Below are 55,460 nucleotides of genomic sequence, written 5' to 3'. Positions count from 1 at the left end.
CCGGGGCGGTGGCGCTCTCGCGGCGTACGTTCACCCGGCAGTTCCGGGCGCGGACCGGGAGCTCGGGGCAGGCGTGGCTGCTGCGGCAACGGCTGGACCGGGCCCGGCTGTTGCTGGAGACAACCGATCTGCCGGTCGAACGGGTGGCGGCTTCGAGCGGGTTCGGGAGCAGCGATGCGTTGCGTCACCACTTCCACGCGCTACTGGGGACGACGCCGCAGCGGCATCGGCAGGAGTTCTACAGCAGCACGAGCAGGATGTAGACGACCGGCGCGGCGAAAGTGACGAGCAGGATCCAGGCCATCATCCGGTGCCCGGTCTTGCCGCGGTCGAGCGACGAGGCGAAGTACAGCACGGCGCCTTCCTCGGTGTGCCGGCTCAGCCCCATCCGCTTGGCCTCCTCCGGGCGCGGGTCGGGCCGCTCCTCCGCGAACGCGTCCGGATGAATCCCGTAGTGCGCCGGCCCGGCCGAATCCACGTCGTCACGCTCGGAGAACATCCAGCCTCCCGCAGGTTGGTGGACCAGGTCGCCCAACCATGATCACACCAACCAGCAGGATTCGTGCCGCAGTTACTACGAGAAGTCCGCCACCCAGGCGTACCGCGTCGGCTTCGAGCCGATGCACAAGCCGAGCAGGTTGATCGCCGTGCAGTGCGCGTACCCCTTGCGGCCGACGCCGAGAGTGGTCAGGCCGCAGTTCAGGATCGTGCTGCGGCTCTGGGCCATCATCTGGTCGTATGCCTGCTGCGCGCTCCAGTTGTCGCCGCCGGCGGTCGACTTCGAGGAGCCGCTGCTGTTCGTCGCGCCGGACTTGGCGCGGCTGCTGGCGTCCGAGCGGGCGCTGTCCGTCAGATCCGGGTCCTGCTCGAGCGGCTGACAGCCGCTGTTCTTGCGGGCGCTGTCGATCATGTCGAACAGTTGCGACTCGTTGGCGTCCATGCCGCCGTCGCGCGCCGGAGGGGGCGGCGGGGGCGGGGTCGTCGTCGGGGTCTGGGTCGGGCGGCTGGTGGAGACCGTGCGACCTGGTGAGGTCGGCGCGCTGGTTGCCTTCTCCGAGGTGGGGGAGTCGGTCGGCTCGGTAGTGCTCGGGGACTCCGACGGCACTGTGGTCGGGGAGGTGGAGTCCGTCGGCGTGTCTGTCGGGTTCGCCGTGGGACTGGTGGTCGGGGTGACCGTCGGCGAGCTTGTCGGCGTCGCCGTCGGCGTGACCGTCGGCCGCGTCGTCGGGGTCGCGACGGCAGCCTTGGTGGTCGGGGTGATGTACGTGTCGTCGGTCCGCGTGACGATCGGCACTGAAGCATCCGCGTCGTCGTTCTGCGGCTGATGCAACAAGATCCACGAGATCGGCGTAATCACCAGCAACACAGAAGCCACAGCAATAACCGACCGCCGCCCCCGAGCCCCCCGCTTCCCATCTCCAGCCCGCCGAGAACCCCGCCCGGGCCCAGTACCCCCCGGCCCCGAACTCCCACGCCCACCAGCAGCACCCGCACCGCCGGCACCACGACCAGCAGCACCGCGGGCAGCCCCAGCCGACCTATCACCGTCTGCACCAGCACCAGCCGAGCCCGCACCAGCCGAGCCCGCACCGGCTGACCGGAAGTCAGCACCACTCGCGGCCCCGAAGCCAGCAGCCCCAGCACCGGCAGCCCCGGCGTGGTCAGCGCGAACCGACCCAAACCCGGCAGCGCCGGTCGCGCCCGTCGAGCCGCCAGCAGCTGACCAGAGGTCAGCAGCACCTGGGGACCCGAAGCCAGCCGCGCTCGCGGCGTCAGCGCGAGCCGACCCAAACCCGGCAGCACCCGCGCCGGTCGCGGCAGTCGTGCCGGCAGCAGCTGACCGGAGGTCAGCAGCAGCGCCAGCAGCCCCGGCCGCGCTCGCGGAGTCAGCGTGCGCCGACCCGAAACCAGCAGCACCAGCGCCGGTCGCACCCGTCGATCCTGCACGAGCTGACCGGAGGTCAGCAGCACCTGCGGATCCGAAGCCCGCCGCGTCTGCGGCGTCAGAGCGCGCCGGCGTGCGGGTGGCTCGGGTGGTGCGGCCGGTGGCGGCGAGGGCGTCGGCGGCTGCTGCGGCTGGGGTGGGTTGGGACGGGGTCTCAGGGGTGCTTGTGGCTAGTGACGCCCAGTCGTCGGTGGCTTGGCGGGTGGACCAGGTGCCTGCGGTTTCGGCCAGGGTGGTGCGCTTGGTTGGTTCCGGGGTTTCCGCGCGACGGGCGGCGCGGCGGGCGCGGGTAGGGGCCTCGGGTTCTGCGCCGGCGATCGGCTGCGAAACCCACGACGGAGTACCAGCAGGACGCCGCCCGCCGGAGGACGCGTACGAGTCGCCGGAAGCGGCCGGCCTGTACGAGTCACCGGAAGCAGACGACCTGTACGAGTCACCGGAAGCAGCGGACCCGTACGAGTCGCCGGAAGCGGCTGAGCCGTAGGAGCCCGGCTCCTCGGCGGACGGGCGCGTGGGTAGGCCGGAGGTTGGGTTTTCGGGGGCGGTGTAGCTGGGGAGGGCGCCGCGGGGCGCGTACTGGGGGGTTGCGGGGCGGGACTGGTTGCTTCCGGCCCAGAACGGGTTTTCGTTGGAGGCACCAGCGTTTTGCGCCGTGGCCCAGAACGGGGACTCGTCGCTGGAGCGCGGCGCGTACCGCGGCGGTTCGGGTGGTGCGGGCGGGGTGGATTCCGCGGGCGGGGTGGACCGGTTGCCGGAGCGCGACGAGCGTGACGCGGCTCGGGTCGCCTTCCTGCGTGGTTTGTACCGGCCGTTTCCGGACTCGGACATCAGGTCGTTGTTCCTCTCAAAGTCGCGCCCCCAAGACGTGCCTCATCAGCCGTCTCACCGGAGCCCCCCAGGAACGTCCGGCGACATGACAAGGTCGGATCTACCCGCGGCGACCGGCCGTGAACCGGCCGGACATTGTGGGCCTGAGACAACGTCTCGCCCGCACTCGGTGATCTCCACACAATGACAACCACAACGGCCTCAGCTCCGGCCGAAGTCCTGGACCCAGCTGCCCGGTCCGTAGCTGGACTTGACCTGCCCCGGGTCGTAGCCGATGCCGATCCTGTTGAACCGGCAGTTGAGGATGTTCTTGCGGTGGCCGTCGCTCTGCATCCAGGCCGCGACCACCTTCTGGGCGCTGTCGTAGCCGGCCGCGATGTTCTCGCCCCAGCTCGACCCGCGGTACCCGGCAGCCGCCATCCGGTCGCCGGGGTCCTGACCGTCGGGGTTGGTGTGATCCATGTAGTGCCGCCGGACCATGTCCGACGCATGCTCCCCGGCCGCCTCGACGAGTGCGCTGTCCAGCCGGAGCGGACCGCAGCCCTGCTGCTGACGGATCTGGTTCGTGTAATCGAGGACCTGCCGCTCCTGCGTACTCGTGCCGCCACCACTCGGCGGTGGCGGAGGAGTGTCCGTCGGCTCGGTGGTCCGCGTCTTGGTCGGCTCCGGCGTCGTACTCGCGGTCTTCGTCGGGTACGTCGGCTTCGGCCGTCCGCCACCGCTGGTCGTCCGCGTACTGCCCGGCGAGCTCGGTGGAACGGTCACGGTCGTCACGCCGACCGTCGGAGCGGTCGGAGTCGTGAGTACGCCGGTGGGCGTGTCACTCGGCGTGCCGGGACTCGTCGGAGTCGCCGACGTGGACGACGAAGTCGCACCCGGACCGAGCGCCGGCGTACCGACGACGGCCGTGGTGGTGCGACCGTTCGGCAACGTCTTGGTGATCGTGACGAGCGGCGTACCGGCGTTGTCGCTCGATCCGCCGTCGATGCGAGTGTCCTCGGAGACGTTCAGGACCTTGGCAGCGCCGTCGGTCCGCGAGTGGTCGTGGGACATCAGCCAGACGACCGGGCCGATCGCGAGCAGCACCGACAACGCGCTGACGACAGGGGCGACCAGGCCACGGCTCCGCCGGGGAGCTCGTCTACTGCCGCGGTGCCGCCGGGGGGTAGGCGAATCCGTCATGGGATGGGCGAATCCTCTTCATTTTTCGTCGTACCGAGTGTCGCGTCGTTCCCCGTTGGTCCAGCCAGGTCCCCCCTGGTTACCGAACAGGAACCTTAACGGACCCGCGAGGTCATCGTTACAGGTCGGCGACGCCTCTTAACGATTCCCGAAGGTTCCCTGGGCAACGATTAACGAACAGGTCCTGACCCGCCGGTCATCCGCCGAAGTCCTGCACCCAGCTTCCGTTGCCCCAGTCCGGCTTCACCTGGCCGCTGTCGTACCCGATCCCGATCATCGTGTAGGTGCAGTTGAGGATGTTCGCGCGGTGGCCGGGGCTGTTCATCCAGCCGGTGACGACCGCGGACGGGCTCGAGTAGCCGACGGCAATGTTCTCGGCCATCGCACCGCCCGTGAACCCGGCCGCCTTCATCCGGTCGAACGGGCTGCGGCCGTCCAGGCTGTCGTGCGCGAAGTAGTGCTGGTCGACCATGTCGGCGGCGTGTCCCTCGGCGGCCTTGGTCAGCGCGCTGTTCATCCGCAGCGGTCCGCAGCCGGCCTTGGCCCGCTCCTGGTTGGTCAGGGCAAGCACCTGTGCCTCGGCTCCACCGCTGGGCTTGGTGGTTGCCGTCGGCCTCGGGGTCGCGGTGTGACTCGGCTTCGGCGTCGGCTTGGACGTCGTCTTCGTCGGCCTCGGAGTCGGCGTACGTGTGCTGCTCCGGCTCGGCGCCGTGGTCGACCGGGTCGGCTTCGGGGTCGGCGTCGTCGTGGTGGCGCGCGTCGGCGTGGGCGTGGGTGTCGGCGTCGTACGACGAGGGGTGTACGACGGGCTCGTCGTACGGGACGGAGTCGCCTTGGGGGCGTCGTCGCCGGCCGGCGCGACGGACGTGATCGGGCTCTCCTGGCTCGTCGGTTTGCTGCTACCGGTCTGACGTACGACGAACCACCCGACGCCGACCAGCAGGACCAGAGCAGACAGCGACGCGATGAGAGGACCGGCCACACCGCTACCAAGCGACCGTTTGTGGTTCGTCATGGTGAGCACCCTTGCCCAGGCGCGCGTTTACCGACCCTCTCGAGCCCCGCCCTTGACGAACCTTTGACTATCGCGGTCGTTTCAAACGGTTGAGCGGGCGATGACGATGTCGGCGATGACCTTCCAGCCCAGGCTCCGGTACAGGCGCAGGCCGTCGATCGAGGCGATCAGGATGCCGCGTTTGGCGCCCTTCGCGGCGGCCGCTTCGACCAGCGACGCCATCACCGCGCTGCCGAGCCCGCGGCGCCGATGGGCCGGGTCGGTCTCGATCCGGTCGGCGACCGCGTCCTCGCCGACGACCGCCATCCGCCCGCTCGACACCACTCCGCCGTGCAAGGTGGCGCGGGTGATGATCAGGTCGTCCTCGAGTTCGGTGTGCAGCGCGTATCGCTCGTGCAGCTTCAACGCCGGCTGCTCCGAGAGCTGGATCGTCATCAGCCAGTCCTGGTCCTGCTGGACCTCGAGCCCGAGGTCCTCCAGCTGCTCGATCCGGGCTTCCTTGTCATCGGTGGCCAGGGTGATCCAGCCCGCGCCGCGCCCGCCGCCGTCGGCCGAGGCCAGCTGGGCAGCACGCTCCACACGTTCCGGTTTGTCGTCGGCATCCAGTACGACGTACTCCGTCGGCCGGCTCTCCTCACCCGCACGGACGATCAAGATGCCGTCGTTGTCGTCCTCCACTGTGGTCCAGCCCCGCGAGACGGACCACCCGGCCTGCCAGCGGCGGACGAGCTCCTCACGATCTCTCACCTGTCGATTCAAGCAGCCCGCACCCGCCACGGCGAGGGGAACTGGTGTCGCTTGTCACCAACTGGCCGTGAATTTCCGCCTGCAGCCTGTCACCATTACGCCCTGAACGTCTGAGGGGTCAACCCCTGAGACGGCCGGTTGGCCCCCGAGATTCTGGGGGCGCAACCGACCAGCTCAGGGGTTGACCCCTGAGACGGCCAAGGCGGCGGGCAGGGGGCGGTGGGCAGGGGCGGGGCGGTGAGCAGGGGGCGGGAGGGGGTCAGCGGGCGGCGTACTCGTCGGCGAGCAGGTCGAAGGTGAGCAGGTTGTCGTAGTTGCCGTCGCGGCGCGGGCTGGCCGCGCGCTCGGTGCCGACGTGGGTGAATCCGTTGGCCTCGGCAACGTGCGCGGACGCGCTGTTGCCCTCGGCAGCCTTCAGCACCAGCCGGCGGCGGCCGAGACCGCCTTCCGCGACAGGCTTGAACGCGTGCGGGATCAGCAGCTCGACCGCCGACGTCATCACCTTGCGACCGCGCGCGTCCGGGTGCATCCAGTACCCGATCTCGCCCACGGTCCGGTCGATCCGGTCGTTCAGATCGAAGATGCTGACGTTGCCGAGCAGTTCGTCGCTCGCGAGATCGGCGATCGCCCAGGCGACGCCTTCACCGCCGGCCATCAGGTGCAGCCGGGTCTTGATGAACCCCTCGGCGTCCTCCAGCCGGTACGGCGACGGCATGCCGGCCAGCCAGTACTGCGTCCGCTCGTCGCTGCACGCCTCCTGGACGCGTTGCGCGTCCGAGTCCCGCAGTCCGCGCAACCGGATGCCGCCGCCTTCGAACATCGGCACGGACCACCAGTTGCCCTGCGGCTCGAGCTCGTCCTCGCGGCCGAGCGTCGCGACCCACTCGTCCTTCCGGACGCCCCGCGCGCGGCCGCCACCCTGCACGCGGACGAGCCCGCGGAAGCCGGCCTTCCAGGCGACCCGGCGGCTGGCGTAGTTCCCGACGAACGCCCGCCAGATCACCCGCTCCCAGCCGAGACCGTCGAACGCGTGGCGCACCGCGAGCTTCAGCGCCCGCGTCATCACCCCGTTGCCGCGGACGTCCGGCGACAGCGCGAACCCGACCTCCCCGACGCCACCCTCGCCGTCACCGAGATCGATCGTCCCGGCGTACCGGCCTTCGTACTCGATCGCCCAGGCCCACATCGTGTTCGTGCGCCAGCCGTTCGGGACCACGTCGGTCAGGAAGCTGACCGCGTGCTCGCGCAGGTACGGGACCGGGATCGTGGTCCACTCCTGCATGACCGGGTCCTGGCACATCCGGTAGGCGGGCTCGATATCGTCGACGGTGTGGGCACGCAACGTCACTACTCCGTCGGTCAGAACCGGGACGTCCTCGGGGAATCGCATACCTCAGGGTGACGCGCTGCCACCGGCCGGGCAACGCATTTGAGCGAGCGGACCGAGTTCGTCATCAGGCACTCCTTCCCTGACACGGAGAGCAATCGAGATTAGGCTGTGAGCTGTGAACGCAGCCGGAGCAGAGCCGCCACGCGGCCGGGGTGGGCAGCTGGCCGCTCAGCGACAGGCCACGATCGTTGCCGAAGTCAACAGTCGCGGCGCGATCACCGTGGCCGAGCTGGTCGATCGGTTCGGTGTCTCGGACATGACGATCCGGCGTGATCTGGACGCCCTGGACTCCAGCGGCCTGCTGCACAAGGTGCACGGCGGTGCGACCTCGGTCGGACTGCGCAGCGCCCACGAGCCGGGCTTCGACGCCAAGCTGACGCAGGAGTCCGCGGCCAAGCAGGCGATCGCGGCCGAAGCGGCGACCAGGGTCCAGCCGGACAGTGCCATCGGCATCGGCGCCGGTACGACGACGTACGCGCTGGCTCGTCAGTTGCTGCGGGTGGAGAACCTCACCGTGGTGACAAACTCGGCCCGGATCGCCGATGTGTTCCACGGCAACGCGCGCTCCGACCGCACCGTCGTACTGATCGGCGGCATCCGTACGCCGTCGGACGCGCTCGTCGGGCCGATCGCGACCGCGGCGCTGGCGTCGTTGCATCTCGACCTGTTGTTCATCGGCGCGCACGGTGTCGACGCCGAACACGGGTTGAGCACACCGAACCTGATGGAGGCCGAGACCAACCGGTCGTTCATCGCCGCCAGCCGCGAGATCGTCGTGGTCGCGGACCACACCAAGTGGGGGACCGTCGGGCTGAGCACGTTCGCGACCTGGTCGGACCTGGACGTCATCGTCACCGACAACGGCCTGTCGACCGCCGCCCGCAAGGCCATGCGCGACACGGGATGCGACCTCGTCATCGCTAGCTGACGCGGGACGCGCCTGCCGACGGTGTTGCGGCCAGTGCGCTGGGTGCGCTGAAACCGTGCTCCGCAAAGGCCTTCTCGATCGCGGCCAGCACGGACTCGGACGCATCCGCCTCCACCAGCGCGATGATGCACCCGCCGAAACCGCCGCCGGTCATCCGCGCGCCGAGCGCACCGGCCTCGAGTGCGGTGTCGACCGCGACGTCGAGCTCCGGCACGGTGATCTCGAAGTCGTCGCGCAGCGACGCGTGCGACGCGGTGAACAGCGGGCCGACCTCGCGCAGCTTGCCGGCGTGCATCAACGCGACCGCGTCCTCCACCCGGCGGATCTCGGTCACCACGTGCCGCACGCGACGCCGTACGACGTCGTCGGACAACCGCGCCAGCGCAGCGTCGAGGTCCTCGAAGGCGATCGACCGCAGAGCCGGTACGCCGAGCTCGGCTGCCGCCTGCTCACAGCTCTTCCGGCGCGCGGCGTACTCACCGTCGACGTGCCGGTGCGGAGCCTTCACATCGACGACCAGCAAGGCGAGGTCGTCGGCCGCGGGGTTGAACGGGATCTGCTCGGTGGACATCGCGCGGATGTCGAAGAACAGCGCATGGCCGTCGGTGCAGCACATCGAGGCCATCTGGTCCATCAGTCCGACCGGCGCACCGACGTACTTGTTCTCGGCCTTCTGTGCGAGCCGGGCGACCTCGGCGGGGTCGACCTCGAGGTCGCGCAGACCGAGCAGGGCAACCAGCGTCGCGCAGAGCAGGGCCGCGGACGAGGACAGGCCCGCGCCGGAGGGGATGTCCGACTCGAACCGCAGGTTCGCGCCGCCGATCGCGTAACCGGACTCGCGGAGGATCCAGGCCGCGCCGGCCGGGTACGCCGCCCAGTCGCCGACCGATCCCGGAGCCAGGTCGTCGATCGCGAACTCGGTGATGCCCTTGTGCCCGGCCGAAGCGACCGCGATCCGCCCGTCGTCGCGCTTCGACGCGGTGACGACGATCCGGTTCGGCAGGGCGATCGGAAGCACGAGCCCGTCGTTGTAGTCGGTGTGCTCGCCGATCAGGTTGACCCGCCCCGGTGCGCGCCAGCTGCCGTCGGGCGCCGTACCGAAAACATCCTGGAAGCTCACTGGCCAACCTTCCGCAGGGTCTCGGCCACGTCCTCGGGCCGGGTGTCGCTGATGAACGCGCCCATGCCGGACTCCGAGCCGGCCAGGTACTTGATCTTGTCCTTCGCCCGGCGGATCGACAACACCTCCAGGTGCAGGTAGCCGAGCTCGCGGTCGACCCGCACCGGGGCCTGATGCCAGGCGGCGATGTAGGGCAGCGGTTCGCCGTACAGGCCGTCGAGTCGCTGCAGTACGTCGAGGTACAGCTCGGCGAAGTCGTCGCGCTCGCCGACCGACAGCTCGTCGATGCCGAACACCTGGCGGTGCGGGTAGAGGTGCACCTCGACGGGCCAGCGGGCCGCCTCGGGCACGAACGCGGTCCAGTTGCCGTTCTCGGCGATGACCCGCGTGCCCTCCTTGCGCTCGGCGGTCAGCACATCGGCGAACAGGTTGCTGCCAGCAACTTCCTGGTGCTCGCGGGCACGGGCCAGCAGCGTCTTCATCCGCGGCGGGATGTACGGGTAGGCGTAGATCTGGCCGTGCGGGTGGCTGAGCGTGACGCCGATCTCACGGCCCCGGTTCTCGAACGGGAACACGTACTCGATGTCGGGCCGGGCGCTCAGGTCGGCGGTCCGGTCGGCCCAGGTGTCCACCACCAGCCGGGCCTGGCCCTGGGACAGGTCGGTGAACGAGCGGTTGTGGTCGCTGGTGAAGCAGACGACCTCGGTCCGGCCCGGGCCGGCGAAGGACGGGAACCGGTTCTCGAAAACGACCACGTTGTAGTCGTGGTCCGGGATCTCGGTCGGACGCCCCGGCTTGCTGGCGTCCAGGGGGCACTCGTCCGCGGGCGGCAGGTAGGTCCGGGTGTTGCGGTGGGTGGCGTAGGTGATGACGTCGCCGGTCAGCGGGTCGGTGCGCAGATCGACCTGCGGCTGCGGGGCAGACAGACCGCGGGTGTCCTCGAGCGGCACCCGCACCGGCGTGTCGGCGGGGTCGTAGTAGATCAGCTCGCGTCCGTCCGACAGTTTGGTGTCGGTACGGCGTACACCCCGCGGTGTCTTCATCGTGTGCCCCTCCCGGCCGTACGACGCGTCCGGCCAGGAATCATCGTAAACCAACAAACTCGAACAAGCACGGTAGCCCGGGCGGCCGCTAGTCTTGGTAGATGGACGACTACGCCCAACTCCCGCCCTCTCGTGGTCTGACGAGAGGGCGCTAGGAAATCCCACCCATGAGCGAAACCCTGCTACTGAACATCGTTCTGATTCTGGTCTTCGTGCTGATCGGCGGCGTCTTCGCCGCCGCCGAAATGGCCCTCGTGTCGCTGCGGGAGAGCCAACTGAAGTCGCTGTCGCACCGCGGCAAGCGCGGCGAGACCGTCGCCAAGGTCGCCGCCAACCCGAACCGGTTCCTGTCCGCCGTGCAGATCGGCGTGACCCTGATGGGCTTCCTGTCCGCCGCCTTCGGTGGCGCGACGCTGGCCGACAGCCTCTCGCCGCACCTGCAGAAGCTCGGGCTGCCGGAGGGCCTGGCCGATACCGTTGCCCTGGTCCTGATCACGATCCTGATCTCGTACGTCTCGATCGTCATCGGTGAGCTCGCCGCCAAACGCCTCGCGCTGCAGCGGGCCGAGACGTTCGCGCTCGGCCTCGCGCCGCTGGTCGACAAGATCGCCTCCGGCGCCCGGCCGGTGATCTGGCTGCTGTCGAGGTCGACCGACCTGGTGGTCCGTGCGCTCGGCGGCGACCCGAACGCGAACCGCGAGGTGATGACCGACGAGGAGCTCCGCGACCTGGTCTCGGCGCACGAGTCGCTCGGCGAGGAGGAGCGCAAGATCGTCGACGACGTCTTCGAGGCCGGCAGTCGGCAGTTGCGCGAGGTGATGCTGCCGCGGACCGAGGTGGACTTCCTCGACGGCGAGATGCCGGCGTACAAGGCGGTCAAGTTCGCCGCCGAGCGGCCGCACTCGCGGTACCCGGTGACGAACGGCTCGGCCGACGACATCGTCGGATTCGTCCACGTGCGCGACCTGTTCGACCCCGCGGTGGCGTCCCGCTCGGTGCGGGTCGGCGACCTCGCACGCGACGTACTCATGCTGCCGGACACCGCGAAGCTGCTGCCGACGCTGACCGAGATGCGCCGCCGCAGCACCCACCTGGCGATCGTCCTCGACGAGTACGGCGGCACCGCCGGCATCGTCACGCTCGAGGACCTGGTCGAGGAGCTGATCGGCGACATCAAGGACGAGTACGACGAGGAGGCGGCCGAGACCACCCGTCTGGGCGGCGGCGACATCGTCGTCGACGGCCTGCTGAACCTCGACGATTTCGCCGACGCCACCACGATCGAGCTGCCCGACGGCCCCTACGAGACCGTCGGCGGGTTCCTCGCCGCCCAGCTCGGGAAGGTCCCGTCGACCGGCGACGAGGTCCGCCTCGACACCCACACGATGACGGTCACCGAGATGGACGGCCGCCGGGTCGCGCGGGTCCGCCTGCACCGGATCAAACCGGAAGCGGAACAGCCCGAGTCTCCAGCACCCGCTGCCGGATAAGCACGACCAGTCCGCCGACGACGTACCCGAGGCCCTGGAAGACGAGGACCGGGATGATGCCGACGGCGTCGCCGAGGAAGCCGGCCGCGGTGATGCCGATCAGCACCGCGACGCTCTCGGCGGCGCCGACCGCGCCGTAGATGCGGCCGCGGGTGCCGTCGACGGTGAGGTTCTGGAAGACGGTCATCATGCCGGCGATCGTGAGCGCGCCGGGCAGCCCGACGACAATCATGCAGACGAATGCTGGGATCACGCTGTCCGACGCCAGCGGGTAGAGGAACAGGGTGATGTCGATCAGGCCGAAGGCCAGGGCGCCGATGCCCCACAGCCTGGCGGCCGGCCAGCGCGAGCCGATCGCGGCGGCGACCAGACCGCCGACGATCCCGCCGACCGCCTGGGACGAGACGATCAAGCCGTAGACCTGCCCGTCGCCGCCGATCTGGGAGCTGACGAACGGCGCGAACAGCGTGCTCATGATGCCTTCGCCGACGCCGGTGACCATGCAGAACACGAAGAACAGCCGGATCGCCGGACCTGCGACGCACAACCGCAGTCCTTCGGCCCACTCTTCTTTCAGGCGCTTGATCGCGCCGCCGGCGGTCTGCTCCGGGTTCTCGGGCCGCACCTGGCGGTGCCGCATCCGGGCGACCAGCACGACTGCGATCAGGAACGTCGCGGCATCGCCGAGTGCGAGCAGCGTCAATCCGCCTGCAGCTGCGAGGACGCCGCCGAGTGCTGCGCCGATGAGCCGGGCGAGATCGCGGATCTGACTGTTGAGTGCGTTCGCCGTCACCAGTTGCTCGTCATTGACCAGCACGGGGACCAGGGACTGCTCGGCCGGCTGGAAGAACTGCTGCAGACAGCTCTGCGCCAGCACGACGCCGTACACGATCCAGATTTTGCTTTCGTTGTTCACGGCGATGAGCGGCAGGAGGACGACCGCGTTGAGGATGTTGGTCACGATCATCGTGGTCCGCTGGTTCCAGCGGTCGACGAAGACGCCGGCCAGCGAGCCGAGTACGACGGCCGGGAGGAACGACGCCAGCAGCAGGCCACCACTTGCCAGCGTGGACCCGGTCAGCACGTACACCTGGAACGCGAGCCCGGTCCGCAGCAGCCAGTCGCCGATCAGCGAGATCAGGCCGGCGCTCAGCATCAGGCGGTAGTCGCGCTGGCGGGCAAGGACGCCCCACAAGTCCTTCATCTGCCTACTCCGCTCTACTCTTCGGGGGAGATCGTGACGATCTGGGTGAACAAGACGTGCCGGCTGCCCGGCGGCCGGACGGACTTGTCGTCGATCGGCCGCTCGTCGACCCAGCGCTGCAGCAACCCGTCGACCTGCTCGACGAGCTCCTTCAGCTCGTCCGCGGTCAGGTAGAACCCGCTCTGGCCGATGCCCGAGTTGTCCCGCCAGACCGCGTCCTCGGTCTGGCGTTGCTGCTGCCACTGGCTCAACCGCTCGAGCGCCCGCTCGGCCAGCAACTGCTCGAGTACGTCGGCCGCCGCGGCGCCTTCCGGTGTCGCAACGGCATCGCGCCACGACTGCGACGTCGACACCAACCGCCACGGCCGCTCGCGGTTGTCCTTGCCCGGAGCGGGCTCGACGAAGTCGTACTTCGCCAGCTGCCGCAGGTGATGTGACGCCAGCGCCTGGCTGATCCCGAGCCGCCGCGCCGCGTCGGCCGCGGTCATCGGCCCCTCCCGCCCGAGCAGCGACTGCAGGTCCAGCCGCACCGGGTGCGCCATCGCCCGGATCGCCAGCGGATCATTCAGCAACCGGGACCGCCGCGGATCCTTCTCCAAAGACATGCTTGGAATATGCGCCGGTCCGAATCAGATGTCAAGCTGTTGCTTGGAATACGCGTGGGGCCGGGTCGCCGTACGATGCGCACGGTCCCATCTGCCGGTTCGAGGAGCAGCCGTGTCCGTGGCGCAGTCGTCGTCCGCGTGGGCGCCGTTGCGCCGCCACGTGTTCCGGGTGCTGTGGATCGCGCAGCTCGGTTCGAACATCGGCACCTGGATGCAGTCCGTGGGAGCGCAGTGGACCGTGGTCCACCAGCCGAACGCGGCGGCGTTGGCCTCGATCGTGCAGGCCGCGAGCCTGCTCCCGGTGCTGTTCGTGTCGCTCCCCGCGGGCGTGCTGGCCGACGTACTCGATCGCAGACGACTGATCGCCGGAGCCACCTTGGCGATGGCAGTCGTCGCGGGCGGACTGGCGGCGCTGAGCGCCAACGGCCTGCTGACGCCGACCGCGCTGATCGCGATCACGTTCGTGCTCGGTGCGTGTCAGGCGCTGACCAGCCCGGCCTGGCAGGCGATCCAGCCCGAGTTGGTGCCCCGGGCGGAGTTGCCCGAGGCTGCCGCGCTGAACAGCCTCAACGTGAATCTCGCCCGGGCGATCGGTCCTGCGTTGGCCGGCTTCGTGCTCGGCCTGACCAGCCCGGCCGTGGTGTTCGCCATCAACGCGGTGTCGTACCTGGCGATCCTGGTCGCCCTCCTGCGCTGGCACCGGACGAACGCGGTGGCAGCGGCGGGCGAGCCGATGGTGCCCGCACTGCGAGCCGGCGTCCGCTACGTCGTGTACGCGCCCGGAGTACGCCGGGTGTTGCTGCGGGCGATGCTCTTCGTCCTCCCGGCGTCCGCGCTCTGGGGCCTGCTACCTGTCGCCGCGGTCAACCGGCTGGGGCTCGGCTCGTCGGGGTACGGCGTACTGCTCGCGGCTCTCGGGCTCGGTGCGGTCGGCGGGGCCTTGGTGCTCAAGCCGGTGCGAACACGCATCGGCCGCAACACGCTGCTCGGGTGCGCGACCGTTGCCTACGCGATCGGCGTACTGGCCGTCGCTTTGTTGCACAACGCAACGGTCGTTGCCGTGATCTTCGTACTGGCCGGAGCCGGCTGGCTGGGCGCGTTGTCGACCCTCAACACGACGCTGCAGCTCGCGTTGCCGGCCTGGGTCCGGGCCCGGGCGCTGGCCGTTTATTTGATGGTCTTCCTCGGCGGCCAGGGTGTCGGTGCGCTGATCTGGGGTCTGCTGGCCGCCGCCCTCGGAGCGTCGGCGACACTGCTGGTCTCGGGCGTGCTGCTGTTGCTCGGTGTCGCCTCGCTGCCGCTGATCCCGATCCACGCCCGGACCGGGCAGCTCGACCGAACCGTGGTCCAGCCGTGGCCCGAGCCGGAGATCGGCATCCTCAGCGAGGCGGAACCGGAGATCGATCCACGCGCAGGTCCGGTCCTGATCGAGGTCATGTACCAGGTGCCGCCGGAGAACGCGGAGCAGTTCCGCTCGGCGCTGGCCCGGGTCGGCGTCTCGCGGCAACGCACCGGTGCGCGCCGGTGGGCGGTGTACCGCGACGTGAGTATGCCCGACCTGTACGTCGAGGTGTTCGAGGTCGCGACCTGGTCCGAACATCTGCGGCAGCACAACGAGCGCATCACCGGTCTGGATGCGAGCCTCTACCGGGCGGCCGCGGACCTCGCCCTCGAACCGCCGCGCACCCGGCACCTGCTCGCGAACCGCTGATCAGCCGGTCTGGTCCCGGATCCAGGTGAGGGCGGGTTCGGCGGCGGCGAGGATCGAGATATGGCCGAGGTTCTCGTGGAGGTCGAGGGTCGCCGTCGGGAGGTTGGCGGCCAGCCAGTGCCCGTGTGAGCAGGGGATGATGCCGTCGGCGGTGCCGTGGACGAGCAGCGTCGGCGCGGTGATCTTCGTCGGGTCGCAGCCCCAGGACACGACGTAGGAGCAGTCGTCATCGACGAGGCCGTCGGGGCCGTTGGGCATGGAGCGGGGGCCGGCGACCGAGCCCAGCCAGCTCCACGGGCCGTCGAACATGGCGATGTCCGCGGGCGAGAACTCCGGGTCGTACTCGACGCCGGAGGTTTCGTACTGCAGCTTCTCCGCCCGGCCGGCAGCCGCTGCGTGGAGTGAGGCGAGGCCGGAGGCGATCATCCCGTCGTACCAGTCGAGGCCGGGAGCGTCGTACGGCGCGATGGCGGCGAACGTAGCGACCGCCTCGACCCGCTTGCCGAGGACTGCGGCCGAGCCGAGTGCGTACGAGCCGCCACCGGAGTACCCCATCAATGCACACGTGCCGATGCCGAGCGTGTCCAGGACCGTGGTCAGATCGGCCGCGACCGACGCCATCGTGCGGCCCGGCGCCGCGCTCGATCCGCCGTACCCGGGCCGGTCGAACGAGATCCAGCGGATGTCCAACCGCTCACTGGCCTCGAACAGCGGCTGCGGTGGGGCACCCAGGTTCGGCGTGCCGTGGTGCCAGACGACCGCGAGCCGTCCGTCGTCGCCCGGCGCGCTGTCGTACCCGTGCAGGATCCGCCCGTCGGCCAGGCGGAAGTCGATCTCGTCCATGCCGTTCACCCTAAATCGCCGAAATGTCGAGTGCTCCCGATCGTGTCCGACCTCTGCTGCGAAGATCCCCTTCAGATCCCGAAAGGATGCCCGACCATGAAGTACCTGCTGCTGATTCACAGCAACCCGATCACCTGGGGCCACCCGTCGTTCCTCAACACCGAGGAGGGCAAGAAGCTCCCGAAGAAGGCCCGCGACGCCCTGACCGACCAACTCAACAACCTGCTCACCGAGATCCACGAGTCCGGCGAACTGATCAACGCGGTCCCACTGGACCCACCGGCGAAGACCCGGGTCGTCCGGGTCCGCGAGGGTGTCCGCGCCACCACCGACGGGCCGTACTCCGAGGCGAAGGAGCAGCTCGCCGGCGTCTTCCTCATCGACGTCAAGAGTCCGGAACGCGCCGAGGAGATCGCCGCGACGATCCCCGAAGCCGAGTTCGTGGCCGTAGAAGTCCGCCCGGTTTCAGTCTTCGACTGACGTACTGCGGCCGGCCCATCACACCGCGGCGCGGTGGGCCGGCCGCAGGACCTCGTCAGTGTTCGACCAGCCGGGAGTGGTTTCCGTTGGTGGCGAGGGTCGGGTCGAGGGCGCCGAGGGCCAGCCAGGTGGCGCCGCCTACGCCGTCCCGGGCGGTCAGGACTTCGCCGGCGAAGTGCTGGCGGATGAGTTGGCCGACCGGAGACGATTCGCCCGCGACACTTCCCGCGAGCACCATCGGGCCTTGGTCCGAGGCTGTCTTCAGCCGGGCGACTGTTTCTGTGAGCAGCTCGGCTGCGCGTTTCACCAACGCGCGGGCGGTTTTGTCGTCCTGTGCGTACGCCGCGATGACGGCCGGTGCCAACTCGGCGAGCAGGACCGGTGGCCGGCTGTTGACCGTCCTCACCAGATCGTCGCGCAGCGCGTCGTACCCTTCACGGTGTGCAACGGAATGCTGGTCCCGATCGGGCAGCACTGCTTGCACAACGGCCTGTTCGAGGAGGCCGAGCGGCTCGCGAAGGTCGAGAGCTTGCAACACACTGCGCACAGCCTCCCGGCCGAGCCAGAACCCTGACCCCTCGTCGCCGAGCAGCCAGCCGTGTCCGCCGACGGTCCGCACGAGCTGGTGATCGCGGACCAGCCCGACGTTGCTGCCGGTGCCCGCGATCAGCACGACTCCGTCCGGCTCCGGCGTACCCGAGGCGAAGGCGACCTCGAGATCGCCGATGTAGTCGGGGGCCACGGTGAGGCCGGCGCCGGTCCAGGCGGCGTCGAACTGGGCTGCCACGTCGGGGCGCCCGAGCGCCGAGCCGCCCGCCATGCCGACCACGGCGGCCTTGACCTCGGACGCGTCCAGACCGGCTAGGGCGGCGTGCAGCGCCTGCCCGAAGTTGGCGGCCGCGCTGGCGGGATGACTGGTCGGGTTTCCGCCCGCGGCGGCACCGCGACCGACCACGTTGCCCTCGGAGTCCGCGATCACGATCCGGGTGGAGGTGCCACCGAGGTCACCGCCCAGGACCAGCGGTCCGGCCGGCAGGGGGCGTTCGACCGACATACGCAATGCTCCAAACTGCTCAAAAGAGCCTCTTTACAAGCACAAAGAACTCACGCGACGGTCCCGATCCGGGGAGATCACAGGGATGAGCCTTGACTTTAGCTGCCAGTTGAGAAAAGTTCTGTCCAGCAAACCGCAAACTTGCGCACTTGTCGGCACCCGGAGTGTCGTAACCAGCAGATTAGTCGAGGGGTAGGGCCGCTGATGGCCAGCAGCAAGCACGGGGGATCAGGGGAGACGAGCGGCGTGAGTGCGCAGACTTATGTGCACACGCTGACTCCGATTCTGGCCGCGGTGACCGAGCAGATCGACGGTCCGATCCAGCAGGCGGCCGACCTGATGACCGAGTCCTTGCGCGCCGACGGCGTGATCCAGGCGTTCGGTTCCGGCCACTCCGAGGCGCTCGCGATGGAGATCGCCGGCCGCGCCGGCGGCCTGATCGCGACGAACCGGATCGCGCTGCGCGACCTCGTCCTGCTCGGCGGCGAACCGCGGGAGCTGCTGCGCAGTGCGGAGCTCGAGCGCGACCCGAAGTACTCCCGCAAGCTCTACGAGCTGTCCGCGGCGCGCCCGGGCGATCTGTTCGTGATCGCCTCCAACTCCGGCGTGAACGGCTCGATCGTCGAGCTCGCGAGCGTGGTGAAGGAGAAGGGCCACCCGCTGATCGCGATCACCTCGCTGCAGCACACCGGCGGGATGGATTCCCGGCACCCGTCCGGTAAGAAGCTGATCGACTTCGCGGACGTGGTGCTCGACAACCACGCGCCGTACGGCGACTCCGTGCTCGACCTGCCCGACGGCGGCGGCAAGGTCTGCGCGGTCTCGTCCATCACCGCCGCTCTGATCGCGCAGATGCTGGTCGCCGAGGTGCTGCGCCGGATGACCGACGCCGGCGAGACCCCGCCGGTCTACCTGTCCGCGAACATCCCGGGCGGCGACGAGCACAACCATGCCCTCGAGGCGAAGTACGCCGGTCGCATCCGTCGTACCGCCTGAACTGTCTGACCGCAGCCACCCTGAAGTACTAGCCTGCCGAAATGCTGAAACGGCGGACATTGCTGCAGGGTACGCTGGCCGGCGTGGTCCTGAGCGGCTGCTCATCGGCTCCGCCGGCCCGGACCGTCTCCCCTCAGAACCCGTTCGACGTCGACGCGAACGCTCCGCTCGATGTCGTGACCAGCGAGGAGTACGGCGGGTTCGCGGCGGCGGCGTACCGGAGGAAGTATCCGAGCGCCGTCGTCACGCCGAAGGTGACGCCGCAGCTGTCGGACGCCCTGCTGCCGCGGTTCGCCGCGGGCAACCCGCCAGACGTCGTGCTCAGCACCGGCGACCAGGAGCTCGAGCTCGGCCGGTTGGTGAAGGACGGCCAGCTCACGGACCTGCAGCGGTTGCTGGATGCGCCGTCCTGGGATAACCAGGCCGCGAAGGTCAAGGACCAACTGCTGTCGGAGCTGCTCGACATCGGCCGGTACGACGGAACGCAGCGGACGCTCAACTACGTCGCAACCGTCTACGGGCTGTGGTACTCGGCCAGCCTGTTCCAGACCAACGGCTGGGACGTCCCGCACACCTGGCCGGATTTGCTTGCCCTCGGCACCGATATGAAGGCGGCCGGAATCGGCCCGTTCATCTACGCCGGCGCCCATCCGTACTACGTCCTCGAGTTGGTCCTCACGCTGGCGGCCAAGACCGGCGGAGCGGACGTGCTGAAACGGATCGACAACCTCGACGCGGGCGCCTGGAAGGACGAGAGCGTCACGCGGGCGATCGCCGCGGTCGGCGAGCTGGCCAAACGGGGCCTGATCGCCGCGGGTAGCGCGCAGTACGACCACATCGGCTCGCAGAAGCGCTTCCTCGCCTCGAAGGCCGGGATGCTGCCGTGCGGGAACTGGCTCGAGAACGAGATGAAGGGGTTGATCCCGCAGCGGTTCGGGCTGACGATGTTCGCCGTACCGCCGCTGGATGCGTCGCCGGCGCTCGCCAGCGGGCTGCATGTGGCGGCGACCGCGCCGTTCCTGGTGCCGGAGAAAGCGAAGAACAAGGCCGGCGGGCTCGAGTACATCCGGGCGCTACTGTCCCAGGACGTCGCGGCGCAAGTGAGCTCCGAGTCCAACCAGCTCACGATCGTCCGCGGCGCGGCCGACGGGCTGGAGATTGGTACGGCGCTCCGCTCCGCCCGCGACCTGCTGACGGCGGCCGGTGACCAGATCATCACCTGGTACTTCGACAGCTGGTACCCGGACTTCGCGAACGCGGCCGCCGCCGCGACCGGGCAGTTCCTGGCCGGCGGGCTGCAGCAGTCTGAGTGGACCGCGCGGATCCAGGCCGCCGCGGACAAGCTCAAACAGGACAACGCCGTGACGAAGTACCACCGGGACTGACATATTCCTATCGCCGTCGGGCGCTGCTCGCCGTACTCTCGTGCTGAGGGGTGGCGTCATGGGATGGCTCGGAGTAGCGGTTCTGTTCTTGATGCTCTGCGCCCTGCTCGGCCTCCTGCTCCCGAGCCCGCCGCCGCCTCGCTGGCGGCGCCGGCTGCAGCGTCTGACGGCGCAGGCACACGGTCGTCTCCGCCGGCGTCCGATCCCGCCGCCGGACCCGTTCGACACGCTCCGGCTGCAGACCCGGCTCGGCACGTTGTCCACCAAGATCCGCCGGGTGGAGTCCACGCCGCACGTCTACGCGAAGGCTCATCGCCTGATGGCGCTGGAGGCGGCGTACGACGACCTCCTGGACGAGGCGTGCCGCCTGGCCGGCGTACCGGACCCCGAGGTCGAACAACCCGAAGAGAAGCGCTGGCAGGAGGAACAGGAACTGGCCTCCCGAGGGTGGTCCTGGTAGGTATACCGCCCGGTTGATGACCGCGACACGGACGCTGGCAGAATCGGGCGTATGTCCCAAGCTGCGTCTGACCCCTCCGCAGCCGGTTCCCCGCGGCGCCCTCGCGTGCTGTCCGGGATCCAGCCGACGGCGGACTCCTTCCACTTCGGCAACTACCTCGGCGCGGTGCGGCAGTGGGTGGCCCTGCAGGAGGACCACGAGGCGTTCTACTGCGTCGTCGACCTGCACGCGATCACCGTGGAGTACGAGCCGAAGGCCCTCCGCGAGCGCACCCGCCGGTCCGCGGCGCAGCTGCTCGCGGCCGGTATCGACCCGGAGCGGTCCACCCTGTTCGTCCAGTCGCACGTGCCCGAGCACGCCCAGCTGAGCTGGGTGCTCGGCTGCATCACGGGCTTCGGCGAGGCCAGCCGGATGACGCAGTTCAAGGACAAGTCCGCCAAGGGCGGCGCCGACCGCGCCACCGTCGGCCTGTTCACGTACCCGATCCTGCAGGCCGCGGACATCCTGATCTACCAGGCCGACCGCGTCCCGGTCGGTGAGGACCAGCGCCAGCACCTCGAGCTGACCCGCGACCTCGCCCAGCGGTTCAACCACCGCTTCGGCAAGACGTTCCGGCTGCCCGAGCCGTACATCGTCAAGGAGACCGCGAAGATCTCCGACCTGCAGGACCCGTCCGCCAAGATGAGCAAGTCCAGCTCGTCCCCGGCCGGCATCATCGACCTGCTCGACGACCCGAAGGTCAGCGCGAAGAAGATCCGGTCCGCGGTCACCGACTCCGGCCGCGACGTGATCTTCGACCAGGAGAACAAGCCCGGCGTCGCGAACCTGCTGACGATCTACTCCGCGCTCACCGGCCGCAAGATCAGCGAGCTCGAGGACGAGTACGCCGGCCGCGGGTACGGCGACTTCAAGAAGGACCTGGCCGAGGTCGTGGTCGAGTTCGTCACGCCCTTCCGGGAGAAGACGCTCGGCTACCTCGACGACAAGGCGCAGCTCGACGCGATCCTCGCCGCCGGTGCCGAGCGGGCCCGCGCGGTCACCGAGCCGACCCTGGCCCGGGTCTACGACCGGCTCGGCTTCGTCGCCGGCCCGCCCCAGGGCCGGTAGGCCGCCGATGACGCCGATGACGACGATCGGTGTCGCGATCCCGATCGCGGAGCCGTACGGCTCGGAGCTGCAGAAGTTCCGGGCCGACTTCGGCGATCCGATGGCCGCGTCGATCCCCACCCACGTCACGCTGCTGCCGCCGACCGAGATCGAGGCGACCGACCTGGGCGTGATCGACGAGCACCTGCTCGCGGTCGCCGCCCGGTTCCCGCGGTTCCGGATCCGGCTGCGCGGTACGGCGACGTTCCGGCCGATCTCGCCGGTGGTGTTCGTGCCGCTGGCCGAGGGCATCTCGTCGTGCGAGGTGCTGCAGTCGCAGGTGCGTTCCGGCCCGCTGCAGATCGACCTGCGGTTCCCGTACCACCCGCACGTCACGGTCGCGCACGACCTGGACAAGGACGCCCTCGACCGCGCGTACGACGCGCTCTCGGAGTACGACTGCGCCTTCGACGTCGAGTATTTCAGTCGTTACGAACACGGCACGGACGGCGTGTGGCGGCCGCAGCGGTCGTTCCCGCTGGCAGGCTGAGCCTCCTCGTCGCGGGTACAGGAGACTCATGAAACAGCTCAAGCGCGCCTGGAAACGGTTCAGCCGGAGCCAGCTGTGGCGGGCCTGGCAGCGCTACGGCAACCGGCGCGGCAACCGGCTGGCCGGCGCGACGAGCTTCTTCGGGTTCCTGTCGCTGTTCCCGCTGATCGTGCTGGCCGCTGCGATCATCGGGCCGCTGCTCGGTGAGAAGGCGATCGAGACCCTGAAGGAGACTCTCGAGAAGAACCTGCCGGGCGTCGGCGACAAGATCGACATCGACAGCCTGATCGCTCACGCCGGAACCATCGGGCTGGTGTCCGGAATCTCACTGCTGCTGACCGGGCTGGGGTGGATCGACTCGCTCCGGGCCTCGATCCGCTCGATGCACGAGCTCGACGACGAGCCCGGCAATGTGGTCAAGCTCAAGGTCGTCGACCTCGGTGCGCTGCTCGGCCTCGGCCTGATCGGCGTGATCGCCACCGGCGCCTCGTCGATCCTGACCGGGCTGTCGAGGCGGATCGTCGACGCCGCCGACCTCCAAGACACCTGGTTGGCGCACGGCGGCCTGGGCACGGTCAGCGCGGTGCTGGGGATCGCCGCGGGCGCCGTGCTGTTCCTGTACATGCAGACCGCGTTGCCCCGGATCCTCCTGCCGCGGAGGGTCGCGCTGATCGCCGCGCTGGCCGGCGGGGTCGTGTTCTATCTCGCGCAGCGGCTCGGCAACCTCTACGTGAACCACGTGATCGGCACGAACGCGGCGTACGGCGCGCTGGCGTTGCCGCTCGCACTGCTGGTGTGGACCTACCTGATGACCCGGGTGATCATGCTGATCGCGGCGTGGACGAAGGAAGCGACGCTCGACCTGGAGAAGACCGAGTCGGAGAGCCCGGAGGCGGTCGAGGAGGCCGAGGAGGCTCAGCAGTCCAAGGAGCGCGAGCCGTTGCTGCTCGGGCCGCCGGGCAAGCGGTACAAGGTGGTGCCTGTCCCGCAGCGGAAGGCGGACACGGTCGCGGTGGCGGCCGGTGCGGTGCTGGGCGCGACGCTTACCACGGTGGCCGTCCAGTTCACGCGAGCGGTGCGCTCAGTACGTCGTTAGTGACGGCGCCGGCGGAGTGTGCGCGGTCGGCGGAGGAAGAGGCCGAGGAGCAGGACGGGCGGTCCGGCGTACGTCCAGACGGGGACGCGGAAGGCGAGGGACTGGACGGCCTGGCCGGGGCTCAGGACCGTCCGGCTGCGCTGTGGCCGGGCGATGCCCGAAGCGGGCTTGTCCGCGGGCTTGCCCTGCGTCGTGGTCTTCGGCGGCCCTTCGGCCTTCACCAGCGTGCCGACCGGCTTGAGCTTGCTGTAGTTGGTGAATGTCCAGGTCAGCAGGTTGCTGGCGTCTTCGGTGATGCCGTGCGGCGCGTTCATCATCGTGACGACCAGCGTGTGGCCGTTGCGCCGGGCGGCGCCGACGAACGTGTTCCGGGCCAGCGTGGTGTAGCCGGTCTTCACACCGAGCGCGCCGTCGTAGTTGAACAGCAGTTTGTTCTGGTTCGCGACCTGGTACGTGCCCTTGTTGCCGGCGTTCGGGAAGTTCGTGAACTTGGTCGACGCGTACTTCGCGAAGTCCGGGCGCGCGAGCCCCGCCTGCGCGAACAGGGCCAGGTCGTACGCGCTGGAGTACTGCCCGTCGGCGTCGAGACCGGTCGGGTCGGTCACGTGCGTGTCGAGCGCGCCGATCTCCTTGGCCTTCGCGTTCATCCGCTGGATGGTCGCGGGGATGCCGCCCTCGTCGTGGGCGCAGAGCGCGTGGACGGCGTCGTTCCCGGAGGCCAGGAACATGCCCTGGAAGAGCAGGTCGACGGTGTAGTGCAGGCCGGGGTACACACCGACCTTGCTACCGATGATCCCGGCGTCGGCGTCCGAACCGATCACCGGATCGGTCTTCTTCAGCCTCGGCAGCAGGACGAGGGCCGTCAGCGTCTTGAGCGTGCTGGCCGGGCGGAGCTTGGCGTGCGGGGCCTTCGCCGCGAGTACCTGACCGGTGTCCAGGTCGGCCACGACGTACGCCGACGCCTGCACGGCCGGCGGTGCCGCCCCGTCGGCGACCACCGTCGGCTTCGCCGTCAGCAGGTCGCCGCCGACCGGGCCTTGTGGGCCCTGGTCGGCGGCGGCAGCTGTCAGAGGTCCGGAGGCCACCAGGGCGGTGGTCGCGCAGGCCGTCAGAAGCAAACGCATCGCGGGCACTCTAGTTGCCCGACGGTGCAGATGTCACAGTCGGGTCTCATGCCCCGATCAGGCACGGTAGGCGGTCCACATGTTGCTCATGCGGGTTGACTGGCCGGGCGTGAACTGGTTGTAGCAGGAGTCGTAGGAGTAGTCCATGTAGTTGTGGATCGGGTCCAGCCCCGGCAGCGAGCAGGAGTCCCGACCGGTCGGGCAGCCGCTGGAGGCGCTGCTCTGGGCCGGCGTGTCGGACACCGAGTCGTTCGTGCTCGTGCAGCCGCCCTGGAACGTGTGGTAGAGCCCGAACCAGTGGCCGGCCTCGTGGGACGCGGTCTTGCCGAGGTTGTAATTGGTCGCCGAACCGCCGGGCAGCGAGCTGTACTGGACCCGGATGCCGTCGATGCTCGGGTTGCTCGCGTAGTCCCACGGGAACGTCGCGATGCCGAGGTACGAGAAGTCGACCAGCCAGATGTTCAGGGCGTTCTTACCACCCTTGCGCGTTTGTGACCGGTACTGCGTGCTCTGGCGGTCGTTGTGCCAGTTGTTGTTCTTGTAGCGGTCGGTGCCGGCCAGGTAGAACGTGAAGCCGGTGTTCGCGGCCTGCGACGACTCCTGACCCGCGTAGTCCTGGTTCAACTCGGCGATCTGCTGGTCGATCTGGCTCGCGGTGACGTCGCCGGCGCCGGACGTGCTCAGCATCACGTGGACGTAGACCGGGACGCTTGCCGCGGCCAGCGTGCCGGCCGCGGGTGCGAGTCCACGGGCCTGCTTGGCCTTCAGGATCTGCGCCGTCCTGGCGTCGATGGCCTTCTGCTCGGCCACCGACAGGTCGCGGTGGTCGGCACCGAAGCCGCCACGCGCGGCGGCTCCGTTCTCCGGCGTGAAACACGCCGGGTTCCCGGTCTGGTTGACAGGCAACTGAGCAGTCGCCTGTCCCCCCAACGGGCTGAAAGCAAGCGCCGTACCGGCCAACAGAACGGCCAGGGCGCGGGGACGGGTTACGAAAGATCGCATAGCGGTCCTCCAGAATCGGGCCACTTGGGCGGTGCGGCCGAATCCGCCGATTTTCCCCACCATCCCGCGAAGTGCCAACCAGTTCCGTGTCCGTCGAGTGCCAAGGCACCAGAGCGCCGACAACGCCCTGTGGCAGGCTGACTTCGATGACGAACCCGGCGCTGCTGAGGCGCTTCTTCGATGACGAGGCGGACGACTATGTACGCCGTACGCTGCTCGCCGAGGCCGCGCGTCGTGAAACCGGCCGTCGGGAGTTCACCTTCAACGTGGTCGACGTTCTGCTCGACTTCGACGCCAGGACGGTGACGCTGAGCGATGTGCTTACCGCCGGGACCGAGCTTGAGCTACCTCTGGACGACTTCCTCGCGAGACTCAGGGCCTCCCGCCAGCGATGAAGGTGGCATTGACACGGAGCCGCCAGGTTGAGTCAATGGACTGGACGTAGACCAATAGACTCCGGGAGTGGCCGTGTTGGGTGTGGAGGAGTTGCGGGGGCTGGTGGAGGCCGGTGAGGTTGACACGGTGCTGGTCGCGATCACCGATATGCAGGGGCGGTTGCAAGGGAAGCGGTGTGGGGCTCGGTACTTCCTGGAGGAGGTGCTGAAGCACGGGACCGAGGGGTGTAACTACTTGCTGGCTGTCGACGTGGACATGAATACCGTGGACGGCTACGCGATGTCGTCGTGGGAGCGTGGGTACGGCGACATGGTGATGGCGCCCGATCTCGACACGCTCCGGCTGGTTCCGTGGCTCGAAGGTACGGCGATGGTGTTGTGCGACGTGCAGTGGCTGGACGGACAGCCGGTCGTCGCCTCGCCGCGGCAGGTGCTGCGCAAGCAGCTCGACCGGCTCGCGGAGAAGAACCTCAAGGCGTACGTCGGGACCGAGCTCGAGTTCATGGTCTTCGACGACACGTACGAGACCGCCTGGAACAAGCGATACACCGGCCTCACTCCGTCGAACCAGTACAACGTCGACTACTCCCTCGTCGGCACCTCCCGGATCGAGCCGCTGTTGCGCGACATCCGCAACGGCATGACCGGCGCCGGCCTGTACGTCGAGTCCGCGAAGGGCGAGTGCAACCTCGGCCAGCACGAGATCGCCTTCCGGTACGACGAAGCGCTCACCACTTGCGACAACCACTCGATCTACAAGACCGGCGCGAAGGAGATCGCCGCGAAGCACGGCAAGAGCCTCACGTTCATGGCGAAGTACGACGAACGTGAAGGCAACTCCTGCCACATCCACCTGAGCTTCCGCTCCACCGACGGCGATCCCGTCCTCGCCGGCGACCGTGACCACGGGTTCTCGCAGGTGATGGAGCACTTCATCGCGGGACAGCTCGCCTCCCTGTCGGAGTTCACCTACCTCCTTGCCCCGAACATCAACTCCTACAAGCGATTCGCGAAGGGCAGCTTCGCGCCGACCGCGATCGCGTGGGGTCTGGACAACCGCACCTGTTCGCTGCGCGTGGTCGGCCACGGCGACTCGCTCCGGGTCGAGAACCGCCTCCCCGGCGGCGATGTGAACCCGTACCTCGCCGTCGCCGCGATCATCGCCGCCGGCCTGCACGGCATCGAGAACGAGCTGGAACTCGAGCCGCTGCTCGAAGGCAACGCGTACGAGTCCGACAAGGATCACGTGCCGTCCACCCTGCGCGAGGCCGCGGCGCTGTTCACCGGCTCGAAGCTGGCGCGTGAGGCGTTCGGCGACGAGATGGTCGACCACTACGCGAACGCCGCGCGGGTCGAACTCGACGCGTACGACGCCGCCGTCACCGACTGGGAGCGGGTCCGTGGTTTCGAACGACTCTAGACGTCCGCGCATCGGCATCACGACGTACCTGGAGCCGGCGACCTGGGGCATCTGGCACCGCGAGGCCGCGCTGATTCCGCGGGTCTACCTCGACGCCGTCGCGGCGGCCGGCGGCACACCACTCCTGCTGCCACCCGTCGGCACCGATCCGTCCGTGCTCGAGATCCTCGACGGTCTCGTCATCGCCGGTGGATGCGATGTAGACCCAGCGTCGTACGCCGCGACGCCGCATCCCGAGACCGTCGACACCAGGCCAGGGCGGGACGATCACGAAACCGTCCTGATCCGAGCGGCTCTCGACCGGGATCTTCCGCTGCTCGCGATCTGCCGCGGCCTGCAGATGCTGAACGTGGCGCTGGGCGGGACCTTGCACCAGCACCTGCCCGACGTCGTCGCCCACGACGAGCACCGACCGCGGCCCGCGGTCTTCGGCGCCACCGAGGTGAAGGTCGAGCCCGGCACACTCACCGCGCGGATCCTCGGCGACAGCGCGACCGGCAGCTGCTACCACCACCAGGCCCTCGACGTCATCGCGCCGGCCTTGAAGGTCACCGCCCGCGCCGGCGACGGGACCGTGGAAGCCGCCGAGGTGGAGGGCAAGGACTTCGCACTCGGCGTGCAGTGGCATCCGGAAGAGACCCCAGAGGACCTGCGGCTGTTCACCGCGTTGATCAGGAGCACCACATGACTTACGACGTACTCAACCCGGCCACCGAGAAGGTGATCCGGACCATCGAGCTCGCCGGCGAGGCCGAGGCCGACGCCGCGATCGCGAAAGCGGCCAAGGCCTTCGAGACCTGGCGGAACGTGAACCCGGCCGACCGCGGCAGGCTGCTCAGGCGGTTCGCCGACGCGGTCGACGCGGACCTGGAGAACCTGGCCGCGGTGGAGGTCGAGAACGCCGGCCACACGATCGGCAACGCCCGCTGGGAGGCGGGCAACGTCCGCGACGTCCTGACGTACTACGCGGCCGCGCCGGAGCGCCTGTTCGGCAAGCAGATTCCTGTTGCCGGCGGCATCAATGTGACGTTCCAGGAACCGCTCGGCGTGGTCGGCGTGATCGTCCCGTGGAACTTCCCGATGCCCATCGCAGGCTGGGGTTTCGCCCCGGCCCTTGCCGCAGGCAACACCGTCGTCCTCAAGCCGGCCGAGCTCACCCCGCTCACCGCGATCCGCCTCGGCGAGCTCGCCCTCGAAGCGGGCCTGCCGCCGGGCGTGTTCGAAGTCGTCCCCGGTCCCGGGAAGACGGTCGGGCAGCGGTTCGTCACCCACCCGGATGTCCGCAAGATCGTCTTCACCGGATCCACCACGGTCGGCAAGCAGATCATGGCCGGATGCGCGGACCAGGTGAAGCGGGTGACGCTCGAGCTGGGCGGCAAGTCCGCGAACGTCGTCTTCGCGGACGCGGACCTGGAGAAGGCGGCAGCGCAGGCGCCGTACGGCGTCTTCGACAACGCGGGGCAGGACTGTTGCGCGCGGTCGCGGATTCTCGTGGAACGCACGGTGTACGACCGGTTCATGGAGTTGCTCGAGCCCGCGGTGAAGAACTTCAAGGTCGGCGATCCGAGTGATCCGGCGTCGGAGATGGGGCCGCTGATCTCCAAGGCCCAGCTCGAACGGGTCGCGTCGTACACCCAGGAACCAGCGTTTCAGGGGACGGCGCCGGCCGGGCCCGGTTTCTGGTTCCCGCCGACCGTGCTGGCGCCCCCGAGCGACAGGGCGGCACGGGAGGAGATCTTCGGGCCGGTCGTGGCGGTGATTCCGTTCGAGGACGAGGCCGACGCGGTGCGGATCGCGAACGACAGCGAGTACGGGCTGTCCGGCTCGATCTGGACACGGGACGTCGGTCGGGCGATCCGGGTCGCTCGCGGGGTCGAGGCCGGCAACCTCTCGATCAACTCGAACTCGTCGGTGCGGTACTCGACACCGTTCGGCGGTTACAAGCAGTCCGGCCTCGGCCGGGAGCTCGGCCCGGACGCGCTGAACGCGTTCACCGAGACCAAGAACATCTTCATCAGCACGGAGGACTGAATGGACGTCAAGGCGCATCGGCTCGAGGGCCGCGTCGCGGTGGTGACCGGCGGGGCCAGCGGGATCGGTCTGGCCACGGTGCGGCGGCTCGCCGCGGAGGGCGCGCACGTCGTGATCGGTGACCTCGATCCGGACGCCGGCAAACAGGCCGCGGACGAGGTCGCCGGCCTGTTCGTCGCGACCGACGTGACCGATGCCGCCGCCGTGGAGAACCTCTTCAAGCAGGCCTTCGACACCTACGGCAGCGTGGACATCGCGTTCAACAACGCGGGCATCTCGCCGCCCGACGACGCGTCGATCCTGGATACCGGGCTGGAGGCGTGGCGCAAGGTCCAGGAGGTCAACCTGACCTCGGTCTACCTGTGCTGCAAGGCCGCAATCCCTTACATGCAACGGCAGAACAAGGGCTCGATCATCAACACCGCGTCGTTCGTCGCGGTGATGGGCGCGGCGACCTCCCAGATCTCGTACTCCGCCTCCAAGGGCGGCGTGCTGGCGATGAGCCGCGAGCTCGGGGTGGAATTCGCTCGGCAGGGGATCCGGGTGAACGCGCTCTGCCCGGGCCCGGTGAACACGCCGCTGCTGACCGAGCTGTTCGCGAAGGACCCCGAGCGGGCCCAGCGCCGGCTCGTCCACGTCCCGATGGGCCGCTTCGGTGAACCCGACGAGATCGCCGCCGCGGTCGCCTTCCTCGCGAGCGACGATTCGTCCTTCATCACCGCCAACACCTTCCTCGTCGACGGGGGAATCTCCGGCGCCTATGTGACACCGATCTAGTCTGGGGGCATGGTCGTTCAGGCAGACGAGGCGGTGTTCCGGCCGGTCCGGGCCGGGAACCCGTTCGAGGAGACGGTCGAGCGGTTGCTACAGGCAATCAAGCTCGGTGTCGTCGTGCCCGGCGACCGGTTGCCGCCGGAGCGCGAGCTCGCGGCCCGGCTGAACGTCAGCCGGGTCACGCTCCGGGAGGCGATCCACGCACTCACCGAGGCCGGGTACGTCGAGTCCCGCCGAGGGCGGTACGGCGGCACGTTCGTCAACGAGCAGCTGCCCAAACCCCGTCGTACGCCGGCCAAACGGCTCGCGCGTGACCTTGCCGACGGCCTGGATGACGCCCTCACGCTGCGGTTCGTGCTGGAGACCGGAGCCGCGGAAGCCGCCGCGAACCGGGAGTTGAGCGAAGCCGAACGCGACCATCTCGAACGCTGCCTCGCCGACACCTCGGCCGCCCGGCTCGCCGACTACCGCCGCCTGGACTCCCGCCTGCACCTGGCGATCGCCGAGGTGACCGGCTCGCCGTCGTTGACGTCCGCCATGGCCGACGTCCGCATGCGCCTGAACGAACTCCTCGACGCCATCCCCCTGCTCGAGCGCAACATCCAGCACTCCAACGAACAGCACCAGGCGATCGTCACCGCGATCCTCGCCGGCCACCCGGACGCCGCCCGCCAGGCGATGCAGGAACACCTCTCGGGTACGGCGGTCCTGCTGCACGGCTTTCTCGCCTGACTGCTTGACACTCGGGATGGCGGGTGCCTCAATTGCGTAAAGGTCTGGGGGAAGACCATTGAGGCGCTGTGTCTGGCTGGGTCTAGGAGGCTCAATGACTGACGACGAGGATCGCCTGCACCAACTGGGTTACGCACAGGAGCTGAACCGGACGATGTCCGGTTTCTCGAACTTCGCGGTGTCGTTCACGATCATCTCGATCCTGTCCGGCTGCTTGACGTTGTACGGGTTCGGGATGAACACCGGCGGCCCGGTGATGATCGTGTGGGGCTGGCCGATCGTCGGGCTGATGACGTTGTTCGTCGGCCTCGCCATGGCGGAGGTGTGTTCGAGCTACCCGACCGCGGGCGGCCTGTACTACTGGTCCGCGAAGCTGGCGCCGTCGAACGGTGCGGCCTGGTCGTGGTTCACCGGGTGGTTCAACTTCCTCGGCCAGGTCGCGGTGACGGCCGGCATCGACTTCGGAGCGGCGTTCTTCCTGAATGCGTTCCTCGATCTGCAGTTCGGGTTCAGTGCGACGCCGGGGCACACGATCCTGCTGTTCGGGCTGATCCTGCTGCTGCACGGCCTGCTGAACTCGTTCGGCGTGAAGCTGGTCGCGCGGCTGAACGACATCAGCGTCTGGTGGCATATCGTCGGTGTGCTGTTGATCGTCGGCGCGCTGGTGTTCGTGCCGGACAAGCACCAGTCGGCGTCGTTCGTGTTCGGCCACTTCGTGAACAACACCGGCTGGGGTTCGACGTTCTATGTCGCACTGCTCGGCCTGCTGCTGGCGCAGTACACCTTCACCGGGTACGACGCTTCGGCGCACATGACCGAGGAGACGCACGACGCGGCGCGCTCCGGTCCCCGTGGAATCGTGATGTCGATCCTGGTGTCGTTGGCAGCTGGATGGGTGCTGCTGATCGGCCTGACCTTCGCGATCCAGAACTACGACGGCGCGCTGCACAGCTCGACCGGCGTACCGCCCGCGCAGATCTTCATCGACGCGGTCGGCGCGGTGACCGGCAAGATCCTCTTGCTGGTCGTGATCGGGGCACAGCTGTTCTGCGGGATGTCGTCGGTGACGGCGAACTCGCGGATGATCTACGCGTTCTCCCGGGACGGCGCGCTGCCCGGCTCGAAGTTCTGGCACAAGATCAACCACCGCACGCGGACGCCCACCAACGCGATCTGGCTGGCCGCGGCCGGTGCGTTCATCCTCGGCCTGCCGTACCTGTGGAACGCGACCGCGTACGCCGCCGTCACGTCGATCGCGGTGATCGGCCTCTATATCGCCTACGTCCTGCCGACGCTGCTCAGACTCCTCCAGGGTGACCGTTTCCAGCCCGGCCCCTGGAACCTCGGCCGCTGGAGCCGCCCGATCGGCATCGTGGCGATCGTGTGGGTCGCCTTCATCACGATCCTGTTCATGCTTCCCCAGGTCAGCCCGGTCACCGCTAGCACCTTCAACTACACCCCGATCGCCGTGTTGGTCGTGCTCGGCTTTGCGGCGGCGTACTGGTTCGTGTCCGCCCGTCACTGGTTCACCGGTCCGAAGGTCCAGGGCAGCGAGGCGGAACTCGCCGCCATAGAACGCGATCTCGAGTCGATCTAGTCCTGCGTTCAACCGCCTGCCGCGCAAGATCGCGGCAGGCGGTTGAACTTTGTCTACAACCGCAGACCATCCGGTGCCCCGGCACGATCGTGCCGTCGCGACTGCTCGGATCTGGGCAAGAGTCGGTGACAGGATGGTGACCATCGAATTTCCACCTGTGACACTTGTCGTGTCGAACGGTCGTTTCCTGTGATAATCAACGAGGGCCACTTCGACAGGGATCGGCCTTCGGGGAGCTAGATGACTGACGACGAACTGGTCGGCCGTGCTGGACTGGTTGAGCGCGCTACCAAGCAGCTCGAGACCAGTGGAAGCGTGCTGCTGTACGGCCCGACCGGTATCGGCAAGTCCGCTCTCGGGCGGGCCCTCGTCGCGGATCGCGGCCGGAAGGGCTGCCGGATTCTCAGTGCGGCCCCGTCCAACTCCGAGGCCGGCCTCCCGTACGTCACGCTTCTCGACCTGCTGTCCAACCAGCTCGAGTTCGCCTGGGGCGTGCTCCCGGATCACCTCCGCCAGCCGCTCGAGGTCGCGCTGCTGAAGGCGAGCGCCCCGGACACGGTGCGCGACGAGCTCGCCGTACGCCTCGCCGTCCTGCATGTACTGCGTCGCTTGGCCACGACCGGGCCGGTGCTGCTGGTCGTCGACGACATCCAGTGGGTGGATCCCTCAAGCCTCGAGGTGCTGACGTTCTGCGCCCGCCGGCTGTCCGAGGGCGTGCATCTGCTCGCCACCGAGCAGGTGGCCGACGGCGATCTGCCGATGATGGTCGACGCGTGCCCGGAGCCCGTGCTGCAGCTCGAGGTTCCGCCGCTGACCGAGCCGGACGTTCTCGCGCTCCTTCGTCAACGCCTCTCGAACCCGCTCCCGGTCCGCACCGCCCGCCGCATCTTCACCGCGAGCGCGGGTAATCCGTTCATGGCCCTCGAGCTCGGTCGCGCCGTACTGCGGCATCCGAAGAGCGTCTCGCCGAACGACCCGCTCCCGGTGTCCAGCCGCCTCAAGACGCTGCTCGGCGACCGCCTCTCCACGCTCGAGCCTGCCGCGCACGAGCTGCTCCTGCACGCCGCGTCGTCGCCGCGCCCGACCACGACCCAGCTCGCCCGGTCCCTCGATCGCCCGATCGAGGCCGACCTGGCCGAGGCCGAGTCCCTCGGGCTGATCGACATCGCCGCCGAGCGCCTTCGCTTCACCCACCCGCTGCTCCGCGAGTTCGTGTACGCCGAGGCGACATCGGCCGCCCGCCGACAGGCCCATGCCCGGCTGGCGGCCGTGGTCGACGAGCCGGTCGAGAACGCGACGCACCGCGCCCTCGCCACCCAGGAGGCCGATCCGGAGCTGGCCGCCGCGATCGAAGAGGCCGCGACCGTCGCCGCCGGCCGCGGCGCGCCCGGCGCCGCTGCGACCCTGTGGCGATTGAGCGCCGAGCGTACGCCGATCACGCGGCCCGACGACCGCGCCCGACGTCTGACCCGGGCTGCCGATGACGCCGCGGCCGCTGGTCATCTTGCGGAGTCGGCCGACATGGCGCAGTACGCCGTACAGGCCGCGACGAAGCCGGAGACGAAGGTGCCCGCGCTGCTGCTCAGCGCGGATGCGGTCTGGCCGGAGCGCGATCGCCGGGTCGAGCTGCTCGCGGAGGCGTTCGCGGCCGCGAAGGGCGACAAGCGGCTCGAGGCACGGGTGCGGATCGAGCGTAGTCACAGCCACTACTTCGATCGCAGCCTGGACGACGCGCAGGAGGACGCCCGCGTCGCCGAAGCGTTGGCGCGCGAGGCGGGTGACACCGAGGCGATCGTCGATGCGTTGAGCGCAGCGAGCTCGGTGTTGATGGCGCGTGACGCCGAGGAATCCGCCGACGCCGTGCTCGAGCAGGCTGCCGAGCTGGCGAAAGGACTGCCGCTCACGAAGACCGTGGTGAACGCCCGCCAGATGGCCGCGATGCGGGAGCTGTTCCGCGGGCGGATGGACGAGGCGATCGCCCGGATCACGGCGCTGGTCGACGACGTCCGCGACCATGGCGCGATGCGCTGGCTCGCGTCCGTCCTGATCTCGGCGACCGCGATCTACGAGCGCAGCGGGCGCGGCGCCGACGCACTGGCCGCCGGTCACGAGTGCTACCAGCTCATGCAGGACATCGGTGACGAGGCCGAGGTCGGCATGGTCATCGCCAGTCGCGCCGAGTGGGTCGGCGGTTCGGCGGCCATGGGCCGGCAGCTCGCCGAGGCGGCGCTCGAAGGCGTCCGCCTGGTCGGGAACGACGAGTGGACCGGGCCGGCGCTCGCGAGCATCGGGCTGATGGCCGTGCTGACCGGCGACCCGCAGCGCGCGGTCGAGTCCTTCGACGCGATCGCAGCGTCGGGCGAGGCCGCGATGCCGTACGACCCGGCGGTGATCCCGTGGCACGCGGACTACGCAGAGGCCCTCGTCGCGGCCGGCCGGCTGGACGACGCGGCCGCGTTGATCGCCGAGATCCGGACCCGCGCCGAGAACCTCGACCGTGAAGTGATCATGATCGGCCTGGCGCGGTCGGAGGCGCTGCTGATCGCCAAGCAGGGCGACCCGGCCGCGGCCCTCGACCTGCTCGAGAAGACGATCAGTACGGCGGGGGACCGGGTCTACCCGCTCGACCTAGCGCGCTGCGAACTCACCCGCGGCCGCGTCGCCCGGCAGGCTCGTCGCCGTTCGGTCGCTCGGACCGCGTTCCTGGATGCGATCGAGCAGTTCGAGGCGTACGGCTCTCCGGCCTGGCGCGAGGTGGCCGAGACCGAGCTGGCGCGCCTCGACGTACCGAGCCGGAGCCGGCAGCCCTCGGAGCTGACCGACAACGAGCAGCAGATCGTCTCGATGGTCCGCGACGGCTCCACCAACCGCGAGATCGCCGCGGCCCTGTACCTGTCGGTGAAGGCGGTCGAGTCCCAGCTGACCCGCCTGTACCGGCGCTTCGGGGTCGCCAACCGGACCCAGCTGCTCCGGATGGTGGACCGGCCTGGTCACAATGGCTAGGTGAAGCTCGAACGGAAACACGCTCTCGTCCTGCTCGCCATCGCGGCCTGGAACGTCATCACCTATCTGCGCTTCATCAAAGCGCTGATCGACACCGAGGGGCGCCCGACCGGGTACTACGTGGCGCACACGATCCTGGTCATCGTGAACCTGCTGATCGCCGCGCTGCTCGGCACCTGGGGTGTGCGCGCGTACAAGGCGTCTAAGGCCTCACAAAGCTCGCCGGTGTGACACCGAGCAGTTTCCGGAAGTGCCGGTTGAGGTGTGACTGGTCGTAGAACCCGGCCAGCGTCGCCACCTCGGCGGCCGGATGCCCGTCGAGCAGGTACCGACGGGCAAGATCGACCCGCCGGCCGGTGAGGTACCGGTGCGGCGGCATGCCGTACTCGCGGCTGAACGCCCGCACAAGATGCGCTGGATGCGCATGCACCACCTTCGCCGCATCCTCCAGCGTGATCCCGTCGGTCACCTTCGAGTCCAGCAGTTCACGCAGCTTCACGGCCACGCCGGAGTCGTAGCGATCCGATGGGGCGACCACGGCACGACGTAGGTGCTGCGAGAGTCGCTCCTCGATCAACGTCAGCCGGCTCTGCGCCTCGAGATCCTCCTGCCCGTCACGGAGCACTCGATGCAACTGGTGGATCCGGTGTCTGAGGAGCGGGTCGACGTACTCCGGTTGATCGACGGCCGCGCCGATCAGATGGTCGCCGCCGAGCCGGTCAGGCGCCAGGTACAGCACCCGCTTCCGGAACCCCTGGGGCAGGACCGACCGGCCGTCGTGCGGCACGTGCGGTGGCAGCAGCGAGACCTGCGCCTGGGCCAGACCGTGCTCGCGGTGGTCCAGGTCGTACCGGACCGCGCCCTCGTCGACGATCAGCACGGTCCACGCGTCGTGGGTGTGCGTCGGGTACGCGTGCGACGGGAAATGGGCGTGCAACACCTCGACGACCCCGGTCAGTCCGGGCCGCCACGCCCGGACCTCGGCGCCGCTGCTCATACTCAGAACATACGCTGCAGGGCGTGAAGGTATACGTGAGCGCGGACATGGAAGGCATCACCGGACTGGTCGACGCGGAGGACGTCCAGCCGCCGGGGCGGGATTACGAGCGCAGCCGGGTGATGATGACGGAGGACGTGAACGCCGCCATCCGCGGTGCGTACGCCGCCGGCGCGACCGCCGTACTGGTGAACGACGCCCACGGCCCGATGCGCAACCTCCTCCCCGACCTCCTCGACCCGCGCGCCCGCTTGATCAAGGGCCGGCCGAAGCCGATGGGGATGATCGAGGGCCTGTCTGCCGAGTACGACGCGGTGCTCTGTATCGGCTTCCACGCCCGCGCCGGTGTGCTCGGCGTACTGAGTCACAGCTTCATGGGCCACGAGATCGAGGACATCTGGCTCGATGACCGTCCCACTGGCGAGATCGGCCTCCTCCACGCGGCGGCAGCGGCGTACGGCGTACCTGTTGCCCTCCTGACCGGTGACGACGCTGCCTGCGACGAAACGAAGTCCTGGGACCCCACGGTCGCCACCGTCCCGGTCAAGTTCGCAAAGGACCGGTTCGCGGCCCAGTTGGTCCCGGTCGCCGAGGCTCGCCAGTCCATCGAGACCAGCACCACCGATGCGTTGGCCAACCTGACCACCCCGCCCGCGGAGAGCGGTCCACACCGCCTGACGGTCCGCTGGCAGTCGGCCTCCGTCGCCTTGCACCTCGCGGCAATCCCCGGCGTCGACCGGCAGGACGACCGCACGGTGACCGTCGAAGGCGACATGCTCCAGCTCTACCGCCTCTTCAACCTGTTCCTGCGCGTCTGCACAGCCGTCACCTCGAACCCGCCGTACTGCTGAGGACCTTCAGGAGGAGGTCGGGGCTTTCCAGCTGGGGGAGGTGGCCGGTGTTTTCGAGGAGTTCGAAGGTGGCGTCGGGGATGGCATCGGCGTACGCGCGACCGTAGACGGCGTCGGCGATGCGGTCGCTGTCGCCCCAGATGACCGTGGTGGGGACGGTGATCGCGGCCAGCCGGGTCTGCAGGGTCGGGTCTTCCATCGTCGCGGCGTAGACGGCCAGGGCGGCTCTGTTGCCGGCTAATTGCGCCTGGGCGGCGGGTGGGAGCTGGGTCGGGTCGATGCGGAACGCGTCCGGGTTGTAGTAACTGAGCTCGGCCAGCTCGGGGAACGTCAGCGAGATGAAGTCCGCGACCGGATGCCCGGGGACCTGCAGGCCGACGCCGTCGACGATCACCAGCGAGGTGACGCGGGGCGAGTCGAGGAGGGCGAGCTCGGCCGCGATCCAGCCGCCGATCGAATTGCCGATCACCAGCACGTCATCGAGATCGAGCCGGTCGAGCAGGTCGGCGTACGACGTGGAGAGGCCGGCGATCGTGGTGAGGTCGTCGGGGCGCGGGGTCCCGCCGAAGCCGGGATGGGTGGGTACGACGACGTGGGCGGGCAGCTCGGCCGCCAGGCGTACGCCGAAGGGCGTGACGGTCTGCGGACCGCCACCACCGTGAAGTAACAGGACGGGTCGGCCGCTGCCGTGCTCCTCGAAGGTCTGCATATAAGGAACCTTAGATCAGGTTGCTTATATAAACAACCTGCTATTGTGAGTGCCGTGGAGCCTTCCGTGCAGGACATCGGGATCGCGGTCAAGCGGTTGCAGTGGCGTCATCACACCGAGGCGAGCAAGCGGCTGGCCGAGCTCGGCGTCTCGCTGCCGCAGTGGGACGTCCTCCGCCGGTTGCACGAGGCGCCGGACGCGTCGTTGCACGATCTGGCGCAGCTCACGTTCCAGACCGATCAGTCGATGGGCTCGCTGGCCACCCGGATGATCGCCCGCGGGCTGATCGAGCGGGTCGACGGCCGCGGTCGCGCCGTACGCCACGCGGTGACCCCGGAGGGCGAGCGGATCCGCAAGGCCGGCGCCGAGATCCTCGAGTCGGTGCTCACCGAGTCGCTCAGCCCGTTGAGTGCGGCCGAGCGGTCGACGTTGCACAAGCTGCTGACGAAGGTCGGACAGGCTTAAAACGTACAAGACCGTCGCCGGGGTCGCGGGTGAGGATCGGTGCTGTGGATGAGCCGATCAGATTCGATACGAAGATCGCCGTACTGTTGCGCGACGATCTGGCGGTGTGGCAGCGGTTGAACGTGACCGCGTTCCTGGTCAGCGGGATCGCGGCGACGCACCCGGAGGTCGTGGGCGAGCCGTACGAGGATGCGGACGCGACGATGTACCTGCCGATGTTCCGGCAGCCGGTGCTGGTGTTCGAGGGCAGCAAGGAGTTCATGGCGACGGCCCACGAGCGCGCGCTGCGCCGCGAGATCGAGCACGCCGTCTTCACCCAGGACTTGTTTGCTACCGGCAACGACCGCGACAATCGCGCGGCGGTGAAGGCGGTGTCGACCGCGGACCTCGACCTGGTCGGGATGGCCTGCTACGGGCCGAAGAACGCGGTCGACAAGGTGCTCAAGGGCGCAGCCATGCACCACTGAGCTCCGGCACGCAGGGCGTCAGCGGGGCGCGAACTTCGTCCAGGTGGCGCCCTCGTCGGTGCTCAGGACGACCTCCGTCGTACGCCGCTTCGGCACCTCGAAGCCGTACATCAAGTGCTGGTCCCCGGCGAGATCGGCGAGATCACCCGGGTAGCCGCGGTCCAGGTCGGCCGCCCCGTCCCGCACCCGGTACAGCCGCGGCCGGTCGTTCGGCCGGCCGCCGAGCATCATCGCCGTACCGTCGTCGAACGCGAGCGGCGGCGTGTTCAGGCTCTGCGGCGGGTGCTGGACGAGGGTCCAGGTCGCCCCGCGGTCGTTCGAGATGCGCATCTTCGCGACCGCCTGCCCGGTGTCGCCGACGATGACCGAGGTCGTCACCACCGTCCGGCCGTCCGGGCTGACCGCGAGCTTCCCGAGCTGGTTGTGGTTGTCCAGCGCCTGCGACTGCCAGGACTTCCCGCCGTCGTCGGTCCACAGGATGTCGGTCCGCCCGATCCCGCTCAGCACCCAGCACCGCCCGGTCGTGTCGCAGACCGGCGACCGGCTTCCGCGGGTGTCGAGCATCCGGACCGACGACTCCTTGGGGTTCACCACCACGATCCGGCCCGGCACGACTTGGTCGGTCAGGATCTCGCCGGGCCCGAACGTCGACGTGGACAGCCGGTACCGCAGCCGGGTCAGCACCGGGCCGTCGTACGTCATCTGGAACATCATCGTGGTGTCGCCGGTGAGCGTGCCCTCGCGCGGCGGGGCGACCGCGATCGCCTCGTCGCCCGACGCCAGCGTCGCGTACGGGACCGGCCACTCCGGCGAGGTCGCTCGGGCGCCGTCGCGATCGAGTACGGCGGCGTACCGGCAGTTCGGGCCGCTGGTGCAGTCGGACCAGCCGGCCGCCCAGCGGTTCCGCGTCACCATCGTCATCGACAGCACCTGCGCCCGCTCGGCGTTCACCACGGTGGTCCCGGGCCGCCCGGCGGACGCGGGCTCGATGGCCACCGGCCCCGAGTCGGCGTCGACGCGGTGCGAGACCCAGAGCACCGTCGTCATGACGACGGACGCCAGGGCGGCCAGTACGCCGAGCACGAGCAGCGGCGGCTTGCTCCGCGGGATGCCGCAGCGCTCCAACAGCTCCACCAGCCGGGGGTAATAGCGGTCGAGGAACTCACGGACGCGCTGCTGCACACTCACCCCCCGGGCTGACGAGCAGCCTCTGTCCTCGCGAGGGCAGAGGCTGCGTGGCACGAATTGGCCGGGATGAAGTTTAGGCGACGCCAGGCGCAGTGAAGGCGTGCCCCTCGATCCCGCGCCGCCATCACACCCGGCGGAAGATGAGTGCTCGCTTCACTTCCTGGATCGCCTTGGTGACCTCGATACCGCGCGGGCAGGCGTCGGTGCAGTTGAAGGTGGTCCGGCAGCGCCAGACGCCTTCCTTGTCGTTCAGGATCTCCAGCCGCTGCTCGGTGCCCTCGTCACGGCTGTCGAAGATGAACCGGTGCGCGCCGACGATCGCCTGCGGGCCGAAGTACTGCCCGTCGGACCAGAACACCGGGCAGGACGTCGTACAGGCGGCGCACAGGATGCACTTGGTGGTGTCGTCGAAGCGGTCGCGGTCGGCCTGCGACTGGATCCGCTCCCGCGTCGGCTCATGACCGCTGGTGACCAGGAACGGCATCACCGCGCGGTACGCCTCGAAGAACGGGTCCATGTCGACGACCAGGTCCTTGAGCACCGTCAGGCCCTTGATCGGCTCGACGGTGATCTCCTTGTCCGGGTTCAGGTCCTTGATCAGCGTCTTGCAGGCCAGCCGGTTCCGGCCGTTGATCCGCATCGCGTCCGAGCCGCAGACGCCGTGCGCGCAGGACCGGCGGAAGGTCAGCGTGCCGTCCTGTTCCCACTTGATCTTGTGCAGCGCGTCCAGCACCCGGTCGGTCGGCTGCAGGGTGACGGAGTACGTCTTCCACTCGGCCTCGTCGACGACCTCGGGGTTGTACCGCAGGATCTTGACCTTGACGTCCATCAGTACTTGCGCTCCATCGGCTTGTAACGGGTCTGGACGACCGGTTTGTAGTCGAGCCGGATCGTCTCGTTGCCGTCGGCATCGACCTCGCGGTACGCCATCGTGTGCCGCATGAAATTGACGTCGTCGCGGGTGGCGTAGTCCTCGCGGAAGTGCCCGCCGCGGGACTCCTTGCGCTCCAGCGCCGACACCACCAGCACCTCGGCCAGATCGATCAGGAAGCCGAGCTCGACCGCCTCGAGCAGGTCGGTGTTGAACCGCTTGCCCTTGTCCTGGACCGCGACGTTCGCGAACCGGAGCTTGAGCGCCTCGATGTCGACCAGCGCCTGCTTCAACGAGCCCTCGGTCCGGTACACCTGCGCGTTCAGGTCCATCGTCGCCTGCAGGTCCGACCGGATCGCCGCGATCCGCTCCTCACCGGTCGAGTTGCGCAGGCCCTCGACCAGCTCCACGACGTACGCCTCGGGGTTCTCCGGGAGCTCCTCGAAGGTGGCCGTCTCGGCGTACTCCGCGGCCGCGATCCCGGCGCGCCGGCCGAACACGTTGATGTCGAGCAGCGAGTTCGTGCCCAGGCGGTTGGCGCCGTGCACCGAGACGCACGCGACCTCGCCGGCGGCGTACAGGCCCGGGATCACGTCGTCGTTGTTGGCCAGCGCCTCGCCCTTGATGTTGGTCGGGATGCCGCCCATCGCGTAGTGCGCGGTCGGGAACACCGGGATCTGCTCGGTGTACGGCTCCACGCCCAGATAGGTGCGGGCGAACTCGGTGATGTCCGGGAGCTTCGCGTCGATGTGCGCGGGCTCCAGGTGGGTCAGGTCGAGCATCACGTACGCGCCGTCCGGACCGCAGCCGCGGCCCTCGCGCACCTCGTTGGCCATCGCGCGGGCGACCATGTCCCGCGGCGCCAGGTCCTTCACGGTCGGCGCGTACCGCTCCATGAAGCGTTCGTTGTCCTTGTTCCGCAGGATGCCGCCCTCACCGCGGGCCGCCTCCGACAGCAGTACGCCGAGCCCCGCCAAGCCGGTCGGGTGGAACTGGAAGAACTCCATGTCCTCCAGCGGCAGGCCCTTGCGCCACACGATGCCCATGCCGTCGCCGGTGAGCGTGTGCGCGTTCGACGTCGTCCGGAAGACCTTGCCGAAACCGCCGGACGCGAAGATCACGGACTTGGCCGAGAACACGTGCAGCTCGCCGGTGGCCAGCTCGTACGCGACCACACCGCTGGCCTTGCCGTCGGTCATCAGCAGGTCGAGAACGTAGTACTCGTTGAAGAATTCGACGTTCTGCTTGATGCACTGCTGGTAGAGCGTCTGCAGGATCATGTGACCGGTACGGTCCGCCGCGAAGCACGAACGCCGTACGACGGCCTCACCGTGGTTGCGGGTGTGGCCGCCGAAGAACCGCTGGTCGATCTTGCCCTCGGCTGTCCTGTTGAACGGTAATCCCATCTTCTCCAGGTCAAGTACCGCGTCGACGGCCTCGCGGCACATCACCTCGGCCGCGTCCTGGTCGACCAGGAAGTCACCGCCTTTGACCGTGTCGAAGGTGTGCCACTCCCAGTTGTCCTCCTCGACGTTGGCCAGCGCGGCGCACATGCCGCCCTGGGCCGCGCCGGTGTGCGACCGGGTCGGGTAGAGCTTGGTGAGTACGGCGGTACGGGTCCGCTTGCTCGACTCGAGAGCGGCCCGCATTCCCGCGCCGCCCGCGCCGACGATGATGACGTCGTACTGGTGCTGCTGCATGAACTTCCTTTTATTTGCAGACCGACAACGTGGAGTTGGGGTCGAGGCAGGGGTCGAAGGTGAAGATCACCAGGGTGCCGAGGACGACGATCACGAGCGCCGCCGTGATCAGCAGCGCCTTGAGCCAGAACCGGGTCTGGTCCTTCTCGGCGTAGTCGTTGATGATCGTGCGCAGCCCGTTCGAGCCGTGCAGCATCGCCAGCCACAGCATCAGCAGGTCCCAGACCTGCCAGAGCGGGTTGGCCCACTTGCCGGCCACGAAGCCGAAGTCCAGCGCGGTGATGCCGCCGCCGAGCATCAGGTTCACGAACAGGTGCCCGAGCACGAGGATGACGAGCGCGAGCCCGGACAGCCGCATGAACAGCCAGCTGTACAGCTCGAAGTTGGTCTGGCCCGAGCGGTTCCGGCCGCCGCCCTTCAGGCTTCGCGCGCGGGAACTGGACCGGGGAGCAGCGATCTCGCTCATCTCAGCCTCCGAACACGTGGGTCAGATGACGGATGACGAACGGGACGAACAGCACGACCCAGATCACTCCGACGCCGATCATCAGCTGCCGCTGGTAGCGCGGGCCCTTGGCCCAGAAGTCGATCAGGATCAGCCGGATGCCGTTGAAGGCGTGGAACAGGATCGCAGCCACCAGCCCGACCTCGAGCAGGCCGACGACCGGGTTCTTGTAGGTGCCGATGACCTCGTTGTACGCGTGCGGCGAGACCCGTACCAGCGCGGTGTCCAGCACGTGCACCAGCAGGAAGAAGAAGATCCCGACCCCGGTGATGCGGTGCGCGACCCATGACCACATGCCCTCCCGGCCGCGGTACAGCGTGCCGGCTGGTTTGCTGGGCACCAGATCCTCCTCGTCGAGAATGCCGAATCGTCTCGATGCTAGACCCGCCTGCCGCGGTGAAATGTCCTGACAGCTGTGACATCGATCGCGGTGGATGTGATCTCGGTCGCGTCGTAGCTTGACTTCAACTGAGCTTGAACACGTTGGCTGACGGCACATGAACCGAAGGGGAGAACTACAGTGAGTTTCTGGATCTGTGCGACCTGTGCGGTCGAGCATTCCGAGCAGGTCGACGTGTGTGCGATCTGCGCCGACGAACGCCAGTGGGTGCCCGCCGACGGTCAGCACTGGACCACGCTCGAGGAGCTGGCCGGGACCGAGGTGACGATCGAAGAGGTCGAGCCCAACCTCTACGGCGTTCGCTCGAAGCCGCCGATCGGTATCGGGCAGCAGTCGATGCTGGTCGTCACCGGCGAGGGCAACCTGCTCTGGGACCCGATCGGATACCTCGACGACGACGCCGTACGGCGGGTGCGGGCGCTGGGCGAGGTGGTCGCGATCATCGCCAGCCACCCGCACATGTACGGCGTCCAGGTCGAGTGGAGCCATCGCCTCGGCGACGTGCCGGTGTACGTCTCGGAGGCCGACAATGAGTGGGTCGCCCGCCAGGACCCGGTCATCCGGACCTGGTCGGGCGAGCTGAAGCCGCTACCCGGAGTGACCGTTCTCCAACCAGGCGGTCATTTCCCGGGCAGCGCGGTCGTGCACTGGCAGAACGGTGCCGAGGGCAAGGGTGTGATCCTGTCCGGCGACACGATCTTCGCGAACCCCGACCGCACGTCGGTGAGCTTCATGCGCAGCTACCCGAACCGCATCCCACTGTCCGGCGCGGTCGTCGACCGGGTCGCCCGCTCCCTCGACCCGTACGAGTACGACCGTCTCTACAACAACTTCGGCGCCTCGATCCCCACCGACGCCAAAACCGTCGTACGCCGCTCCGCCGACCGCCACGCCGCCTGGACCCGAGGCGACTACGACCACCTGACCTGACATGAGGCCTTCAACGAAGTGACAAAAGAAGGTCAAGGAAGCGGGGATTATTCAGAAGTCTCAGGTGAGCCTGCGGTGAAAGCCTTCAAGGAAGGCATGAGAAACGAGTTCTGGAGTGGTGGCCCGCGTAGGTGATCGACCCGACAGCTAACCCCGCCCGCTCGCCGAGTCGTGGCAACCGGCACCGACCCCGAACGTCGAGTCGTGGCTCAGGGCAGATTTTCTGAACCACTGTCCACGACTCGGCGGACGGGGTCGGAACCATTCACCACGACTCGGCGAGGTTGTGGATGAGGCAGGCCGACGGGAGGCAGGAATCCTGGTGTGGCCGTCGGCGCGCTCGCGTCGCAGCGCGGGCTTCTGGATTGTCTTCTAGGCGGCGAGGCGGGAGTGGGCGACGCGGTGGTGGAGGGTGAGCATGCGGTTGACGCAGGTCTGCCATTCGTAGCGTTCGGCGCGGCGGCGGGCGGCTGCGCGGCGGCCGGGGACGTTCGTCAGTGCCAGGACGGCGTCGGCCAGGGCGGAGGGGTTGGCTGCCTCCCAGCGGCCGCAGGTTTCGTCGACTAGTTCGCGGGCGCCGCCGGTGTTCGCGGTGACGACGGGGGTGCCGGCGGCGAGGGCCTCCAGGACGGCCAGGCCGAAGGTCTCGCCGGGGCAGACGGACAGGGCGATGTCGGCCTCGGCGAGGTGCTTGGCGAGGGTCTGGCGGCCGTCGACGTACCCGTGGAACGTGATCGGCGCGGCGCCCGCGATCTCGATCAGCTCGTCGAGGTGTGGTCCGGTGCCGTACACGTCCATCTGCAGCTTCACGCCGCGGCGGTGCAGTTCGACCGCGGTGGCGACCGCGAGATGCGGGCTCTTCTCGCGGGACAGTCGGCCGGCGTGGACCAGCTTGAGTACGCCGTCGTCGACCGGCTCGGCCCGTGATGGGTGGAAGGTCTCCAGGTCGACCCCGAGCGGGATCCGGACCAGCGGCGTCGTCACCTCGTCGAACTCCGCGGCGGCGTAGCGGGACGTGACCACGACCGCGTCGTACGTGCGGCTGAGGATCCGGTAGAGCGCGGCGACGGTCGCGACCACGTGGAGCTGGCTGGCTTTCACACCCTCGGCCCGGCGCTGGACACTCTCGCCTGTCCAGCGGCTCGTACGCTGGCTGACTTCGCCGAGCATCCGTCCCGGGCGCAGTACGTCGTGGCCGCCGAGCTGGCCGGGACGGGCTGAACCCAGCGCGAGCATCGCGTCGAGGCGCTCGTGGCTGAACAGGATCGTGCCGATGTCGTTACGGCGGGCCCAGCGCGCGACCGGGAGCAGCGTCGACTTGTCCGAGATCTCGACCGTGGTCGGCCCGAACTTCTTCAGTACGTCGATCACGTTCCACGGGTTGGTGATGAGGCGGTATCCGCCGCTCACCTTCGGCGCCTTCACCCGGACGACCGTGCCGGACTCGGTCTCGGCCACCTCGTCGCGCTCGCCCGGCGTGATCACGATCCGCTCGGCGCCCGCCTCGACGTACCCCCGGCCGATCTGCTCGATCGCGGTCCGCATGCCACCGGACGTCGGCCCGACGAAGTTCGCCAGCTGGGCGATCCGCAGCCCCGTCACGCGACCCGCCGGATCGCCGCTGCTTCCCGCAGGACCTCGGCGTAGTGCCGGTCGACCAGATCGTCGACGACAGCGGGCCAGGTCCTGGACTGGACGCGGGCCAGTCCGGCGGCGGCCATCCGGCCGCGGGCCTGCGGGTGGTCGAGCATGATCTTCACCTGGTCGCGCAGCGAGCCGGCCTTGCCCGGCTCGAACAGCAGGCCGTTCTCGCCCGGGTGGATCAGGTCGAGCGGTCCGCCCGCGGCCGGCCCGACGGTGGCGACGCCGGAGGCCTGCGCCTCCTGGATCGTCTGGCAGAACGTCTCGTGCTCACCGGTGTGGACGAACACGTCCAGCCCGGCGAAGATCGAGGCCAGGTCGGCGCCGCGGCGCATCCCGAGGAAGGTTGCCGTCGGCAACGCATTCTCCAGCGCGGCACGGTCCGGCCCGTCGCCGACGATCACGAGCCGGCAATCCAGGTCGGTCAGCTCGGCAAGCCGGCGTACCTTCTTCTCCGCGGCCAGCCGGCCGACGTACCCGACGATCGGCTTGCCGTCCGGGGAGATCTGCCGGCGCCACTGGTCGTCGCGGTGCTTGGGGTCGAACAGGTCGAGGTTCACGCCGCGGCCCCACAGATGCACCCGCGGTACGCCGCCTTGCACCAGCGCGTCGACAGAGGCGGTCGAGGGCGCCAGCGTGCGGTCGGCGCGGGAGTGCGTCCGCCGGACCCAGCGCCAGATGCCGCGGTCGGCGGCGGCATACCAGGGGTACTGGCGGGCGAAGCCGGCGATGTCGGTCTGGAAGATCGCGACGGTCGGCAGCCCGAGCTTGCGGGCCGCGCGCAGACCGTAGGCGCCGATGATGAACGGTGAGGCGAGGTGCACGAGGTCCGGCTTGAAGTCGGCCATCGCCCGCTCGATCGACGGATCCGGCAGACCGACCGGGTATTCCTTGTAGCCGGGCGTCCGGAAGCTGCGGGCGCGGATCACCGGTACGTCGCCGTACGCGTCCAGACCCGGGCCGGGAGCAATGATCAGCAGCGCGTGCCCGCGGGCACGCAGCCGGTCGGCGACGTGGCGAGCCGTGTTCGCCACGCCATTGATCTGCGGCAGGAAGGTCTCGGCCACCATCACGATTCGCACACTCCGAAGGTTCCTCACCGCGTATGAACCCTGGGCGACGCTCTCGTGACACGGCGTCGATGCCCTGTCGACGGGTGGGCGTCGTCACCGCGCGTGCTCGATCTCACCCTGATCGTACATACCAGTGCGGTGGTGGTTCGGCCTACGGTGGGGGGATGAGTCATCGCAGCGAGTCGGGGTTCGAGTTCGCGCCGGTGTACGAACCGCTGGACGGGTTCGACCCGGCGGTGAAGCTGGGGGAGCCGGGCCAGTTCCCGTACACCCGCGGCGTCTACCCGACGATGTACACGCAGCGGCCCTGGACGATGCGGCAGTACGCCGGCTTCGGCACCGCGGCGGAGTCGAACCAGCGGTACCACCAGCTGATCGACCACGGGACGATGGGCCTGTCGGTCGCGTTCGACCTGCCGACGCAGATGGGCTACGACTCCGACGCGACGATCGCGCATGGCGAGGTCGGCAAGGTCGGGGTGGCGATCGACTCGATCGACGACATGCGGGTGCTGTTCGACAAGATCCCGCTGGACCAGGTCTCGACGTCGATGACGATCAACGCGCCGGGCTCGGTGCTGCTCCTGCTGTACCAGTTGGTGGCCGAGGAGCAGGGCGTGTCCGCCGACAAGCTCACCGGCACGATCCAGAACGACGTACTGAAGGAGTACATCGCCCGCGGGACCTACATCTACCCGCCGAAGGAATCGCTGCGGCTGATCAGCGACATCTTCGCGTACTGCCAGACGGAGCTGCCGCGCTGGAACACGATCTCGATCTCCGGCTATCACATGGCCGAGGCCGGGGCGACGCCCGCGCAGGAGATCGCGTTCACCTTGGCGAACGGGATCGAGTACGTCCGCGCCGCGGTCGCGTCCGGGCTGGACGTGGACGAGTTCGCGCCGCGGCTCTCGTTCTTCTTCGTCGCCCGGACGACGCTGTTGGAGGAGGTCGCGAAGTTCCGTGCGGCGCGGCGGATCTGGTCGCGGGTGATGCGGGACACGTTCGGCGCCAAGAACCCCAAGTCCTTGATGCTGCGGTTCCACACCCAGACGGCAGGCGTCCAGCTGACGGCGCAGCAGCCCGAGGTCAACCTCGTCCGCGTCGCGATCCAGGGCCTGGCCGCCGTCCTGGGTGGGACGCAGTCGCTGCACACCAACTCGTACGACGAAGCGATCGCGCTGCCGACCGAGAAGGCGGCCCGCCTCGCGCTGCGCACGCAGCAGGTCCTCGCGTACGAAACCGACATCACCGCGACCGTCGACCCGTTCGCCGGCTCGTACGTCGTTGAGTCGCTCACGGACGAGGTCGAAGCCGCCGCGGTGGAGCTGATGGACCAGGTCGAGGAGTACGGCGGCGCCGTCGCCGCGATCGAGAAGGGCTTCCAGAAGCAGGAGATCGAACGCTCGGCGTACCAGATCGCCCAGGAGATCGACTCGGCCGAACGGGTGGTCGTCGGCATGAACAAGTTCAAGATCGCCGAGGAGGAGCCGTACGAGCCTCTCCGCGTCGACCCGACCATCGAGGCCCAGCAGACCGCCCGCCTGGCCGAGCTGCGCGCCACCCGCGATCAGGCAGCCGTCGACGAAGCCCTGGCCGCCCTGAAGAAAGCTGCCCAAGGCAACGACAACTGCCTCTACCCGATGAAGGACGCGCTGAAGGCCCGAGCCACCGTCGGCGAAGTCTGCAACACCCTCCGGGACGTCTGGGGCGTCTACGTCCCCGCAGACACCTTCTGAGCAGGCCCGGTCGCGTCACGACAAGGGGAGGTAGGTCCGGCACGCCTCGATGTTGTGGAGCTGAATGTCGTCCCGGCGATGCTTCTCCCAGTTGTCGCGGGTCAGGCGCCAGCGGTTCAGGAGGCCGGGTTCCCCCAGGCGGGTGGCCCAGTCCGAGCCGTTGGGCTGGTAGCCGAGGGCTCGTGAGATCGCGTTCGAGCCGTGGTTGTCGACGAACGCGTCGCTGCTCGCCTCCTTCGCGCCGAGGCCCTCGAACGCGAGGTGCAGGATCGCGGCGCGCATCTCGTGTCCGAGACCACGGCCGCGTTCATCGGTCGACAGCCACGAGAAGCTCGTGACCGTGCCGAGGGTGGCGAAGTTCACGCCGATGAGGTCCTGCATGCCGACGGGACGCCCGTCCACGACAACCACGAAGTACAGCCGCCAGGCGTCGGTCTCGACCCTGCCGCGGCCACGCCAGATCGCCCGCATCCATTTGGCCACCCGCTGGTCGGGATCCGGCTCGTAGAGCGAGATCGGGTCGTCGTACGGCGGCGGGTCCGCATGCGTCTTCCCGGCGCGCACCACCTCCGCCAACTCGTCCAGCAGGTCGTCGGTCGCGCCCCGCAACTCCAACGTCGGCGTACTGACCCGCACCTCAAGAAGCGGATAACTCGTCATGCGCCGATCCAACACCACCCACCGGGAGCACACATGTGCTTTTCAGCGCCCGACGTCAGTCCAGCAACGCGACTGAGGTCAGGACTGTGGTGCCCAGGGTGATGGCCTCTTCCGAGGGGGAGAAGCCCGGGGTGTGGAGGTCGGCGGCCGTTTCCGCGGAGGGGTGGCGGACGCCCAGGCGGGCCATGGCGCCGGGGACGTGTTCGAGGTACCAACCGAAGTCCTCGCCGCCGAGGCTCTGGTCCGTGGGTGCGATCGCGCTCGAGCCGAGCGTCTGGTGTACAGCGTTCTGGATGATCCCGATCGCGGACGCGTCGTTGATGACCGGTGGTACGCCGTGGGTGACCTCCGTGTCGACCTCCACGCCGTACGGGCGGACGATCTGCTCGGCCAGCGAAGGGATCAGCTCCTCGGCCAACCGCCAGGCATTGGCGTCGAGACAGCGCAGCGTTCCCTCGGCCTCGCCGCGCGACGGGATCGCGTTGGCGGCCGAGCCCGACGTGATGCGGCCCCAGACGAGCGACATGCCGGCGCGCGGATCGACCCGGCGGGAGAGCGCGGCGGGGAGCTCGGACACCAGCGTCGCGATCGCGTAGACGAGGTCCGCGGTCAGATGCGGCCGCGACGTGTGACCGCCCGGCCCGGTCAGCCGCACCAGGATCCGGTCGGCAGCTGCGGTCAGCGCGCCCACTCGCAGGCCGACCTGACCAACCTGCAGCCGCGGGTCGCAGTGCAGCCCATAAATACGGCGGACCCCGTCGAGTCCGCCGGCTGCGATGACGCCGAGAGCTCCGCCCGGCATCACTTCCTCCGCAGGCTGGAAGATCACCCGCACCCGCCGGTCCAACTGCCCGTCGCGCGCCATTCCGGCCAGGACCAGCGTTGCCCCCAACAGAGCAGCCGTGTGTACGTCGTGACCGCACGCGTGAGCCACCCCATCGATCGTCGAGCGCCACGGCGTGTCCACGCCGTCGGAAACCGGCAGCGCGTCGATGTCCGACCGCAGCGCGACACACGAGTCGCCGGCGCCGATGTCGCAGATCAGGCCGGTCCCGGTCGGCAGCACACGCGGGGACAGCCCGGCTTCGACCAGCCGCTTCTCGAGGAGCTCGGTCGTCCGGACCTCGTGCCACCCGAGCTCGGGGTGGGTGTGCAGATCCCGGCGTACGTCGACCATCTCCTCGCGCACCGCCTCGACCCGCGCGAGCACGTCCGCGACCAGCAACTGATGACTCATCCCGCGATTGTGCACCAGATCCGGTCGAAGAAACCCACCGGGACGACCACGCACCGTGAGAGCCGCCACGGAGCGTGCGCACCGTGACGCGGGTGGCGCAGCCGGTGACCATACCGGAGAAGTTGTCGAAATGTGACGAGAATGCCGGTCACTTTCCGGTATCGAGGCCAGCGCGACGTTCAAAGAATGACGGAGCGCGCCCTATAGTCTGCGGATGCGGCACGTGGGGGAAGGCGTGCCGGGCAAAGGTATCTGGTCGACGAAGGAGACGTCCGGTGAAGAAGTACGTGCGGGGAACGGCGATCGTGGGCGTGCTGACGCTCGCCGTTGCCGCGTGTGGCAGCAAGCCGACCGACAGCAGCTCTGGCGGCAGCGCCAACAAGGACTTCAAGGCCTGCATGGTCTCCGACTCGGGGGGTTTCGACGACAAGTCGTTCAACCAGACCTCGTACAAGGGCCTGCAGGACGCCGTGAAGGAGAAGGGCCTGACCGAGGTCAAGGCCGAGTCGAAGTCTGACAACGACTACACGACCAACATGACCGCGATGGTCAGCGCCAAGTGCAACGTCATCGTCGCCGTCGGGTTCAAGCTCGAGGACGCCACCGAGGCGGCCGCCAAGGCGAACCCGAACATCAAGTTCGCGATCGTCGACTCCGCACCGAAGGCGCCCATCGCCAACCTGAAGCCGCTGCTGTTCAACACCGCGCAGTCCAGCTTCCAGGCCGGCTACCTGGCCGCCGCGATGACGAAGTCCGGCAAGGTCGGCACGTTCGGCGGTCTGCAGATCCCGACCGTGACGATCTTCATGGACGGCTTCGCCCAGGGCGTGCGGTACTACAACACGCAGAAGGGCAAGAACGTCCAGGTGCTCGGCTGGGACGACCAGAAGCAGAAGGGTCTGTTCACCGGCGACTTCGAGGACAAGGCCAAGGGCCAGAACAACGCGCAGAACCTGATCACCCAGGGCGCGGACGTCCTGTTCCCGGTCGCCGGCCCGTCGGGTCTGGGCGGTCTGCAGGCGGCGAAGGCCAGCAACGGCAAGGTCAACGCGATCTGGGTCGACACCGACGGCTGCATCAGCGCCGAGGAGTACTGCTCGGTGCTGATGAGCAGCGTCGAGAAGGGCATGGACGTCGCCGTGAAGGACGCGGTGATCTCGGTCGTCGACAACAAGTTCGACAACACCCAGTTCACCGGCACCCTGCAGAACGGTGGTACGGCGATCGCGCCGTTCCACGACTTCGACAGCAAGGTCCCGGCGGACGTGAAGTCCGAGCTGGACACGATCAAGGCCGACATCATCAGCGGCAAGATCACGATCGAGTCGAAGGTTCAGCCGAAGGCGTCCTGATCGATCGCGCAGTTGCGTAGTACGGTGCGAGCCAGGAAGGCAGCGGACCCACCGGTCCAGCCTTCCTGGCTCGCCGTCTGAAGGGGAGGCTGCCCGCATGCATCTCGAGCTGTCCGGCCTGACCAAGAGTTTCGGCTCACTGGTCGCCAACGACCACATCGACCTGGTGATCGAGCCGGGCGAGATCCACTGCCTGCTCGGCGAGAACGGAGCCGGCAAGAGCACGCTGATGAACATGCTCTACGGGATGCTGCAGCCCGACGAGGGCGAGATCCTGATCGACGGCGAGAAGGTGAAGATCACCTCGCCGAGTGACGCGATCAAGCACGGTATCGGCATGGTGCACCAGCACTTCATGCTCGTCCCGGTGTTCACCGTCGCCGAGAACATCATGCTCGGCCGGGAGAACACCCGGGCCGGCGGCGTACTGGACCGGAAGAAGGCCGACGCCCTGGTCACCGAGCTCTCCGACCGGTACGGCTTCGAGGTCGACCCGGAGGCGCTGGTCGAGGACATCCCGGTCGGCGTCCAGCAGCGGGTGGAGATCATCAAGGCGCTCAGCAACGACGCCCGGGTGCTGATCCTGGACGAGCCGACCGCTGTGCTCACTCCGGCCGAGATCGACGAGCTGATCGCCGTGATGCGCCAGCTCAAGGAGAACGGCACGTCGATCGTCTTCATCACCCACAAGCTCAAAGAGGTCAAGGCGATCGCGGACAAGATCACCGTGATCCGCCGCGGCAAGGTGGTCGGTCAGGCCGAGCCGTCGGAGACCGAGGAGCAGCTCGCCGAGCTGATGGTCGGTCGCGCGGTCGACCTGGTCGTCGACAAGCAGCCGGCCCAGCCGAAGGACGTCGTACTGCGGGTCGAAGGGCTGACCGTGATCGACGAGCGCGGGTTCACCGCGGTCGACGACGTGGACCTGGAGGTCCGGGCCGGCGAGATCCTGGCGGTGGCCGGTGTCCAGGGCAACGGTCAGACCGAGCTCGCCGAGGCCCTGCTCGGGCTGACCGAGATCGCGGCCGGGAAGATCTCGCTGGACGGCCAGGACCTGACCGGCAGGTCGACCAGACAGCGGCTCGAGGCCGGTATCGGGTATGTCCCGGAGGACCGCGCCCACGACGGCTTCGTCGGCTCGTTCACGGTCGCCGAGAACCTGATCCTCGACCTGTTCCGCAAGGCGCCGTTCGGCAACGGGCTGGCGCTGCGGACCGACGAGATCAACAAGAACGCCGAGGCCCGGGTGGAGGAGTTCGACATCCGCACCCAGAGCATCGACCTGCCGGTGTCGTCGCTGTCCGGCGGCAACCAGCAGAAGGTCGTGCTGGCCCGCGAGCTGTCCCGGCCGCTGAAACTGCTGGTCGCCTCGCAGCCGACCCGTGGTGTCGACGTCGGCTCGATCGAGTTCCTGCACAGCCGGATCGTCGAGGAACGTGACAACGGCACCGCCGTCCTGATCGTGTCCACCGAGCTGGACGAGATCGCCGCCCTGACCGACCGGGTGGCGGTGATGTACCGCGGCAAGGTGGTCGGCGTCGTACCGGCCGACACCCCGCGCGACGAGCTCGGCCTGATGATGGCCGGCGCCTCCAGGTCCGAGGCGCACGATGTCGCGATCGAGAACCCGACCACGTTGGGAACCATCTAGATGAGCACAGACACAACGGTCGAGCCGGCTCCCGCCGCGCCCGTACCGGCCAAGGAACCACAGCGCTCCGGCCTGCCGTCGTGGGCGGTCCAGGGCCTGGTCTCGCTGAGCGCGATCGTGCTGGCCCTGGTGGTCGGCGCGATCCTGATCATCGTCAGCGACGAGCAGGTGAAGACCGCGATGGGGTACTTCGGCGCCGCGCCGATGGACACCATCTCCGCGGCCGCGAGTGCCGTCGGTGAGGCCTACAAGGCGCTCGCCCTCGGCGCGTTCGGCTCGGTCACCGCGATCACCGAATCGTTGACCCAGGCAACTCCACTGATCTGCGGCGGCCTGGCGGTCTCGCTGGCGTTCCGCACCGGGCTGTTCAACATCGGCGCCCAGGGGCAGCTGATCGCCGGCGCGATCCTGGCGGCGTACGTCGGGTTCGCCTGGCACCTGCCGGCCGGTCTGCACCTGATCGTGGCAATCCTCGCCGGACTGCTCGGCGGCGCGATGTGGGGCGGCGTGGTCGGGCTGCTGAAGGCCCGCACCGGTGCACACGAGGTGATCGTGACGATCATGCTCAACTACGTCGCGATCTATCTGCTCGCCTGGCTGCTGACCACCTCGGCGTTCCAGCGGCCCGGGCGGACCGACCCGATCTCGCCGATCGTCGACGCGAACGCGCAGTACCCGCAGTTCGGCGGCACCCGGCTGCACGGCGGCTTCATCCTCTCCGTGCTCGCCGCGATCTTCGTCTGGTGGCTGCTGAACCGCTCGACGATCGGCTTCGAGCTGCGCGCCGTCGGAGCGAACGCCGACGCCTCGCGGACGGCGGGAATGTCGGTCGGCCGCGCGTACATCATCGCGATGGTCGTCGCGGGCGCGCTCGCCGGTCTGGCCGGGACCCAGCAGGTGCTCGGCACGGACCTGCCGTTGACCGACGGCGTCGCGGCATCGGTCGGCTTCGACGCGATCACGGTCGCGCTGCTCGGCCGCGGCACACCGCTCGGCACCGTGCTGGCCGGTCTGCTGTTCGGCGCCCTGAACGCGGGCGGTCTGCAGATGCAGCTGATCACGCAGACCCCGCTGACGCTGACCACGGTCCTGCAGGCCGTGATCGTGCTGTTCGTGGCGGCCCCGGCTCTGGTCCGCTCGATCTTCCGCTTCCTGCCCAAGGAACGCGGCACCGGCACCGTCCTCGCGAAAGGCTGGAACGGATGACCGAGACGACTCCCGACGCGGTCCCCGCGGCGCCCGCGAAGGCCCACGTCATCGAGGCGCCGGCCGACCGGACCCGGCGGTTGCGGGTCGGCGGCCTGATGCTGGTCTTCGCGCTGATCGGCCTGCTGCTGGCGATCTTCACCAAGAGCGGCAAGGCGACGTTCCAGCTGGTCTCCGGCGATCTGCAGAACAACCTGCTGCATGTGCCCGCGCAGATGGTCGGTCTGCTGCTCGGCATCCTCGGCGCCGCCTCGGCCGCCGCGTACATCGTCCGCCGGGTGCCGCAGCGGTACGCCGGCTGGCTGGCCGCACTGCTCGGCATCTGCTTCATCGGCGCGTTCCTGTGCTGGGCCGCGGCGGGCAAGACGTTCCCGCTGGCGAACCAGTTCCAGGGCACGCTGAACTTCGCCACCCCGCTGATCCTCGGCGCGCTCGCCGGTGTGCTGTCCGAGCGGGCCGGCGTCATCAACATCGCGATCGAGGGCCAGTTCCTGACCGGCGCGTTCACCGCGGCGGTCGTCTCCAGTACGACGGGCAGCGCCGCGGCCGCACTGATCGCAGCGGCCGCGTCCGGCGTGCTCATGG

General features: G+C 68.8%; 57 protein-coding genes (2 of these 57 only partly in view). 31 read left to right on the top strand and 26 right to left on the bottom strand.

The annotated features are described in order from the left end of the window. Positions 1 to 263, top strand: partial view of a GlxA family transcriptional regulator gene (locus tag EV653_RS20635; protein ID WP_238159922.1) — the 3' portion only. Its footprint begins 700 nt before the window's first position; the window shows 263 of its 963 coding nt (coding positions 701-963); the start codon falls outside the window, past its left edge; it ends in the stop codon at positions 261 to 263. Here the strand turns inward: EV653_RS20635 and EV653_RS20630 are convergent. Continuing rightward, the gene (locus tag EV653_RS20630; RefSeq protein ID WP_134105362.1) at positions 239 to 499 is read right to left on the bottom strand and encodes a hypothetical protein; all 261 of its coding nucleotides are present in this window, start codon (positions 497 to 499) and stop codon (positions 239 to 241) included. The two genes, EV653_RS20635 and EV653_RS20630, sit on opposite strands and share 25 nt — an antisense overlap. A 75-nt stretch (positions 500 to 574) precedes the next feature. Further along, entirely contained in the window at positions 575 to 940 is a 366-nt protein-coding gene (locus tag EV653_RS42185) for a CAP domain-containing protein (protein ID WP_238159921.1), read from the bottom strand. On the opposite strand from EV653_RS42185, the gene EV653_RS42180 reads away from it, so the two are divergent. Next, positions 939 to 1,325 carry a hypothetical protein gene (locus EV653_RS42180; RefSeq protein WP_238159920.1) on the top strand — a complete coding sequence of 129 codons (387 nt, stop codon included), beginning with the start codon at positions 939 to 941 and terminating at the stop codon, positions 1,323 to 1,325. The two genes, EV653_RS42185 and EV653_RS42180, sit on opposite strands and share 2 nt — an antisense overlap. A gap of 28 nt (positions 1,326 to 1,353) precedes the next feature. Here EV653_RS42180 and EV653_RS41255 read toward each other — a convergent pair whose 3' ends face one another. Then, the gene (locus EV653_RS41255) at positions 1,354 to 1,971 is read right to left on the bottom strand and encodes a hypothetical protein (RefSeq protein WP_166679450.1); all 618 of its coding nucleotides are present in this window, start codon (positions 1,969 to 1,971) and stop codon (positions 1,354 to 1,356) included. A gap of 215 nt (positions 1,972 to 2,186) precedes the next feature. On the opposite strand from EV653_RS41255, the gene EV653_RS41250 reads away from it, so the two are divergent. Next, on the top strand, positions 2,187 to 2,429 hold the full coding sequence (locus EV653_RS41250; RefSeq protein WP_166679449.1) for a hypothetical protein: 243 nt from the start codon (positions 2,187 to 2,189) through the stop codon (positions 2,427 to 2,429). A gap of 545 nt (positions 2,430 to 2,974) precedes the next feature. On the opposite strand, the gene EV653_RS20620 is transcribed toward EV653_RS41250, so the two are convergent. The 4 genes from EV653_RS20620 to EV653_RS20605 form a co-directional block, all read right to left on the bottom strand. Next, positions 2,975 to 3,955 (bottom strand): CAP domain-containing protein, encoded by a 981-nt coding sequence (locus tag EV653_RS20620; RefSeq protein WP_134105361.1) that lies wholly within the window; start codon positions 3,953 to 3,955, stop codon positions 2,975 to 2,977. Positions 3,956 to 4,151: 196 nt separating this feature from the next. After that, positions 4,152 to 4,970 (bottom strand): CAP domain-containing protein, encoded by an 819-nt coding sequence (locus EV653_RS20615; RefSeq protein WP_134105360.1) that lies wholly within the window; start codon positions 4,968 to 4,970, stop codon positions 4,152 to 4,154. 81 nt (positions 4,971 to 5,051) lie between these two features. Next, positions 5,052 to 5,717, bottom strand: coding sequence for a GNAT family N-acetyltransferase (locus EV653_RS20610; protein WP_134105359.1), 666 nt, complete (start codon positions 5,715 to 5,717; stop codon positions 5,052 to 5,054). 259 nt (positions 5,718 to 5,976) lie between these two features. Continuing rightward, the gene (locus tag EV653_RS20605; protein WP_134105358.1) at positions 5,977 to 7,107 is read right to left on the bottom strand and encodes a GNAT family N-acetyltransferase; all 1,131 of its coding nucleotides are present in this window, start codon (positions 7,105 to 7,107) and stop codon (positions 5,977 to 5,979) included. Between the two features lie 115 nt (positions 7,108 to 7,222). On the opposite strand from EV653_RS20605, the gene EV653_RS20600 reads away from it, so the two are divergent. Next, positions 7,223 to 8,035 (top strand): DeoR/GlpR family DNA-binding transcription regulator, encoded by an 813-nt coding sequence (locus EV653_RS20600; RefSeq protein WP_134105357.1) that lies wholly within the window; start codon positions 7,223 to 7,225, stop codon positions 8,033 to 8,035. On the opposite strand, the gene galK is transcribed toward EV653_RS20600, so the two are convergent. Both galK and galT read right to left on the bottom strand, forming a co-directional pair. Then, positions 8,028 to 9,155 (bottom strand): galactokinase, encoded by a 1,128-nt coding sequence (galK, locus tag EV653_RS20595; RefSeq protein ID WP_134105356.1) that lies wholly within the window; start codon positions 9,153 to 9,155, stop codon positions 8,028 to 8,030. The two genes, EV653_RS20600 and galK, sit on opposite strands and share 8 nt — an antisense overlap. Further along, entirely contained in the window at positions 9,152 to 10,198 is a 1,047-nt protein-coding gene (galT, locus tag EV653_RS20590) for a galactose-1-phosphate uridylyltransferase (RefSeq protein WP_134105355.1), read from the bottom strand. Before galT ends, galK begins: the two co-directional genes overlap by 4 nt. A gap of 167 nt (positions 10,199 to 10,365) precedes the next feature. Between galT and EV653_RS20585 the strand changes: the two genes are divergently transcribed. Continuing rightward, positions 10,366 to 11,688, top strand: a complete 1,323-nt coding sequence (locus EV653_RS20585) for a hemolysin family protein (RefSeq protein ID WP_134105354.1) — start codon at positions 10,366 to 10,368, stop codon at positions 11,686 to 11,688. On the opposite strand, the gene EV653_RS20580 is transcribed toward EV653_RS20585, so the two are convergent. Further along, positions 11,639 to 12,892, bottom strand: a complete 1,254-nt coding sequence (locus tag EV653_RS20580) for an MFS transporter (protein ID WP_134105353.1) — start codon at positions 12,890 to 12,892, stop codon at positions 11,639 to 11,641. The genes EV653_RS20585 and EV653_RS20580 overlap by 50 nt on opposite strands. A 14-nt stretch (positions 12,893 to 12,906) precedes the next feature. Beyond that, positions 12,907 to 13,497 (bottom strand): helix-turn-helix domain-containing protein, encoded by a 591-nt coding sequence (locus tag EV653_RS20575; RefSeq protein ID WP_134105352.1) that lies wholly within the window; start codon positions 13,495 to 13,497, stop codon positions 12,907 to 12,909. A 112-nt stretch (positions 13,498 to 13,609) separates the two neighbouring features. On the opposite strand from EV653_RS20575, the gene EV653_RS20570 reads away from it, so the two are divergent. After that, a complete protein-coding gene (locus EV653_RS20570) occupies positions 13,610 to 15,208 on the top strand; it encodes an MFS transporter (RefSeq protein WP_202871758.1) in 1,599 nt (532 codons plus the stop codon). On the opposite strand, the gene EV653_RS20565 is transcribed toward EV653_RS20570, so the two are convergent. Next, the gene (locus EV653_RS20565; RefSeq protein ID WP_134105350.1) at positions 15,209 to 16,051 is read right to left on the bottom strand and encodes an alpha/beta fold hydrolase; all 843 of its coding nucleotides are present in this window, start codon (positions 16,049 to 16,051) and stop codon (positions 15,209 to 15,211) included. It lies immediately after the preceding gene. Between the two features lie 96 nt (positions 16,052 to 16,147). Between EV653_RS20565 and EV653_RS20560 the strand changes: the two genes are divergently transcribed. Beyond that, a complete protein-coding gene (locus tag EV653_RS20560; RefSeq protein ID WP_134105349.1) occupies positions 16,148 to 16,531 on the top strand; it encodes a YciI family protein in 384 nt (127 codons plus the stop codon). 55 nt (positions 16,532 to 16,586) lie between these two features. Here the strand turns inward: EV653_RS20560 and EV653_RS20555 are convergent, their stop codons facing one another. After that, a complete protein-coding gene (locus tag EV653_RS20555; protein ID WP_134105348.1) occupies positions 16,587 to 17,585 on the bottom strand; it encodes an N-acetylglucosamine kinase in 999 nt (332 codons plus the stop codon). A gap of 246 nt (positions 17,586 to 17,831) precedes the next feature. Here EV653_RS20555 and EV653_RS20550 point away from each other — a divergent pair, with 246 nt between their 5' ends. From EV653_RS20550 to EV653_RS20525, 6 genes are read left to right on the top strand one after another with little or no spacing between them, the layout of a single operon-like run. After that, positions 17,832 to 18,581 (top strand): sugar isomerase domain-containing protein, encoded by a 750-nt coding sequence (locus EV653_RS20550; RefSeq protein ID WP_238159919.1) that lies wholly within the window; start codon positions 17,832 to 17,834, stop codon positions 18,579 to 18,581. A gap of 41 nt (positions 18,582 to 18,622) precedes the next feature. Then, a complete protein-coding gene (ngcE, locus tag EV653_RS20545; protein WP_134105346.1) occupies positions 18,623 to 19,966 on the top strand; it encodes an N-acetylglucosamine/diacetylchitobiose ABC transporter substrate-binding protein in 1,344 nt (447 codons plus the stop codon). Positions 19,967 to 20,024: 58 nt separating this feature from the next. Then, positions 20,025 to 20,426, top strand: a complete 402-nt coding sequence (locus tag EV653_RS20540; RefSeq protein ID WP_166679501.1) for a hypothetical protein — start codon at positions 20,025 to 20,027, stop codon at positions 20,424 to 20,426. A gap of 51 nt (positions 20,427 to 20,477) precedes the next feature. Continuing rightward, complete coding sequence (trpS, locus tag EV653_RS20535; RefSeq protein ID WP_134105345.1) at positions 20,478 to 21,533, top strand: tryptophan--tRNA ligase; 1,056 nt, start codon at positions 20,478 to 20,480, stop codon at positions 21,531 to 21,533. Positions 21,534 to 21,549: 16 nt separating this feature from the next. Continuing rightward, positions 21,550 to 22,062: a 2'-5' RNA ligase family protein gene (locus tag EV653_RS20530; protein ID WP_134105344.1), complete on the top strand. Its 513-nt coding sequence runs from the start codon at positions 21,550 to 21,552 to the stop codon at positions 22,060 to 22,062. Positions 22,063 to 22,090: 28 nt separating this feature from the next. Next, positions 22,091 to 23,158 carry a YihY/virulence factor BrkB family protein gene (locus tag EV653_RS20525; RefSeq protein WP_134105343.1) on the top strand — a complete coding sequence of 356 codons (1,068 nt, stop codon included), beginning with the start codon at positions 22,091 to 22,093 and terminating at the stop codon, positions 23,156 to 23,158. Here the strand turns inward: EV653_RS20525 and EV653_RS20520 are convergent. Beyond that, complete coding sequence (locus EV653_RS20520; protein ID WP_134105342.1) at positions 23,155 to 24,282, bottom strand: D-alanyl-D-alanine carboxypeptidase family protein; 1,128 nt, start codon at positions 24,280 to 24,282, stop codon at positions 23,155 to 23,157. The two genes, EV653_RS20525 and EV653_RS20520, sit on opposite strands and share 4 nt — an antisense overlap. Positions 24,283 to 24,339: 57 nt before the next feature. Then, positions 24,340 to 25,284, bottom strand: a complete 945-nt coding sequence (locus tag EV653_RS20515) for a zinc metalloprotease (RefSeq protein WP_134105341.1) — start codon at positions 25,282 to 25,284, stop codon at positions 24,340 to 24,342. A gap of 146 nt (positions 25,285 to 25,430) precedes the next feature. Here EV653_RS20515 and EV653_RS20510 point away from each other — a divergent pair, with 146 nt between their 5' ends. The 9 genes from EV653_RS20510 to EV653_RS20470 all read left to right on the top strand — a co-directional run bounded on the left by EV653_RS20510 (position 25,431) and on the right by EV653_RS20470 (position 35,467). Continuing rightward, entirely contained in the window at positions 25,431 to 25,679 is a 249-nt protein-coding gene (locus tag EV653_RS20510; RefSeq protein ID WP_134105340.1) for a hypothetical protein, read from the top strand. Between the two features lie 67 nt (positions 25,680 to 25,746). Next, positions 25,747 to 27,099 (top strand): glutamine synthetase family protein, encoded by a 1,353-nt coding sequence (locus EV653_RS20505; RefSeq protein ID WP_238159918.1) that lies wholly within the window; start codon positions 25,747 to 25,749, stop codon positions 27,097 to 27,099. Further along, positions 27,080 to 27,787 carry a gamma-glutamyl-gamma-aminobutyrate hydrolase family protein gene (locus EV653_RS20500; protein ID WP_134105339.1) on the top strand — a complete coding sequence of 236 codons (708 nt, stop codon included), beginning with the start codon at positions 27,080 to 27,082 and terminating at the stop codon, positions 27,785 to 27,787. Before EV653_RS20505 ends, EV653_RS20500 begins: the two co-directional genes overlap by 20 nt. Then, positions 27,784 to 29,130: an aldehyde dehydrogenase family protein gene (locus tag EV653_RS20495; RefSeq protein WP_134105338.1), complete on the top strand. Its 1,347-nt coding sequence runs from the start codon at positions 27,784 to 27,786 to the stop codon at positions 29,128 to 29,130. Before EV653_RS20500 ends, EV653_RS20495 begins: the two co-directional genes overlap by 4 nt. Beyond that, positions 29,131 to 29,907, top strand: a complete 777-nt coding sequence (locus EV653_RS20490) for a 3-oxoacyl-ACP reductase (protein ID WP_134105337.1) — start codon at positions 29,131 to 29,133, stop codon at positions 29,905 to 29,907. A 9-nt stretch (positions 29,908 to 29,916) separates the two neighbouring features. Beyond that, positions 29,917 to 30,636, top strand: coding sequence for a FadR/GntR family transcriptional regulator (locus EV653_RS20485; RefSeq protein WP_134105336.1), 720 nt, complete (start codon positions 29,917 to 29,919; stop codon positions 30,634 to 30,636). 94 nt (positions 30,637 to 30,730) lie between these two features. Beyond that, the gene (locus EV653_RS20480) at positions 30,731 to 32,233 is read left to right on the top strand and encodes an amino acid permease (RefSeq protein WP_134105335.1); all 1,503 of its coding nucleotides are present in this window, start codon (positions 30,731 to 30,733) and stop codon (positions 32,231 to 32,233) included. A gap of 240 nt (positions 32,234 to 32,473) precedes the next feature. After that, on the top strand, positions 32,474 to 35,236 hold the full coding sequence (locus tag EV653_RS20475) for a helix-turn-helix transcriptional regulator (RefSeq protein ID WP_134105334.1): 2,763 nt from the start codon (positions 32,474 to 32,476) through the stop codon (positions 35,234 to 35,236). After that, on the top strand, positions 35,237 to 35,467 hold the full coding sequence (locus tag EV653_RS20470; RefSeq protein WP_134105333.1) for an SCO4848 family membrane protein: 231 nt from the start codon (positions 35,237 to 35,239) through the stop codon (positions 35,465 to 35,467). Here the strand turns inward: EV653_RS20470 and EV653_RS20465 are convergent. Further along, positions 35,439 to 36,233: a helix-turn-helix transcriptional regulator gene (locus tag EV653_RS20465; RefSeq protein WP_134105332.1), complete on the bottom strand. Its 795-nt coding sequence runs from the start codon at positions 36,231 to 36,233 to the stop codon at positions 35,439 to 35,441. The genes EV653_RS20470 and EV653_RS20465 overlap by 29 nt on opposite strands. A 23-nt stretch (positions 36,234 to 36,256) precedes the next feature. Between EV653_RS20465 and EV653_RS20460 the strand changes: the two genes are divergently transcribed. After that, positions 36,257 to 37,084, top strand: coding sequence for a M55 family metallopeptidase (locus tag EV653_RS20460; RefSeq protein WP_134105331.1), 828 nt, complete (start codon positions 36,257 to 36,259; stop codon positions 37,082 to 37,084). Here EV653_RS20460 and EV653_RS20455 read toward each other — a convergent pair. Then, a complete protein-coding gene (locus EV653_RS20455) occupies positions 37,059 to 37,793 on the bottom strand; it encodes an alpha/beta fold hydrolase (protein ID WP_134105330.1) in 735 nt (244 codons plus the stop codon). The two genes, EV653_RS20460 and EV653_RS20455, sit on opposite strands and share 26 nt — an antisense overlap. Before the next feature lie 54 nt (positions 37,794 to 37,847). Between EV653_RS20455 and EV653_RS20450 the strand changes: the two genes are divergently transcribed. Both EV653_RS20450 and EV653_RS20445 read left to right on the top strand, forming a co-directional pair. Beyond that, positions 37,848 to 38,258: a MarR family winged helix-turn-helix transcriptional regulator gene (locus EV653_RS20450; RefSeq protein ID WP_134105329.1), complete on the top strand. Its 411-nt coding sequence runs from the start codon at positions 37,848 to 37,850 to the stop codon at positions 38,256 to 38,258. Positions 38,259 to 38,302: 44 nt separating this feature from the next. Then, positions 38,303 to 38,725 (top strand): DUF2000 domain-containing protein, encoded by a 423-nt coding sequence (locus EV653_RS20445; RefSeq protein ID WP_238159917.1) that lies wholly within the window; start codon positions 38,303 to 38,305, stop codon positions 38,723 to 38,725. A gap of 18 nt (positions 38,726 to 38,743) precedes the next feature. On the opposite strand, the gene EV653_RS20440 is transcribed toward EV653_RS20445, so the two are convergent. The 5 genes from EV653_RS20440 to sdhC form a co-directional block, all read right to left on the bottom strand. After that, positions 38,744 to 39,907: a WD40/YVTN/BNR-like repeat-containing protein gene (locus tag EV653_RS20440; protein ID WP_134105328.1), complete on the bottom strand. Its 1,164-nt coding sequence runs from the start codon at positions 39,905 to 39,907 to the stop codon at positions 38,744 to 38,746. A 130-nt stretch (positions 39,908 to 40,037) separates the two neighbouring features. Next, positions 40,038 to 40,742: a succinate dehydrogenase iron-sulfur subunit gene (locus EV653_RS20435; protein ID WP_134105327.1), complete on the bottom strand. Its 705-nt coding sequence runs from the start codon at positions 40,740 to 40,742 to the stop codon at positions 40,038 to 40,040. Next, entirely contained in the window at positions 40,742 to 42,484 is a 1,743-nt protein-coding gene (sdhA, locus tag EV653_RS20430; protein WP_134105326.1) for a succinate dehydrogenase flavoprotein subunit, read from the bottom strand. Before sdhA ends, EV653_RS20435 begins: the two co-directional genes overlap by 1 nt. Before the next feature lie 10 nt (positions 42,485 to 42,494). Continuing rightward, entirely contained in the window at positions 42,495 to 42,950 is a 456-nt protein-coding gene (locus tag EV653_RS20425; protein WP_134105325.1) for a succinate dehydrogenase hydrophobic membrane anchor subunit, read from the bottom strand. Between the two features lies 1 nt (position 42,951). Continuing rightward, the gene (sdhC, locus tag EV653_RS20420) at positions 42,952 to 43,329 is read right to left on the bottom strand and encodes a succinate dehydrogenase, cytochrome b556 subunit (protein ID WP_134105324.1); all 378 of its coding nucleotides are present in this window, start codon (positions 43,327 to 43,329) and stop codon (positions 42,952 to 42,954) included. 180 nt (positions 43,330 to 43,509) lie between these two features. Between sdhC and EV653_RS20415 the strand changes: the two genes are divergently transcribed. Continuing rightward, positions 43,510 to 44,319 carry an MBL fold metallo-hydrolase gene (locus EV653_RS20415; protein ID WP_134105323.1) on the top strand — a complete coding sequence of 270 codons (810 nt, stop codon included), beginning with the start codon at positions 43,510 to 43,512 and terminating at the stop codon, positions 44,317 to 44,319. 372 nt (positions 44,320 to 44,691) lie between these two features. Here EV653_RS20415 and EV653_RS20410 read toward each other — a convergent pair whose 3' ends face one another. Together EV653_RS20410 and EV653_RS20405 are read right to left on the bottom strand one after the other, a co-directional pair. Continuing rightward, a complete protein-coding gene (locus EV653_RS20410) occupies positions 44,692 to 45,921 on the bottom strand; it encodes a glycosyltransferase (RefSeq protein ID WP_238159916.1) in 1,230 nt (409 codons plus the stop codon). Continuing rightward, positions 45,918 to 47,042, bottom strand: coding sequence for a glycosyltransferase family 4 protein (locus EV653_RS20405; RefSeq protein WP_202871757.1), 1,125 nt, complete (start codon positions 47,040 to 47,042; stop codon positions 45,918 to 45,920). The genes EV653_RS20410 and EV653_RS20405 overlap by 4 nt, the downstream gene beginning before the upstream one ends. A gap of 155 nt (positions 47,043 to 47,197) precedes the next feature. Between EV653_RS20405 and EV653_RS20400 the strand changes: the two genes are divergently transcribed. Next, positions 47,198 to 48,772 (top strand): acyl-CoA mutase large subunit family protein, encoded by a 1,575-nt coding sequence (locus EV653_RS20400; protein WP_134105322.1) that lies wholly within the window; start codon positions 47,198 to 47,200, stop codon positions 48,770 to 48,772. Positions 48,773 to 48,787: 15 nt separating this feature from the next. On the opposite strand, the gene EV653_RS20395 is transcribed toward EV653_RS20400, so the two are convergent. Further along, positions 48,788 to 49,432, bottom strand: coding sequence for a GNAT family N-acetyltransferase (locus tag EV653_RS20395; protein WP_134105321.1), 645 nt, complete (start codon positions 49,430 to 49,432; stop codon positions 48,788 to 48,790). A 55-nt stretch (positions 49,433 to 49,487) separates the two neighbouring features. After that, on the bottom strand, positions 49,488 to 50,669 hold the full coding sequence (locus EV653_RS20390; protein WP_134105320.1) for an amidohydrolase: 1,182 nt from the start codon (positions 50,667 to 50,669) through the stop codon (positions 49,488 to 49,490). A 275-nt stretch (positions 50,670 to 50,944) separates the two neighbouring features. Between EV653_RS20390 and EV653_RS20385 the strand changes: the two genes are divergently transcribed. The 4 genes from EV653_RS20385 to EV653_RS20370 all read left to right on the top strand — a co-directional run. After that, a complete protein-coding gene (locus EV653_RS20385; RefSeq protein ID WP_134105319.1) occupies positions 50,945 to 52,021 on the top strand; it encodes a BMP family lipoprotein in 1,077 nt (358 codons plus the stop codon). A 97-nt stretch (positions 52,022 to 52,118) separates the two neighbouring features. Next, positions 52,119 to 53,669, top strand: coding sequence for an ABC transporter ATP-binding protein (locus EV653_RS20380; protein WP_134105318.1), 1,551 nt, complete (start codon positions 52,119 to 52,121; stop codon positions 53,667 to 53,669). After that, entirely contained in the window at positions 53,670 to 54,875 is a 1,206-nt protein-coding gene (locus EV653_RS20375) for an ABC transporter permease (protein ID WP_134105317.1), read from the top strand. It begins immediately after the preceding gene. Further along, on the top strand, positions 54,872 to 55,460 hold the 5' end (the start) of the coding sequence (locus EV653_RS20370; RefSeq protein ID WP_134105316.1) for an ABC transporter permease. The gene runs 701 nt beyond the window's last position; only the first 589 of its 1,290 coding nucleotides appear in the window; its start codon is at positions 54,872 to 54,874; the stop codon falls past the right edge of the window. Before EV653_RS20375 ends, EV653_RS20370 begins: the two co-directional genes overlap by 4 nt.

This window comes from Kribbella pratensis (assembly GCF_004365355.1).
Lineage (GTDB): Bacteria > Actinomycetota > Actinomycetes > Propionibacteriales > Kribbellaceae > Kribbella.
This window is presented reverse-complemented; position numbering and strand designations above follow the sequence as displayed.

Coding starts and splice junctions, on each gene's coding strand:
- EV653_RS20490 (WP_134105337.1), top strand. CDS start 29,131: ATGGACGTCAAGGCGCATCGGCTCGAGGGCCGCGTCGCGGTGGTGACC.
- EV653_RS20375 (WP_134105317.1), top strand. CDS start 53,670: ATGAGCACAGACACAACGGTCGAGCCGGCTCCCGCCGCGCCCGTACCG.
- EV653_RS20515 (WP_134105341.1), bottom strand. CDS start 25,284: ATGCGATCTTTCGTAACCCGTCCCCGCGCCCTGGCCGTTCTGTTGGCC.
- EV653_RS20380 (WP_134105318.1), top strand. CDS start 52,119: ATGCATCTCGAGCTGTCCGGCCTGACCAAGAGTTTCGGCTCACTGGTC.
- ngcE (WP_134105346.1), top strand. CDS start 18,623: ATGCTGAAACGGCGGACATTGCTGCAGGGTACGCTGGCCGGCGTGGTC.
- EV653_RS20475 (WP_134105334.1), top strand. CDS start 32,474: ATGACTGACGACGAACTGGTCGGCCGTGCTGGACTGGTTGAGCGCGCT.
- trpS (WP_134105345.1), top strand. CDS start 20,478: ATGTCCCAAGCTGCGTCTGACCCCTCCGCAGCCGGTTCCCCGCGGCGC.
- EV653_RS20520 (WP_134105342.1), bottom strand. CDS start 24,282: ATGCGTTTGCTTCTGACGGCCTGCGCGACCACCGCCCTGGTGGCCTCC.
- EV653_RS20630 (WP_134105362.1), bottom strand. CDS start 499: ATGTTCTCCGAGCGTGACGACGTGGATTCGGCCGGGCCGGCGCACTAC.
- EV653_RS20495 (WP_134105338.1), top strand. CDS start 27,784: ATGACTTACGACGTACTCAACCCGGCCACCGAGAAGGTGATCCGGACC.
- EV653_RS20510 (WP_134105340.1), top strand. CDS start 25,431: ATGACGAACCCGGCGCTGCTGAGGCGCTTCTTCGATGACGAGGCGGAC.
- EV653_RS20435 (WP_134105327.1), bottom strand. CDS start 40,742: ATGGACGTCAAGGTCAAGATCCTGCGGTACAACCCCGAGGTCGTCGAC.
- EV653_RS20555 (WP_134105348.1), bottom strand. CDS start 17,585: ATGTCGGTCGAACGCCCCCTGCCGGCCGGACCGCTGGTCCTGGGCGGT.
- EV653_RS20540 (WP_166679501.1), top strand. CDS start 20,025: ATGGGATGGCTCGGAGTAGCGGTTCTGTTCTTGATGCTCTGCGCCCTG.
- EV653_RS20390 (WP_134105320.1), bottom strand. CDS start 50,669: ATGAGTCATCAGTTGCTGGTCGCGGACGTGCTCGCGCGGGTCGAGGCG.
- EV653_RS20620 (WP_134105361.1), bottom strand. CDS start 3,955: ATGACGGATTCGCCTACCCCCCGGCGGCACCGCGGCAGTAGACGAGCT.
- EV653_RS42180 (WP_238159920.1), top strand. CDS start 939: ATGCCGCCGTCGCGCGCCGGAGGGGGCGGCGGGGGCGGGGTCGTCGTC.
- EV653_RS20525 (WP_134105343.1), top strand. CDS start 22,091: ATGAAACAGCTCAAGCGCGCCTGGAAACGGTTCAGCCGGAGCCAGCTG.
- EV653_RS20585 (WP_134105354.1), top strand. CDS start 10,366: ATGAGCGAAACCCTGCTACTGAACATCGTTCTGATTCTGGTCTTCGTG.
- EV653_RS20580 (WP_134105353.1), bottom strand. CDS start 12,892: ATGAAGGACTTGTGGGGCGTCCTTGCCCGCCAGCGCGACTACCGCCTG.
- galT (WP_134105355.1), bottom strand. CDS start 10,198: ATGAAGACACCGCGGGGTGTACGCCGTACCGACACCAAACTGTCGGAC.
- EV653_RS20400 (WP_134105322.1), top strand. CDS start 47,198: ATGAGTCATCGCAGCGAGTCGGGGTTCGAGTTCGCGCCGGTGTACGAA.
- EV653_RS20560 (WP_134105349.1), top strand. CDS start 16,148: ATGAAGTACCTGCTGCTGATTCACAGCAACCCGATCACCTGGGGCCAC.
- EV653_RS20615 (WP_134105360.1), bottom strand. CDS start 4,970: ATGACGAACCACAAACGGTCGCTTGGTAGCGGTGTGGCCGGTCCTCTC.
- EV653_RS20605 (WP_134105358.1), bottom strand. CDS start 7,107: ATGCGATTCCCCGAGGACGTCCCGGTTCTGACCGACGGAGTAGTGACG.
- sdhA (WP_134105326.1), bottom strand. CDS start 42,484: ATGCAGCAGCACCAGTACGACGTCATCATCGTCGGCGCGGGCGGCGCG.
- EV653_RS20395 (WP_134105321.1), bottom strand. CDS start 49,432: ATGACGAGTTATCCGCTTCTTGAGGTGCGGGTCAGTACGCCGACGTTG.
- EV653_RS20565 (WP_134105350.1), bottom strand. CDS start 16,051: ATGGACGAGATCGACTTCCGCCTGGCCGACGGGCGGATCCTGCACGGG.
- EV653_RS20530 (WP_134105344.1), top strand. CDS start 21,550: ATGACGACGATCGGTGTCGCGATCCCGATCGCGGAGCCGTACGGCTCG.
- EV653_RS42185 (WP_238159921.1), bottom strand. CDS start 940: ATGGACGCCAACGAGTCGCAACTGTTCGACATGATCGACAGCGCCCGC.
- EV653_RS20455 (WP_134105330.1), bottom strand. CDS start 37,793: ATGCAGACCTTCGAGGAGCACGGCAGCGGCCGACCCGTCCTGTTACTT.
- EV653_RS20425 (WP_134105325.1), bottom strand. CDS start 42,950: ATGAGCGAGATCGCTGCTCCCCGGTCCAGTTCCCGCGCGCGAAGCCTG.
- EV653_RS20485 (WP_134105336.1), top strand. CDS start 29,917: ATGGTCGTTCAGGCAGACGAGGCGGTGTTCCGGCCGGTCCGGGCCGGG.
- EV653_RS20465 (WP_134105332.1), bottom strand. CDS start 36,233: ATGAGCAGCGGCGCCGAGGTCCGGGCGTGGCGGCCCGGACTGACCGGG.
- EV653_RS20575 (WP_134105352.1), bottom strand. CDS start 13,497: ATGTCTTTGGAGAAGGATCCGCGGCGGTCCCGGTTGCTGAATGATCCG.
- EV653_RS20480 (WP_134105335.1), top strand. CDS start 30,731: ATGACTGACGACGAGGATCGCCTGCACCAACTGGGTTACGCACAGGAG.